Origin of the sequence: Synechococcus sp. BS55D (assembly GCF_004332415.1) — a bacterium.
Classification (GTDB): Bacteria; Cyanobacteriota; Cyanobacteriia; order PCC-6307; family Cyanobiaceae; genus Synechococcus_C.
In genome coordinates, this window is record NZ_PHQT01000001.1 from 393,089 (window position 1) to 450,759 (window position 57,671).

The window sequence follows — 57,671 nt, forward strand, 5'->3', positions numbered from 1 at the left end:
GTCTCTTAACATTAAGCACAGGTATGCGTGGGCAGAGCTTCTGCGTTCAGGCGAAGATTATGCGATTATAGTGGAAGATGATATAGTCTTTACTGAAGAAACAGTAGAGGCGCTGAGCACTATTATTACATCGGAAGCCTATAGTCAGTATGATTATATCGATATTGCTGGCGGTGCTGGGCTTTCTGTCAATGGGTCAAAGATATTTAGGCAAGACCCTGGAGTTCCGAATCTGTTTGAGGTGGAGACGCGTTCAACAAGAACAACATGTGGCTATATTATGAATAAGAGGTTAGCGGCGCAACTGCTTCTGACTACAGTTCCAATCATATTTCCGATTGACTTCCAATTAACATATCTATTCTCAATCATCAAGCCAAGAGTAGCATGGTGTCATAGTCCTCCATTTGTGCACGGCAGCGAGGCGGGTTTTTACACATCGACAAATGAACGTTAGTGATGGCAATGAACTTTGGACGTCAATGGTTTCATGCAGACTCACAGGTTGGCCTGACTGATACAGCACTAGAGTTTGAAGGTCTTGTTATCAGGGGAGATTTCTTAAAGGGCATTCAGACTTGTCAGTCGCAACTAAGAACTTACTATTGGCAGCGAAGATACAAACAACTTAAGCGAGTACTAGAGAATAAGGTGAATGGTAGAACGGATCGGTTAGTGTACTTTGAAGGGATGTGGCCTGACTTCGATGACAAAGATAACCAGATTCTAGATTTAATAAAGAGAGCCTTACCTTGGTACAATATAAGTTCGACAAGGAGAGCTGATGAGGCGGATATATCCGTGTATTCCTGCTACCAAGGATCATGGGATATGTCAAAGACAGAGAAATCTTTAAGGATACTGTTTCTGGCGGAGAACGTAAGGCCTTCGTTTAGCGACTTTGATGTTTCGCTGACAAATGATCCATATCCGTATGGAGGCAGGAATGTCTATATGCCAGTGTGGAGTCTAGAAGTAGATTGGTTTAAGAGAGGGAGACCTTATCAAGACAGAGAGGTCTATGCACAAGAGCTAGTAACGAGTGAAATGAGAGCTGAGAGTCTAAGTAATTGGGCAGGACGGTACAAGAAAGCCGTTTATATAGGAAACAATGCGGAACCGCTGCGAATGAGTGTTATTCATGAACTAAGAGCACACGGGATTGAGGTTGATTGTTTTGGATCACAATCAAGGCCAGTCGTCGATAAGATCGGGTTACTAAGAAGGTATAGAGTAAATATCTGTTTTGAAAACTCGATAACATATGGTTATGTCACAGAAAAGCCCGTACATGCCTACCTTGCGGGTTGCTTGGGAATATACAATTCGAATGCACACGAAACACACCTGATTACAAATGAAGCAACAGGTTTTATCAATATGCAACAATATGAACTTAGTATTGAGAGATTGGTTTTGAAGACGAGAACGTTAATGGAGGCGACGGTTCCACCAACCAGAGCTCCGCTAATTAGCTCAGAAGTGGCAGACCGGTTTATAGATGGGCTAATAGTTGGCCTGAGAGAAAGGATTCAGTGGATATAAGATGAAGTTCAAAGTTTCGAGCTTAAGAGAGTTAAGAGACAATCAGGAGTGGATAGGCAGCGGTTTTCTAGAGATCACACAACAAATGCGTACGACAATAGTTCGTGCAACGTGGAGACACGGTGACGAAAGGCTATTTATTATCGCTGCAAATAGATTCATTATAGAGGAAAGAGACTACAAGTACATCGGGAGTTTTCCTGGTATAAAGATTGTAGATAGGGAAGAGATAGAAGTAGATGATCAGATACTGTTAACTTCACAGAGCTTATCCGATAGATGCATTTGGTTGCCTTTGCAGTCACGAGGCAATCAGAGTTTTGCATACGGGCACTTTATCACGGAGGTAATTAGAGATATTAGGTTACTGTCTCAGGGGGAGTCTTCTATAATGAAGAGCTGTTCACTGCTGCTATATCCGGTTGATGCGTGGGGAAAGTACATATTGAGATACTATAGGATTGCGGAGTCTCAGTATCACGAGCTTCCAAGATTAAGTTTAACGGGACGTCAGCCTCACTACTCTGTGTATAGTGGCGTATGTAGGTTTTATCACCAGATTAAGCCTGTACCTACAAGGGAGCTTCTAGGTGATCCTCTGGATTTTATAAGGTGTCCAGAACAGTTCTCTTGCATTGTATTCTTATCTCGACGCGACATTCACAACCGTCCAGAGAGGTGGATAAATGTCAGGGACTCCGTCACGGCAGTAAATGAATCAGTTTCGCTACGTGCAAATGAATATAACACTTCAGATTTTGATATCAAGAAACTCTTTTGTGAACTGCTGAATGACAGATTGCCTCTGGTATATTGTGTGGCGCCTGGATCAGGCGCATACAATCCACTTATATTTACAGATTCGATCGTTATAATGCCAACAGTGAGTAGCTTCGGTGAGGACGTGCAGTCATGGACAGGGCATCTACGAGATTTTATACCATTTTCTAGTTCTCTAGTGCTGGTAGAGGGTGAGGCTATTAAGAGTGTGTCGAGTGCGTATTTGTCAACTCATGATGCGTGGGATGAGCCTTTCGTCATTGATCCCTTAGTCATACTCAACATCTGCAAGAGAATCGTACGTTATATGTCAGGGCAGGATAAGCTTCATGGAAAGTTCCAAGAGGTGTCTGAAAGGCGGATGATTACCTTTATGGGATCTAAGCTAAATATTTCTGGAATGCTGGAAGGTGCCTTTAGATGAAGATTGAATACATATCTATAGGGCCTACATGTATCTCCGCTGAGATACTTAAGGCTGCAGGTTTAAGACATTGCACTTATGGTTTCGATTGGTGTCGGTCAGGTTATTATCATCTCCAGCAGTTTATAGAACTGCCGCTGGTGGAGTTTATTCATGGATTTGCGTTAAGACCATCAGTGGCTTTAGAGCAGGTATGCAATCCATACGAGACATCGTCATCTACAGCTGAATTAAGACGTGTGGAGAATCTGTATGGCTTCCCGTATTTGTACTTTCCACATCGACCTGAAGGTACGAGGGAGACGAGAGAATATATATGGCGATGTTTTACACGTCTTAACAAAGTTATTTGGCGGGAAGAAGTTCGCAAGGTCTTTGTTGTAAGCGATTATGTCAACAAACCACATTATGGTTTTATTGCCGAGGAGGAAGTCGTCGCACAGAAATTATCGTCGTTAGTGAGAGATAATAGGATTAATGCCGAGATAGCAATGATTAGAGTTGAACTGGTTGGCAACGATTGCTCATTAGAAATGGATACATATAGGCTCGCTAGTGGAAAGTGCACAGTTATAAGAGCGAGAGTCCCACAGGATATGGATTCAGAAGAGATTCGAGCATATACGTATCGCTATATTGGAAGAGGTTTGGCAACAGTTTTCAGATAGTGGCTAGTACTTGGCTTAAGAAGATCTCAAGATTAATTAGTTTCCACATCTGGGCACGACTAAGGGTTGAAACAGTTTCTGGACAGATTTCAAGGAGCGAGAGTATCTGCCAGTCTTTAGGAGGGCCAAGGTAGATTTGACATTCGTTAGGGTAACCTGCGTAGCCTTCCTTAGGATAGTTAAAGATCTCAGTGAACACCTGGTTAAAGAGTTCTGAAAGGGGATATTTAAGTGAGCATTTTTGGCTGTTGGTCGGTCTAATTAACATGTCAGGATGCAAAGAAAGACCAATAGAAGAAACCTCACGTCTCGTGAAAGGCGTTCTACCTTCAATACCTGAGATGGATGTCACTGTGTCAGAGGATAACAAGCCAACAGAGGGTAGTTGAATCTCCGTGTCAACTAACGATTTGCTCTTTGCAACTGCAGACAGATCATCGAGGCCAAGTTCTGAAAAGGTCTTGAAGAAATGACTATATCTGTCACGAATATAGGAGGACAGAAGAGGTGTGGATTTTGTTCTTGTAGTTCGCAAAGGGATACTGTGGATATCACCAGAATAGTCGGATAGTCTAGTTGTTGAATCAGAGTATGTGGAATAACCCATAAAAAGCTCGTCTGCACCCTCGCCACCATAAATGATCTGGTGACCTTCACGCCTAACGTGTTGTGAGAGAAGAAGGGAGGATGGCATAGAATGAGTATTAATTGGCGATCCGAGATGCCGCATACAAGTGATGAGAGAATGATAGTATTCTTCTACTGATACGTTTATTTGCGTATTTGGCAGATTAATGCTTGCTGCCATATCTTTTGAGAGGAATGATACTGTCTCTTTGCCTTCAAAGCAAAGTGTATACGTTCGTCCCAGTGGACGAATCTTTCCTAGGTAAGCAGAGACTAATGAAGAGTCGACGCCACCTGAAAGAATCGCAGCGGAGTCAATATGGGATCTATTAACACCTTCCATTGCTTCTAGAGCACTGTTGAGTCGTTTGGAGACGATGCCAGTGATCTTTGCTGTATTCCTTTCGGTCAAGAGAACTGGGTCGATTAGCTCTTCAATAGATTGATGAGCGGTGATGCTAACGTGATTAGAGCTACAACGATAGAATAGTCTTGAACCGGGAGGCAACTGATTGACACCCTTAATAAAGTGCTTGAATGGGTCAATTGCGTGGCGGTATTCAAAGTAGTCATATATATAGTCATAGTTTAATGAAATGTCGGAGGTTCGGTTAAGGTAGGATACTATTAGACCTGGGGTTGTACTGCAGAGAAATACTTTCTGATCAGAATAGTACCAGAGGTGCTTTTCGCCCATTAGATCACGGTAAATAGTGACGTGATCGAGGAAGTCATCAACGATGGACAAAGAGGCTAGAACATACATCCCGTCTGTCGTTCTTAGGTAAGGATCAAGTGAACCTCTCCGAAGATGATACGCTAAGAAATCCGTATCTGACTGGAACGAATCAACATTTTTAGTGCTATATATTTCACCATTATAAAGGAATGGAGCCGATGAGTGCAAGTACGATTGGCTGGAATCAGCTAGTAAAGGATTAGACTGAATGGCCAATACGCTCTGATACGCAAAGTAGTTAAGCCCAGCTCTATAAGTACTGTACGTAGGACCGCGGGGGTCTATATAGTTTCGGCCAAGCTCTTGTAGAGCCTCTACGCAAGAGTCTGATATGGGGTTGTCACAAGAATCATGTTGGATAAACAAAAAGAAGCCGCACATCTACTTTCTCAAGACTTGTTCAAGATGGAATCCATCCCACTTACTGCTAACCAGTGTGAAAGATGTTGTTATGCCGTAGGAGGAAGCAATGGGTCGAAGGAAAGAATAGACATCAACCTGGTTTGCGTCTAAGACCTTCGCGAAATAGATCATGGTCCGTTCAGTTATAACATTAACATGTGTAGGATCCATGAAGACTTCTTCCTTAGGGTAGGCGGGTGATTTATGGTAAAAGAGACCACCAGGCCTAAGACATCTATAGATCTCATTCATCAGTGAGATGAATGGATTAACGATACGGTCGACACGGTATAAGGTTCTAGGAATATGCTCAATAAAGTCGAACGCAGTTATATAGTCACAAGAGGAATCAGGTAGTGGAATAGGCTCAAGAGCAAGATCAGCATATATAAGATTTGGGAATCTAGCCTTATCAACGCCATAGACGACAGAAGCGTTAAAGGGATTCTTTGGTGATGAGCCAGAACCTAAGTCGACAGAGACAGTCATTTTTTGCGGGATATGTTGAGTAGACACAGTAATTCTCTCATAACCGTGGTGCCACCTTTGGAAGTAAGAATAACGTCGGCTTTCTTTAGCACTTCGGGATGAGCATCTGAGGGACAGACAAAGACGTGGGCAAAGGGGATCACAGGAAGGTCGTTGGTGTCATTTCCGATATAGAGTAGCTTGACTGGGTCTTGCATAGTGTCACTCAGTTTAGCCAGTATGTCAGAAACGAATTTACCCTTATCACCCTTGGGTTGATACAGTTCTAATCCAAGCTTTGAAGCTCTGTGGACATGGGAAGCATTCTGCTCTGATGAGACTATGAGAACTTGTATGCCAAGCTCGTGGATAAGATCCTTTATCGCAAGACTGTCAGACTTAGAGGTACGAATGGTCTCATTTCCAGAAGAGTCTGAAAATACGTAGTTATCGGTGAGAACACCATCGAAATCGGTAATGATGAGATTTATGTCTTTAAGGGCAGGCGCAGTCGCACAAGGGCTAGTATAAATAGGTTCCAACATCTTGGCATGATCAAGGTCTTGGGGATTATCAATCTCAATTAATGGTGCGTTAGGAATAAGTACAGGTTTAGGATTAGTGGCAAACCGGCTACCTGAGCCTAAGAACCCAGGACGACTGATGAGATAAACAGAGCCTAGTTCAATGAGTTGCTCTGGTGAATCTTGCCTTCTAAAGCGATTGGAGAAGTGCTGGCTGGAGTTGACTACCTCATACCTGGAAGGGTCATTGTTTGTACTCTGCCAAATAAATGAATGAAAGCTAGTTGCTGCAAAATAAGAATCATGGCTGGGATATTCTGTTTTAGCATTATAGAGTGCATCAATCTGATGCAAGGAAAGAAAAGGGTAGGTAATTTGACTAAGGTAAAACCACTGAGGAGAACTGTGTGAGTCTTGAAGATGATTAAGAAAGTGGCGTATCACCTCGTCTGTGCTTGTACAATCCTGACTTAGACGACTAGGCCTTTCGATAATCGTGGCTCCATACTTTGATGCAACAGATGCGATTTCTCTGTCATCCGTGCTAACATAGATGGTTGATACTTTATTAGAGGATTGGAGTGCTATTATATTTCTAGCAATTAATGGCAATGGCCCAACTTTAGCAATATTCTTTTTAGGAATTCCCTTTGAACCACCTCGAGCGGGGATGAGTGCTGGATACATTTTACCCTGAGAACTTGTGAAACTTGCGATTATGGAGCTCAGCATCAATAATCTCACAGCTCTTGAAAGCTAGAGCTTGACGTGCAGACCTAAGGTCACGTGTCAACTTTGTGAGACCTTCGGGCATTAATGATGCTTTGTGGTCTGTGCCCTTCCAGTTATGGTTGAGAGTAAAGTGTCGTTCAAAGTAAGTTGCCCCTAATGTGAAAGCAATTAGGTCCATCGCGATACCTTCATGGTGACCGCTATATCCGACAGCCTGGAGCTCATGGCCATATTTTTCAATTAGAGATCTAATTTCCAGCAGACTCAAGTCAGCAGGTCTTGCCGGATAGGCGGAAGTACACCAGTACAGCACGGTATGCTTAAGTCGGTCATGCGCTCTAAGGATCTCGATTAGGGCCATCTCTTCAGAATTAGTGGTCATCCCGAGTGATATATGTATTGTTCCAGGGAAGGAGGTGCAGATATACTCAATAAGCGATGTATGATTATTGTGAAAAGAAGAGATTTTAAGGTGCTGGGGATTAAGTTTGACGATTTCTTCAGCACTAATGAGGTCGAAGGGAGTACAGCTATAGGCAACATTATGTTGCAAACAATATTCATATAGCTGATAGTGAACAGGCAAGTCAAGTTCAAGGAACTCTCTGTGTTCACCGTAGGTTGCACCATATGAATTAACAGGGTTAGGGTGCGGTCCACTATAGATTTCAGGTCTGAGACATAGGGATGGGTGGCGGCGCTGGAACTTCACGATGTCAGCGCCACACATTGCTGCCTCTTTAACCATTTCCATGGCTATTTGGGCGGAACCCTTGTGGTTGCATCCTATTTCTGCGACTAGCGTAGGGCTTCCTGTCATGAAAGTTAGAGATGTATTCTCGATTCTAGCATCATGAAGCGACCGAGCTGATTCAGGGACTTGGGCCTGAACAACGTCTGAACTCAAGGACTTGGTGGAAGGAGTAGTTAGGTTTGCAGGAAATAAGAGCATCGCAGAAGATTCGTGAATCGATGGTGGCCAGGACATAACCAAGGATGGCAAGAAAGGGGAATATAGATGTAGAAGTCGCACAACAGATTCGTATAGTATTAATAGAAGACATGAATAGAGGCATAGGAGATTAGTGACAGCGTATATGCATTACGACAGCCAACAAGACGTCAGGACAAACGGTTACACCTGTAGACCGCAGACATTAGTGTACGAACAATTTAGAAACGCATACTACTAGGAGTAAGTCGATGACTTGCGTATTAGATGTGTATCGAGCGACTGTAATAGATAAATGGGATTGCTGTGCTAGTACGTTGTTTAGGGTGCTTAATAGGGGGGCACGCTGAAATACAGCAAGGCACGGGGTAAATCAAAGGCCTATGTCGGGAAAGGTTGTCGGATAAGCCTGGGTGGTCTAGGCAAGAAACGTGTGAAGACCGGCAAGCCCAGGCCACCTGTGAATGGGAATTCAGCAGTATTTGAGTATCTGTCACTATGGGGTATAGACAGTGCTGACTCCTAGCAGGGCAAGGTGAATGGATTCGGAGACAAGTACTCCCCAAGGAGTTGCATCTTGGCAAAAGTGCTCAGACTCTGTTTCTTCGTGGAGCAGTCAATAGAAAGTTGATTCAAGACGAGAGAAATAATAAGACTGACAATGAGGTGTAGGCGATAGCTTTGGCTGTGTAGCGAATCAGACGATTCCGGACGGAGAAGTTGCTTGAAATGCTATGTAAAGGATGATAGATGGGGATGCGAATTAAATTCTTATAGAGGCCAACTGGGATTAATCGAGCTCCGTAGTCTAAACAGAGAGCTCTCTACGAGACTTTACACTGACATAAGTGCCTTGCCTGAGGATTCCGAATCTCGCAGATCACTGGTCATGACTCTATACAGTATTGATTCCTTCTATCTCGCTACGTGTAGGACTTTGTGGAAAAGAAATAGGAGTGCTCTTGAGAGGCAGGGTTATGGCTTTTACAGCTGTATTGGACTACTATTATGTGCGTATGAAGCTGCTTGCTTTAGTATCGAGCAGCTGTCAATCAATGAAACTCGTAACAGCACCTTGCGAAGCAGAGCTCAGAGTGATGACTTGTATTCCATGCATTAAATAGATAGCCCTATTGAAAAGCGGTCTGGTTGAGCACGGGATCTACTCGAAATAGGATGCTAACGAAGAGAGCTCGATACTGATCTCTCTTGCACGACTACGCAACCAGGTATAATGAGTTGTTTTGATACCAGGCCCCATGCTTGAAGAGCCAAGCACAAATATCTACAAGAAAGCTTTTGAGCTCTATAGACAAGGACACAACATCAGTAAATATCTAAGGGAAGATAGTGGATTGGTAAGCGAGTACCGATTAGATCTGGACGAGATTATTGCACTTAGCTATGACTTACAGGCAGGCACGTACACACGGAATTTCTACAGAGACGGCGATAAGCCTATGAAGTTTGGGAATTATATCCTTGATTTACTGCAAGAAGTAGATGAATTGGAGAACCTAAAGTCGGGAATTGAGCCAGTTAAGATCTGCGATTTTGGGACCGGCGAGTCAACGTATTTTACGGCTTTTCTAAACCAGGCTATCAAGATTGGTATGCGTGTGACGCCATTTGGGATGGACATTTCACTTTCAAGACTTGATGTTGCACAATGCTTTTCCAGGATTGAATCGCTATGCATGATGCCCAACTATTTTCTTGGTGATCTGAAAGAAATTCCTTTGGTAGATTCAAGTATTGACATATCGCTTACGATGCACTCCATCGAACCTAACAGAGGGTTCGAAGAAAGAATAGTCAAGGAGCTTACGAGAGTAACGAGCAATCTGCTAGTAATAGCTGAACCAATATATGAGACAGCAAGTCCGGAACAAAGAAAACGGATGGATCATCATGGTTACATCCAACGCCTTAAGACATGCTTAGAAGAAGAGAAGTCGCTTAGAATAATCGGTGAGTTTAGTGTCCCCCTTGAGCTTTGTCACAACCCACTGAACAGAACGACAGTATTGATAGCAAAGAAGCTAGGCGAAAATAACAAGTCAGCTAAACTTACTAGTAATATTATGGCTTGTCCATTCGGTAAGGACCACCTGGAAAGACGATCCGGATATTGGATGAGCACAAGTGGACTATGCTATCCAGAGATCAACAGTATTCCATTGCTCCGGCGGAAGTCTGCCTTACCGTACTTCCAAGATCTTAAACAGGCAGGGAATGATCCAGATTAACCCTATGAAAAGTTCTTTTGACAACTGCTAGTGTCTTCGTTCGCGATCAAGTTAGTTTGATTTGGTTAATGTGTATGATAGCAACCGTCTTAGATTGCTGATGTCTTGCGAGATTACCTGCGATTCTAAAGCAGTTTATCCAGCACTGTTCTTTGGAGATTCACATGTTAGAGCATTTGAAGATCTTAAGAATATTACTTCTATTTACATGGGACCTGCAACAGCAGGCAGCCTAAGTAGAAAGAGTTCTTCCACTAATGCTGGTCGTAATATTCGTCAATATCTCGATATGCATCGGTCAAGATACAAGACTGTTGGATTCGTCTTTGGTGAGATAGATACCAGAATTCACCTTGTAAGGAGGTCTATAGAGACCAGGGACCATTCATTGATGCAGCAATGTTTTAAGTGCGCAAAGTTCTACACAGACTTTGTCAGATCACTCGACCTCAGCAGCAGAATAGTAATTATCCTGCCATTTGGATCGGGCTACTCGACATCTAAAGCTTATCCCAGTTATGATGATGAGCAATTGAGGAATTTATGTATCCTCGCATTTAATTACTATGTAAGACTGAATTGCATGAATATCTCAGGTTGCACATGCGTGGATATTACTGCCGACACTATAGATTCTGAACTATTAACAAATAAAGAGTACCTGTCCGAGGACGGAATTCATCTTAGGGGATATCCAAAAGTGGAAAGATGCATAAAGGAAAAGCTACTTTCTATATGGAATAAGACCGATACTCCATGCTCGTCACTTGGTACATCTGGGAAGAGACTTGAAGATGCAATAACAATTATCTCAGAATCAGAGGTGTTGTCGCAAGAGAGAGAGGTTTGCATAGATTGCAGGACTGGAGATATTCTAAAGCAAAGCACCAGTTGGGATGTTTCTGTAATAAAGCTAATGACGTCTTACGTCGTGATCATAGACATGAAGGCTGTTTATACTATTGCCAAAGCAAGTATTTACAATCAAGTTGGTGAGAATATTGAGGACAGGTCATTCGTCAGAGTGTCATCACGGAACAAGGTCAAATCTGAGAGATCTTCCTATGCAACTGGTAACTACATTTGCATAAACATAGCAGATACAAGACTGACTTATTTGAAAGTATCGGTAGAGATATTGCGGCCGAAGTTGGGTCGTAGTTGTATCAGTAGGTATCTTTAGTGAGCGGTTATGACGCCGTACAATGATTGAGGGCGCTTCTAATATCCATTAACTGACGTAGCAACCCTTCTAGCTTGTGGATGGGCAGCATATTTGGCCCATCGCTGAGTGCATTGTCAGGATCGGGGTGAACTTCCATAAAAATACCATCAACACCTACAGCGACAGCTGCTCTTGCGAGGTGGGCCACGAACTGTCTTTGACCACCAGAGGTCGATCCCATGCCACCGGGTTGTTGGACTGAATGTGTAGCATCAAAAATCACTGGACATCCTAATGATTGTAATTGTGGCAAACTGCGATAATCTACGATGAGAGTGTTGTAGCCAAAAGAGGTTCCACGCTCAGTAAGCCAAAGCCTTTCGGAACTCGGCTTAAGACCGTTCTCGGACATCTTCGTGACAATATTTGCCATATCCCAAGGAGCAAGAAATTGTCCCTTTTTAACGTTTACAGACTTACATGTACCCTCTACAGCCCTTGCCGCGGCTATCAGTAGATCAGTCTGACGACAGAGAAAAGCAGGTATTTGAAGAACATCCACTGCCTGGGCAGCAGCTACAGCTTGGTTACTTTCGTGGATGTCTGTAAGTACAGGGATGTTAAAACGATCGCGAACCTCCGCCAAGATTGCTAGACCTTCTTGGGGACCAGGTCCGCGAAAAGATTGCCCGGAACTGCGATTAGCCTTATCGTAACTTGCCTTAAAGATAAGCTCAATTCCCATTCTAAGGCACAATGCGGTAAGTTCCTCGGCAATACAGAAAACCATATCACGGTTTTCAATTACACAAGGCCCAGCGATAACTCTAAATTTCATTGAGGCCTTGGCGTCAGAGTCAATATTAGCCATGAAGCAGACGCAGGTCCAGGCTGGCTTAAAGTTCAACCAGACAGCAAATCTAGCATAAAAGCACTATCATAGACAGTCTGAGTTGAGGAAGCTGATTAGGCTTCGGGGATATTCTGTAACTGTATAGTTTAACTCGAATGGTAGCTGGGTTAGCTGACAATGGCATGAGTTTAGACTTAATAAGGACAGTGCAAGATCCATTAATGCACATTTTAAATCGCTCGAAAGGAGCTTGCTACATGAAGAAGGAAGCGGTGACGAACTAATAAGTGAGGTCACTACTCACTTAGAAATCGAGCCTATACGCGGGGCGTAAAAAACCAAGATCAGCACTACAGATAGACCGTCGATAATGGGGCCAACTGTTAATAGAGCAATATTGGCCTATAGGGTCTATTTGTGAGTATCAGAAGTGTATCTTTCTTCGTCAGTCGGTCGTGACGTGGATAGTAACAATAAAAGGAACGAGAATTGAACGATGGCCACTGTTGGCTTCTTCTGTTGTCCACCGGAAGACAAGATGCAGACTACTTGCTAACGCAAAACTCTCAGAAGGATAAGCGCTAGCATACAAAGCGTGACAGCATAGAAACGCAGTAGAAGCAATCTGTTAGAGACTTAAAAGCGGGTCTTGTAATCTACGACTGGCAATCAGATTTTTGCACTCAGGCACTCGACTCGCGCCTTTATATCGGAATTCATATCATGCGATCGGGTAATACAACATATAAACTTATGTGGGTCATTTTCACGCTTTTGAATGGCAATAATATCAAGTGAAATGTCCTTTGCTATTTGCTTAATTGCTAAGATAGTGGGATCGTCTGGTTGATTCAAATAGACGTCATCACATAACACTACTCCACCAGAATTGAGGCGCATGAGTGCAAAGAGAATGTCGTTGTATGGCGCGAGTCCTGTGTGGTCACCGTCTATCCATGCAATATCTATAAGTGGCACTGTATCTATTATTTTCCATAATAGCTGTGAAGACTGAAGTATTAGCTTCGCATTACAAAGAGAATTTATCATAGAGCGACCTCTATTAATAGACTCGACAACAGTTGGCGAATTGGCGTACTGATAACTGTTTCGTGGGTCGTCCATTGGTACATCGACCGTAGTGATTTTAAGGCTTGGATAGATATCTGCGAGCACTAATGGGACCAGGCCGGTGAATGTGCCGACCTCAAAGAAATGAATTTGTTTATTTGTTGCAACTAGATGTGAAATCAACTGGATATGAATAGATGAGACAGGTCCCCCTGAATACCTAATTATAGAAGCGGCAGTGGCTGCGTAAGAACTAGAACCTTCGATGACTGTTAGCACTGAGGCGTAACTGCAGACTTGCCTAAACATGTTTATCGTAGAGTCATCTTGAATTCTAGCACGGTTTTTCAATATGTTTAAATAGAAAGGCAGACAACAATTGTTAGACACGAATACGGTTAACACCGGAATTCATAAGGGCCGGCAAAGATCCGGTCACTAGTTGGTCACCACGTCTATTTTAATTTCAGTGTTAAGGCCGACTCTTAAATCTATATGGCATCGATCACTCTCGGTCTTCACTAAGAGCTTCGTAGTCAACAACCTTCTCAAGCTGACAATGTTAGCTTGAGAAGTTCAGTGATTAAGAAAGTGAGTTTAACCTTGCGGTCCACTCAAGAGCGACAACATGCTGGCTTTGATACGGTATTAGTCTTTACGCAGGGGCTGCACTCACTGGCTTTTCTTCAAGCAACCGTCGTCAACCGTAGCTTATTTACATGTTCCATATCATCTGGTTGACCTTGTTCATCGACGCCGGTGAATTATAAGCGTAGATTTCTTTAGTGAACAGCCTGCTAAATAGACATCACTAGCATTAGGTTTATACTACCTTATGGCCTGGTGCGATCCGCAAATAATGTTACAGAAGAAGAAATACAGTCTGCTAAAAGCAATAAGGATTTATTACAATATACACCTGCGAAGGGGCTAATATTTATTTTTTCGAAGCAGTTACATTGCACGATCATCTATCAAGAAACAACTGTCAATCCAGAATTGAAGCACGATAAAAGCGTAGAGGACAACTAAAACCAGTCGACTTCATCCTGCTAGAAGGTGCACGCGATGCTATTAAGCTAGCAAGAGGCCTGTGACTTAAGCTTATTACATTCTGCACTAGGAAAGTACTGGCTAAAGATGTCTGGAAGATATAAAGTATATTTCTAAACAAGTTAAGATGGTGGATAGAGAAAAGGTTGGTACGTTATTGCATAGTTCGCCAGGATGCAGGCTTATGCGTCTATTTAAACTGGGATTTACTTACTATGGCTAGGGTAGGTGCAGTCAGGTTAACTTCTGATTGGAGGAAGATTAAAATTGATATTTATTGAAAGGCGAGGGGCACGACTTGTCTGTGGTATTGAGACTGAATGCCAACTTGAATCAGACCTAAAGAATAAGTAAGAGGAACCATGGCCAAAATATGTTGACATCGTCCGGTGCTCTTCTGTTGGAGATCTCTTCATCATATTCAGCATCTCTTCATGGTCAGGCCTAAAATAAAAGGTGGTAGAAAGTTGTTGGTCGCCAATCTGATGCTCATCACGGGGTAAATAGACCATGATCGTAGCAACCTTGCTGCGGACATCTGTGTGTGGAACAATAAACGAGCCTGGCTCAAGAAGTGATAGCTGGATAGTGGGGACAAGTTCTAGATACTCGAGATCCCGGAAGGTATCAGTCCAATCATGTTCTTTGCGAATAGAACAAGAACATGTAGGCGAATAAGATTGAGGGAGAAAATAGTCCTGAGAGTTTCGTTGATCAAAGGGACTAAGAAGAACGATACCCTTCTTAGGCTTAGATTCTGAATAATGGGTGGATAAATACTGATTTATCAGTGGTAGGAGAAGCGACTGCAAGAACGCTTTGGACTCAAGGCGCCTGCAAAGGTCCCTTAGAATGGGTAAGTCAAAGATTACGGTGCCGTTCTTTGAGCTTGACATCAGTTGATATTTATTCCCAGGCTTCTCAATATCAAGCAAACCTTGGGCATGAAGAGACTCGATGTACGTTGCGACCTCAAGTGAGTTCTGCACGGACAGAAGGGGCCGCAGCGCAATATGAGAGATCATAGGAAGTTCTTTTGAGGTTAAGTAGTTGATTAGGCAAGTATCCTCGAAAGGCTCTTTACAGTATCACTTGCCACGAAGTGCCGCGCAAACGACTGATGAGACATAGCAATACTAGCAGAAGAACTAACCGGCTAAACAACCTTTAGTGTTTCCAGAACTCAAAGACAAGAAAGATGAAGCTAATGTGATCCCATGCATATTTCAAGAAGTTTAATTGACACCACACTGCCTTAGCCTGCTTTTTGTGAAGAGTACAGTAGTTGGGCAAACAAGAACGAGGTCACAGACAGGAACCAATCCCTCAGGGAGTCTAGGGAAACAGCCGCCGGTCAAGAAATAGGGGGTTAGAGTAAAACCCAAGTACTTCCCAATGAATCGATCTACCCATAAAATCTAGATGAAATACATGCACATAAAGTAGGTTGTATCAGCTGGGAATTATATGACCACTATTGTCTGTTACCTCGAACCCCCCCCCGTAATACCATCAGAATACATAATTATTCTTTATGACTGTGTCATCTGCAAACAGGCGTGAGCTACTAATCACGATTTGATAAAGTGGGCAAAGTTAATCTCAAGAATAAGTTAGTTTACCAGCTTAAACACATTGAGTCACTAGTATAATAGTAGTCTTAATAGGGATTCATGCTTTGAGACCAGGAATGTATGATGCATGTGGTGACCGATTGGGTACCCATCTGATAAGCTATCTCTCTCAAAGAAGCAATATTGAGGTGAGTAAGGAACCACGCCTGTATCGACCCCATGCTTGATACCCAAGAAACTGTGAGTTTCACGGTATTCTGCCAGTTAGCTAGAGTCTCCCTTGCATAGTCACGGGCATGAATAGCAGACCTTTATATTGTGCTGTTTGGCAACGAAAGTAGTTATGACTATGATGGACTTAGTAGTTTAACGATCGATCTCACGAGCATTTCTTGGGAAGTCTCTAACTCAACATCAGTAGGGTGATAGCAGAGCATCATTGGTCCATTTGGATGTCCAGGCACAGATGTACTAAGCATCCTTTCGAATCTTTCAGTAATCGAGAGAGAAGAGAGTTTCTTCCGAATGGTGCGCATCTCTTCAACATTCCAAAACTTTGATGTAGCAGAGGTTAAGTTGTTAAGTTCAAACACCTCAGGTAGAGTAGATAGTGGGCTGTAACCTGTAACTGCAATAGGACAGCAGTTGACAAAGGACTCAAATGCTGTTGTGCCTCCGCAAGATACTGCAGCCAGACAGTTAGAAAATATTTGAGAATTTCTGGTTTCTGGATTAAGCCAGTAGACGCCGGGCATGGAGCTAATTGCATTAAAAAACATGCTAGAGCGATAGACCTTGTGGCTGTCGCTACCCTTTTGCAATGGTGTTACAAACATAGAAGGATGTTCTTTTACTAATAGGTTTATGCTGTATGGAAGCCTTGTGCGTAGTAACCGAATGATTTCTAATTGGCTAATAAGCAACCCAGCACCAGGATTAACAGCAGCTTCTGGTTCTACATGGAGGAAAAGTGCAACGGTGTCCTTTAGCGAGTGATTAAAGTCATGAACGCGAGAAAGGGCGGAGATTTTTGAGTAATATGAAAAGCAAAACTCGTATTCGACCGTATCAGTAGGATATCTATTTATTATCTGGTCATAAATTGACAAGCCTGATTCCTGATTTGCATAAAATGCGCTGCAAGAGGTCACGCTTGGAGATAACTCACGGCTGGCAGCATTTGAACCTATAAATTTCAGTCGGCCAGTCTTTTCAAAATACTGGGACAGAGATTTTGCATAACTCTTAATTTGGGAATGATTAAAGTTGTCGGATGCCAGGCAGTTTGGTATAGGTAGAGCAGACTGTTTTATATCATATACAAAAGACCGCAATGGTGCTACTGGAAAGTCCTGTAAAGTGTAGCATGAAATACCAACTCTGGATGTAATTCGAGCAAGGATAAAATCAGCCAGTGAGTGCGGGTTGCCTCCGAAAATCAAAGCATTAATGCAACTCTTCTCTAAAAGAGCAAAACATTTATGTATTAAACAGCGTATATGAGAAAGTCTGTCAATAACACTTAAATGAGAAAGCCCAGACAACCTGAAAGACTGGAATAATGCAATGTGCTCTATTTCGAGGAATTCGGAAAGATCATATTTATTGCTAACTGGCTCATTCACGGATAAATCAGTTGTGTAGTTGTAAGTATCAATATTAAAGAGTACGCAGTCTGGGTAGAGTCTGTTTAGGGTGCTCTGGCACAACGTATGACTTGCGAATTCAGGGAGTGATATGAACACAACTTCATAGCCGTGTCTGTTTAGTTCTGACAAAAATTTGCTACCCAGGTTAAAGCAGTGAACTATTCCGATTTTCATGGCACTTGCGGAGTGGAGGGCTTAGAAGTAGAAATTGTGTTCGACAATAAAAAGTCGCCTGCTGCAATTGGCATATTCTATCCTAATGATAAGGCAGTACAACGAAACAACAGTGAATCTCCAACTGTGGGCCAAGCTATCAGAATAAGGTGGTCAGGTCGCAAACTAGCGCTCGAGCTGCAATCAATTATCACCAAATGACAAGCAATACTTTCAATAAGTAGCAAAAATTGGTACTGCCATGGGCCTAATTGCAGAATTCTGTCTGCTTCAAATTGGAAATTGTTATATTGAAACTAAATAGAGGTCGTCGCATGAGGATTCATAAATCAATTACAATTGGACACACAGCCTTTGGTCCAAAGCAATAACTAGAACTGACATATAAATACATGCACCATTAAAGGATTGGAGGTTTTATGGCAAGTTAGATCTTTGAGAGTGACCTCTTAGAGGTGGCGGGATGCTTTGACTTGGGCGGCGCAGGATGTGTTTCCAGGCTCTAAAGACTTGACAGATTATCGCGTTTGGTTTTTATACGCACCAGTGGATTCGTTAGAGCCACTTGACATCCAACGTATCTCTCTGACTCCAGTTTGGTCGGCCGCCTCTAAATTCTCAAGGTACAGACGCCAACGCATGTGAATCTCCGGCTGATGCCCCTATGCTTGTTAAAAAATCACGTGTAGCTCGACATCGTTAATAGATGCCGTTTGGCTGCAAAGCTACCTTAGGCCAACGTTAAATTGGAGGATATTGCGTAGCTAGCCAGTCTTGGCTTAGTCAAACCAAAACGATGGTTGAGGTCGTGGTTGAGGGGCACGTTGAGCACCAGGGCGTGCTCGGCGGAGAGCGCACCGAAATGCTCAGGCGTTGGCGCACCGCCGCGAGCAAGGCAGGATTAAAGCTTAGCAAAACAGCGTCATGGGGCTCCGCCTTGAGGTAGGCCGCAAGCACATCCAGGGGCGACTCGCCATGGTGCAGATCGCCACACACCAAAAGACGTGGCCCCGGCCACTGGCGCAGCCCGCGCTAAGGCCACGTTTAGATGCTCAACCCCAAGCCCATTCACCTGCAGGCTGGCGGGGCTGTCCGTCAGCCGCGGGCCAACCTGGAGCAGCCCAGGCTGCTGCCAGAGGGGCTGAAAGGCTCCGTATTGAAACAGCCACACTGGGGCTTGCATGCGTTGGTGGCGACGGCGTCCCTGATCGGCATCCTCGCGAATCGGCCAGCCGGGCATGCATCTTCAACCTCACACCCGATTGACCAACGGCCCCTCGGTGTTGCATGCTCTTTAGGTCGCACGGGATACGTCCCCCTGACCGACCTGCGGATGTAGCTCAGTGGTAGAGCATCTCCTTGCCAAGGAGAGGGTCGAGAGTTCGAATCTCTTCATCCGCTTGCTTCGATTCAGTGCCTGCGAACCAGCAATTGCTGGGGTTCGGCGGATGTAAATCCCAATTGCTGGTAGAAGCCGGCGCTGTTGGTGGTCATCAGGTAAACCCGTTCCGCCTGGCGGATCGCTGGGGCACTCAGCAGTGCCTCCACCACCCGCCGGCCCAGGCCTCGGCCCTGCAGGTCACCAGCCACCACCACATCCCAGAGCACGGCCCGGTGGATGCCGTCGCTGGTGGCCCTCCCAAAGCCCACTAGGCGTTTGCCCCGCCAGAGGCTGACCACCACATCACTCCCCGCCAGCATCCGTTGCAGTTCCCGGAAGCTGCGTTCCTGGGCCCAGAAGGCGTGTTTCTGAAACAGGCGCCGCAGCTTCAGTAGGCCGCGGGTGGGCCGCAGGTCTGGTCCCAGGCCAAGCCAGCGCAGCCCTGGGGCTCCGGGGGCATGGTCCACCAGGCGGTAGCGGGTCATCCCGTCATCCTCGTATGCAGCTCGCCCTTCAGCCGCCCCGCCGCTCGAGCAGCGTGAACGGCTCGTAGCGAACGGAGATGCCGAACTCCTCGGCGAACTCCAGCACCCGGCACCAGGCCCGATCGCCGGCCTCTGAGGGCCGCACGATGCCGGTGAGGATCACCGGGGCATGGCCGGTTTGCAAGGTCATCGTGAACAGGGGCCAGCCCACCGACGCCTGCACGCTGTCGTCCCTGTAGGTGGGTGCCACATCCAGCGACCCGATCAGGATCCGGCGCCGGTTGGCATCCCAGGCGTGGGGGATCCCGTAACGCTCCAGTAGATCGGCTGCCAGCGCCCAGGAGCGGCCTTCGCTGTCGATCGCCACGGCCAGCGCTTCCCCGCGGGCTTCGATTGTGGTTTCGCCCTTGAAGCTGAGGCGCTCACCGGTGGGGCTGAGCGTTTCGCTGGTGCCGCCAGCGAGACGCTCCCGGATCCTTCGCCGCAGCTGCTCACCACCATCGAGGGGGCCGTTCTTCTCCAGTTGCAGCAGATCCCAGCGCTCACCCGTGCCGCCCCACACCACCGGCCCGTAGTTGTCGTGCACCAGGCGGCCGTCTTTGTTGGAGGCGGCTTCGGCGTGGGTCATCACCCGCTGGATTGTGATGTCTTCGGCGCTCCAGCCCCAGCTCCTGGCGATGGCAGCGGTTTCAGCGCAGAGGCTTTCGAGTTGCGCCGGAGTGGGCGGCAGCGTCCACGGGTCGGGCTGGCCGCCCATGCAGGCACAGGAGAGGGCTACAGCATTGCTGTTGCGCGCCCAGGTGTGGGCCGGCAGATCCACGCTGGTGGCGTGCAGCCGGTGCACCCGGCCGTCGCCGCCAATGATCACGTGATAGTGGCCGGGGCGGATCCAGTCGTAGCCCGTGGCGGTCCAGTGCAGATAAATCGTGGCGGCCATAGGCCTCGGCAGGGGTGAGGGCGTTCACTGCAGAGGTAACAACTGCCGCAGGCACTCGGCCACACCGCGGCGGTTAAGGCATAGCCCGATGGCCCCAGTCACAATGAGACCATGATGGTTCATGCCCAGCACCATTGGCAGCAGCGTTTTGCTGCCGACAGGCAGCGCTTGGAACAGCGTCGTGCTCAGGGGCTCGACCAGGCGCGGGAGGCTGCGTCCCTGTGGCGGCAGCGCTGGCCCTCGATCACGCGGATCTGGTGCTTCGGTTCGGTGCTGGCCTCAGGCTTTCGCGATCATTCCGATTTGGATCTGTTGATTGAGGGCTTGCCTCCGAAGGGTTGGCTGGAGGCGGTGGCCCTGGCGGAGCACCTTGGCCCGCTCAGCGTTGATCTCAAGCGCACCGAAGATCTGCCGCCAGATCTACTGGCCCGTTTGCTGCGCCACAGCCAGGAGCTTTAAACCGTTGTCATGACCCCGTCCGACCTCCTGGAACTGCGCGACGACCTCCTGAGGGAAGAGCAGAGGCTGCAGAAGCTGGTGCAAGGTCTTCAGGCGATGGAGCCCCGTCTGCCCGATGGATCAGAGGTGGTTGAAGCCGCAGCGCTGCGGCTCCACAGTTTTTACACGGGTGTGGAGCGATCTCTTCTGTTGGTGAGCCGGGTGGTGAATGGCGGCACGCCGGCGCGCGGTGAGGGCTGGCACCGGCGCCTGTTGGAGCGCATGGCTATGGAGAGCGAAAGTCGGCCGGCTGTGCTGCGGGAACGCACGCAACAGCGGTTGCAGGAGTACCTGCGCTTTCGCCACCTCGTGCGTGACCTTGATGCCGATGAACTGCGGCCTGATCCCATCGCCCTGTTGATCCGCGATCTGCCGGCTGTGTGGGAGGCCCTGGCGGCCGACCTTCAGGGCTTTCGTGCCTGGCTGGCGCGGGTGGCCCAGCAGGACACGCTCTGAGCGCCCATGCTGAAATGACGCCGGTTCGGTATTCGACGCCAGGGCAGCCATGACGCGCAAGGGCATCATCCTGGCGGGAGGCAGCGGCACCCGCTTGGCACCGCTCACGTCGGCGGTGAGCAAGCAGCTGATGCCGGTCTATGACAAGCCGATGATTCATTACCCGCTCAGCACCTTGATGCTGGCGGGGATTCGCGAGGTGCTGATCATCACCACCCCCCACGACCAGGCGGCGTTTCAGCGACTGCTCGGTGATGGCAGTGCCTGGGGGATGACGATTGCCTATGCCGTGCAGCCCAGCCCCGATGGTCTTGCCCAGGCCTTTCTGATCGGCGCTGATTTCCTTGGTGGCGCCCCTGCTGCTTTGGTGCTGGGCGACAACTTGTTCCATGGCCATGAGCTGATCCCCCAGCTCCAGGCCGCCAGCCGACGCCTGGATGGCGGCACCGTGTTCGCCTATCCGGTGCGGGATCCGGAGCGCTACGGCGTGGTCGAGTTCGATGGGGATGGAACGGCTTTGAGCATTGAAGAAAAACCCACCCAGCCCCGCAGTCGCTATGCTGTGACTGGGCTTTACTTCTACGACGCTTCGGTGGTGGAGCGGGCCCGTCAGGTGCGGCCGTCGGCCCGCGGCGAACTGGAGATCACCAGCCTCAATCAGATGTATCTGCAGGAGGGGGCGCTCACGGTGGAGTTGATGGGCCGCGGGATGGCCTGGCTGGATACGGGCACCTTTGATTCGCTCCATGAGGCGGGGGCCTACATCCGCACCCTCGAGCAGCGCCAGGGCCTGAAGGTGGGCTGCCCGGAGGAGGTGGCCTGGCGTCAGGGCTGGATCAACGACGGGCAGCTCGAGGCCCTGGCCCAGCCCCTGCTCAAGAGTGGCTACGGCGCCTATCTGCTCCAGATGCTGCGGGAGAGCGGCGGCGACCATGCCCTGCTGCAGCGCACCCTGGAAGGGCGCAGCAAGGAGATCACCCATGCCAGCTGAACAGCTCTGCACCAGTGCCGGCCAGCGGCTGGAGGGTCCACTGCTGTTCAGCCCCCAGGTGTTTGCTGATGACCGCGGCTTCTTTTATGAGAGCTGGAATGAACGTCGCTTCCGCAGCGAGCTGATCGCCGCCGGGATGCCTGCTGCCGAAGCGGACAGCCTCCAGTTCCGGCAAGACAATCACTCCCGATCCAGCGGCGGTGTGCTGCGCGGCCTTCACTTTCAGCTCCCCCCCGAACCCCAGGGCAAGTTGGTGCGTTGCAGCGTCGGTGCGATCTTTGATGTGGTCGTCGATCTGCGCCGCAGCTCCCCCACCTATGGCTCCTGGGTGGGGGCTGAGCTGAGTTCTGAGAATCACCAGCAGCTCTGGGTGCCGGCGGGTTTTGCCCACGGCTTCCTCACCCTCAGCGCCGCTGCGGAGGTGCAATACAAAGCCAGTGGCTTTTGGAACCGCAGCTGCGAGCGCTCCCTGCGTTGGAACGATCCGGCCCTTGCGATCGCCTGGCCCCTGGAGCAGGCCGGTGTGGAGCAGCCCCTGCTGGCCGAGAAGGATGCAGCCGCGCCGGAGCTGGCCCAGCTGCAGGCAGCCGGAGAGGTGTTTGCGTGAAGGTGCTGCTCACCGGATCTACGGGTCAGCTTGGCCAGGCCCTGCTCGCTTCGCGGCCCATGCAGATCGATGGCGAGCCGCTGGAGTTGATCGCCACGGCCCGTTGCAAGGATCTGGCGCAGGCCCAGGCTCTGGAACTTCTGCCCCTGGATCTGGCTGATCCCGAGGCCTGCCGTGCGGCCATCGCCACCAACCGGCCCGATTGGGTGCTCAACGCCGGTGCTTACACCGCCGTGGATCGGGCGGAATCGGAGCCAGTGCTGGCCCGTGCCGTCAATGCCGGCGCCCCCCGTGCCTTCGCCGAAGCCCTGAGCGAGCTTTGCCCTTCGGCCCGGTTGCTCCAGATCAGCACCGATTTCGTGTTCAACGGCGAGCAGGGCCATCCCTACCGGCCCGAGCAGCCCCTGGCTCCTTTGGGGGTCTATGGGGCCAGCAAGGCCGCCGCTGAGCAGGCGGTTAGGCAGATCCTTGGCTGTAGCCCTGAGGGATCGGCCACGATCCTGCGTACCAGTTGGGTGTATGGGCCGGCCGGCAAGAATTTCCTGCTCACCATGCTGCGCCTGCATGGCCAGCGCGCCGTCAGTGGCGAACCGTTGCGGGTGGTGGCCGATCAGGTGGGGTGTCCCACCAGCACCGCTGGCCTCGCGCTGGCCTGCTGGGCGGTGATCCAGAGGCAGATTGGCGGCGTCCTGCACTGGAGTGATGCCGGCGCCGCCAGTTGGTATGACTTTGCTGTTGCCATTGGCGAACTGGCCGTTGCAGCAGGAGTGTTGGAGTGTGCTGCGCCGGTGGAGCCAATCACCACGGCCGACTACCCCACCCCGGCACGCCGCCCGCCCTACTCATTACTGGATTGCAGTTCCAGCCGTCAGCATCTCGGGCTGCAGCCTCGGCACTGGCGCGACGCCCTGCGGGAGGTGATTGCTGATGTGGGGCATTAACCCACGCACTTTGATTCTGCGGGCGCTGCTGCTCGACTGGCTGGGGCAGCTCTTGATCCTGCTCTTGATTGTTGTCAGCCCGTCCTGGCTGGATATTCCGCTCGGCGGCCCCCATCTCGAGGGCCAAGGGGCCTGGTTGCTGTTTTGCCTGCTGCTCTACCCACTCCTGGGCTGGTTGTTCGGGAGCTACACGGTGCTGCGCTGGCGGCGGCTCACCCTGCCGGTGTTGCTGCAGCGCTTGCTGATCACTGGCGTCGTGACCCTGATGGTGGTGGCGATCGCCCGCTGGCTGGTGAATCCCGGCGAGGACGTTTGGCTGGTGTATCGGCGTGTTCAGTTCGTCTGGCTCAGCCTGTTGGTGGTTTGGTCGCTGTTGGTGCGCATCGGTCTGCGCCGTGGGGTGTTGTTGGCGGATCGGCCGCGATTGCTGCTGCTTGCGAGTGACCAGGAGCAGGCGGCAGTTATGCGTGCTTGGCGCCGGGTGCCCCAACGCGAACGCCTGGAGCCCGTGCAGCCTGAGCAGCTTCAGCAGGCGCTAACCCAGTTGGATTGCCCCCTGTTGGTGGCGCTCGCCCCACGCATGTTGCGGGATCCTGCGTGGGAGCCCCTGTGTGATCAGCTCGAAACCCAGGATCCGCGGTTGGTGCGCCTGGTGTCTCCTCTTCGTCTGTTCGAGCAGCAGCAGGAGCGGCTGCCGCCCGCCCTCTTGCCCGACGACGGCATCGCCTATGACGACCTGCCCTGGGCAGCCACCTTCAGCGTGCAGGCTCAGCTCAAGCGGGTGGCTGATCTGCTTGTAGCCGGCGGTTTGCTGCTGGTGTCGGCTCCGTTCATCGCGCTGGCGGCGATCTTGATCTGGCTGGAGGACCGCGGGCCCGTGGTTTACAGCCAGCAGCGCAGCGGCTGGTTGGGCCGCCCCTTCACCGTGTTCAAGCTGCGCACCATGCATGTGCAGCCGGCCGATGCCCCCGCTCTTTGGACCCAACCCGATGATCAACGCATCACCCGGGTGGGTCTCTGGCTGCGTCGCCTGCGCCTCGATGAGTTGCCCCAGTTGCTCAATGTGCTCAATGGTGAGATGAGCTTGATTGGCCCAAGGCCGGAGCGTCCTGAGCTGGAAAAGCAGCTCGAGCGCCATATTCCCCACTACCGCAAGCGCCATTGGATGCGTCCGGGCCTCAGCGGCTGGGCCCAGGTGTGTGCCCCTTACGCCAGCAGTATCGAGGATTCCGATCTCAAACTCTCCTATGACCTCTACTACCTGAGGCACTTCAGCACCTGGCTGGATCTGGTGATTCTCTTCCGTACGATCAAAACCGTTCTCAAGGCCGGGGGCCGATGACGCAGAGGGTTTTGGTCACCGGCGGGGCCGGCTTCATTGGTGGGGCTGTGGTGCGACGGCTGCTCAACGGCAGCACGGCCCAGGTGTTCAACCTCGACAAGTGCGGCTACGCCAGCGATTGCACCAGCATCGAAGCCGTGCTGAAGGAGCTGGGCCCAGCAGCGGAGGGTCGCTACCAGCTGCTGCGGGTGGATCTCGCCGATGAGCAGGCCACGGCCGCGGCAGTCAGGCATGCGGATCCCGACCTTGTGCTGCATTTGGCCGCAGAAAGCCATGTCGATCGCTCGATTGATGGCCCGGGGGCGTTCCTGTCTAGTAACGTGATGGGAACGTATTCGTTGCTTCAGGCGGTGCGCGCCCACTGGGAGGCGCTGCCCCAGGAGCGTCAGAGCAGCTTCCGCTTGCATCACATCAGCACCGATGAGGTCTTCGGTTCGTTGGGGGCAACAGGTCGGTTTTCGGAGTCCACTGCCTACGACCCCCGCAGCCCCTATTCCGCCAGCAAGGCCGCCAGTGATCATCTCGTGAATGCCTGGCATCACACCTACGGCCTGCCGGTGGTGCTCACCAACTGCAGCAACAACTACGGCCCCTGGCAGTTTCCCGAGAAGCTGATTCCGGTGGTGATCCTCAAGGCGGCTGCTGGCGAGCCGATCCCTCTCTATGGCGATGGCCTGAACGTGCGCGACTGGCTCTATGTCGACGACCACGTGGAGGCGCTGCTGCTGGCGGCCACCAGGGGCCGCTTAGGCGCCAGCTACTGCGTGGGCGGTGATGGTGAGCGCAGCAACCGCCAGGTGGTGGAGGCCATCTGCGGCTTAATGGATCAGCTGCGGCCCCAGAGTGCTCCCCATGGCCGTCTGATCACCCTGGTGACAGACCGACCCGGTCATGACCGTCGCTACGCCATTGATGCCTCCCTCATCATCAGCGAACTGGGCTGGCAGCCTCGACACCGCTTTGAGCAGGGACTGGAGGCCACGGTGCGCTGGTATTTGGGCAATTTGGAGTGGTGTGAGCTTGTTAGTGAAAGAGCCCGTTATGGAGGAGAGAGAATTGGCCAGACATGACGATTTATAGCTTTAGCAATCGAGTAGGGAGAGTCTGTTTTGGTCAAATTTGAGAGGGCATTGGTTGAACAGTAATTCCGGGTGAAAGAGTTTGTTTTCGATCTCCTCGCTGAGATATCCCTCAAGTGCAATTGTCTGATAGTCAAGCCCAGCGGCTTTTGCTAGATTGGCAAAGTAGCGGTGCGAGCCTCGCTCGTGTTGGATTTCGATGATCTTTGCACCCGCTTGCATCCAGATCAGGTTGGAAAGGCCTGCTCCGTGAACACCGGCTACAACATCCGCAGATCTGAAGGCTCGAATTTGCTCTGATACTGAAAGATCTTCTGGATAAATTATAGAAAACCCAAAATTTTTGAGGAAATGGTGGAATGCGCTCTGTGGCAGGACGTGCCTATTGTTGCAGCGATTTTCGGAAGTTCGCCTCTCGATGTAGATTCTTTTGGGTTTTTGCTTCTGGTTTGTTCGGCATTGATTAGGGACTCGGAGGGATTGCTTGATTAATGAAATACGCTCTTTGTCTGATATTGCTGGTCGATGCTGTTTGTGCAGAAGCGGGTGGTTGGCGGCAAAGGTGTAGGCATGGCCGGGGCCCATTCGCCTCACGGTTTTGATTGTGCAGCGTTTGATGTTGCTGAGCTCTAAAAGTTCGAGTCCGTATTGAGGAAGATCAGATAAAATAATCTCCTCGTAGTCAAAATTAGAATCCTTGGCTCGGTTGTGTAGAGTAATGATTTTAGGAAGGATATCAATCAAGAAGTGGTAATAATTGCAGCCTTGTTGGTCTGTGCACAGCAGTGATCTCTTGTTGTTGCGAGATATGGTTTGGGTTAGATCTCGCAGTTGCTGGCGTAAAAGGTTGTCAATCAGTGCTGTCTCACTCCATAGGGTTCCTTTGTAGTGAACAAGTTGCTCTGTGATCCAGGCGAGTTGAGTGGTGTCGTAGAGCGCATGGCAATTGTCGGTTAAGCATCCCACCACCATTTGTGGTTGTAGGAATTCCATTAGAAACGAATTCCCCGCACTGTTTTGCCATTTCTGAAGTCTTGGCTTGCGAGGGGCAAGCCCTCGCTGAGCGGAATCCTGGCCCGCCAGCCCATCGCCGCCAGTCGGCTCACATCTAACTGCTTTTTGGGTGTGCCGTCGGGTTTGCTTGTGTCCCAGTGAATGTCTCCCACAAAGCCCACCGTTGCTGCCACCTGTTCGGCAAGCTCGCGGATTGTGAGATCCACGCCGGTGCCCACATTCAGGAAGGCCAGGGGTGCGCCTTGATCATCCAAAGGGGCATCGGTCGCAGAGGGATCCCAGTGCTCCAGGGCAAACACGCAGGCTTCCCCCAGATCATCCGCGTGCAGGAATTCGCGTAGGGGGGTGCCTGTGCCCCAGCAGGTCACCGAGGGAGCGCCAGAGTTTTTGGCTTCATGGAAACGCCGGATCAGGGCCGGCAGCACATGGCTGCCCGTGGGGTGGTAGTTGTCGCCGGGCCCATACAGATTGGTGGGCATCAGGCTGATCGCATCGAAGCCGTGCTGCAGCCGCAGTGCCTCCCCGAGTTTGATGCCAGCGATCTTGGCGATCGCATACCAGGCGTTGGTGGGCTCCAGCGCTCCTGTGAGCAGCGCTTCTTCTCGGATGGGCTGCTCGGCGAATTTGGGATAGATGCAGCTGCTACCGAGAAACAGCAGCCGGCGCACTCCGCAGCGCCAGGCCGCTTCGATCACCTGGGTTTCAATCCGCAGGTTCTGCAGCAGGAAGTCCGCCGGCCGGCTGCGGTTGGCTTCGATGCCGCCCACCGTCGCTGCCGCCAGCACCACCACATCCGGGCGCTGCGTTTCCATCCAGCTGCCTATGGCTGCATCATCGAGCAGATCCAGCTCCTGCCGGCTCGGGGTGAGTAGCTCTCCGCCTTGGGCTGGATCGCCATAGCCACTGCGCTTGAGGGCCCGCACGATGGCGCTCCCGGCCATGCCGCGCGCACCGGCCACAAAAAAACGATCGCTTGTGTGGATCAGTGCCATCGCCTGTTGCTCTTCATTCCCGTGGTCCCACCACAGCAAAGCCCTTGCGCTTCAGGTAAGCCTCCTTGCGCGCTTCTTCCTGATCGTGGGCGACCATCTCGTTCACCAGCTCTTCGAGTGTGGTGGTGGGTGTCCAGCCCAGCTTGGCGTGGGCCTGGCTTGGATCTCCGAGCAGGGTGTCAACTTCCGCCGGCCGGAAATAGCGCGGGTCGATCCGCACCACCACGGCGCCGGTGTCGGCTCGGCGGCCCTGCTCGTTGAGCCCTTCGCCTTCCCAGCTGATCCCCCCCCAGCCGAGGGCGCTGGCGCTCAGCTCGATGAAACGTCGCACGGATTCCTGGCGGCCGGTGGCGATCACGAAATCATCGGGTGAGTCTTGCTGCAGCATCCGCCACTGCATCTCCACGTAATCGCGGGCGTGGCCCCAGTCCCTCAGAGAATCGAGGTTGCCCATGTAGAGGCACTGCTCGAGGTCAGCATCGATGCGGGCCAGGCCTCGGCTGATCTTGCGGGTCACGAAGGTTTCCCCGCGCCTGGGGCTTTCGTGGTTGAACAGGATCCCGTTGCAGGCATACATCCCGTAGGCCTCCCGGTAGTTCACGGTGATCCAGTAGGCGTAGAGCTTGGCCACCCCGTAGGGACTGCGCGGGTGGAAGGGGGTGGTTTCCTTCTGGGGGATCTCCTGCACCAGCCCGTAGAGCTCGGAGGTGGAGGCCTGGTAGATGCGAGTTTTTTGGGTGAGACCGCAGATGCGCACCGCCTCAAGAATCCGCAGGGTGCCGAGGGCATCCACGTTGGCGGTGTATTCCGGCGCTTCAAAGCTCACGGCCACATGACTCTGGGCGCCGAGGTTGTAGATCTCATCGGGCTGTACCTGCTCGATGATCCGCTGCAGGTTGCTGCCGTCGCTCAGGTCGCCGTAGTGGAGAGTCAGGCGAGGGTTCACTTCATGGGGATCTTGGTAGAGGTGATCGATCCGGGTGGTGTTGAAGCTGCTGGCCCGGCGCTTGATGCCATGCACGGCATAGCCCTTCTCCAGCAGCAGCTCCGCCAGGTAGCTGCCGTCCTGGCCGGTGATGCCGGTGATTAGGGCGCGTTTCTGCTTGCTCATGCCCGCCATTGTCGCCGGTGAACTCCCTCATAGGATCGGCTCAGCGTGAACGGGCTGGCATGCGTCTGGCGATCCATGCCCCAAGTCTCGGCTTGGCTTTGCCAGGCCAGCCCTTCGGTAAGGATGTGGCCAATCGAGGCCTCTACACCGCCCTGGTGCAGCACGGCGGCTTTGAGTCGGTGGCCTTTCTCAGCGCCGAGCAGCCTCCGCTGGCGACCCTGCAGGCGCAGCTGGGTGGTTCCGCGACGCTCTCCCTCTCGGCCCTCACCGACACCACAGCCGCCGTGACCGCCGGCACCTTATTGCGTGGTCAGCCTTATCTGGCCGAGCTGGCCTGGGCCCGCGGCCATCAGCATGGTCATCAGGCCTACAGCCTGGTGGGCATGATCCACACCCTCGCGCCCCCCACGGTGCGGGAGCTGATGGGCGCAGCCTTGATTGCCCCAGTGCAGCCCTGGGATGCCTTGATCTGCACCTCTCCCGCCGTGCGCAGTTGCCTGGAGGGGCTTTTCGATCGCTGGCAGGAGCATCTGCTCCAGCGCTTCGGGGGCAGCCGCTGCCCCAGGCCGCAGCTGCCGGTGCTCCCCCTGGGGGTGGATCAGGGGCAGCTGCTTGAGCAACGGGCTGACCAGGGCAGCCGTCGGTTTCTGCGTCAGCACCTTGGGCTCGCAGAGCAAGACGTTTTGGTGCTCTGGTTGGGGCGGCTGTCGTTTTTCGAGAAGGCTTACCCGCAGGGCATGTTCCTTGCCCTGCAGCAGGCCGCCCAGCGCTGCGGTCGCCGGCTCCAGTTCGCGATGGCCGGCTGGTTCCCCGGTGGCGAGACCGATCACGCCCTCTACCGGGAGGCCGCCAAGCGCCATGCCCCCGACGTGCCGGTGCACTTTCTGGATGGCAAGAACCCGCAGGTGGTGCGCTGCTGCTGGGCGGCGGCGGATCTGTTTCTCTCCCTGGTCGATAACCCCCAGGAGACCTTCGGGCTGGCGCCCGTGGAGGCCATGGCTGCCGGCCTGCCGGTGGTGGTGAGCGACTGGGATGGCTACCGCTACACCGTGAATGACGGGGTGGAGGGCTTCCGCATTCCCACCCTGTTGCCCCCTGGAGCCCGTCAAGGCCAGGATTTGGCCTCACTCCATGACCACAACCTGCTCTCCTATCAGGACTATGTGGGGGCCGTGGCTCAGCACGTAGCGGTCGACACCCAGGCTGCGGCGGTGGCGATTGCTCGCCTCGCCGAGGATCCAGACCTGCGCCAGCGCATGGGAGAGGCTGGGCGTTTGGCCGTGCAGCAACGTTTCGACTGGCCCGTGATTGCCCATGAGCAACGGCAGCTTTACAGCGAGCTGGCGGAACGGCGACGGTCGGCAACCTCTGTTGACGTGGCTGCCGCGGGGCCCAGGGCACCGCACCCCCTGCGGGCCGATCCCTTCGCTGATTTCGCCGGCTTTGCCAGCGCCACCCTGCAACCCGCAACCGAGTTGCGGCTGGCTCTGCCCTGGCCTCTGCTCCTGGAGCGTTTGCAGGCCGCGGCTGGTCTCGACCGGTTCCATGGCCATCTCCACGCCTCAGATCCTGAGGTGTTGGGGCTTTTGGAGCGTTTACGACAGCTTCAGCCCTGTGCTTGCAGCACCCTTCTCGAAGCCTTCCCTCTGGAGCGGCACGACTGCCTGCGGCTGGGCATCACCTGGTTGGCGAAAATGGGATGCATTCACTGGAGCCCGTCGGGAGCAAGGCGATGACACAGGCGGAGAACCCCTACCGGCAGGATGTGTTTCTCGATGATCTGCGCCAGGGCGGCGATCGCCAACAGCAGCGCATCTGGGTGGAGCACCAGCAGATGCAGCTGGCCTTCCTGCAGCGCCATGGCCTCACACCGTCGTCCACCGTGCTCGACCTTGGCTGCGGGCCGATGCGCCTCGGTTCGGCCCTGATTCCCCTGCTTCAGGAGGGCTTCTATTTCGGGCAGGACGTGAATCCAGACACGATTGCTTTCGGGGAAGAGGTGCTGCGCGAGGCGGGGATTCCCGTGCTGGCCCCCTATCGCTTATTCGCTTCGGATCAATTCGATCTTGGGCCTGTGGATCGCCCAGTGCAGATCGCCTTCGCCAATTCCCTCTTCAGCCACCTCAGCCTCAATTCGATCCTCACAGCCCTGCTGCAGCTCGAGCCCCGACTGGCGCCGGGTGGAGTCCTCTATGCCACGTTCTTTGCTCTCGAGCCAGGGCGGCGGTGGCTGGCGGCTCATCCCCGCAACAAGTGGGGGCGCCTGTTCTCGACCTATCCCCATCAAGATCCTTATCACTACCCGCTGGAGCTGCTGCAGGCCCTGGCCCGCCAGGCCGGCTATCACCTCGATCTGATGCCCGATTTCGGCCATCCCACCCAGACCATGGGCCGCTTCCGGCGGCGGCGCTTCCATCGTTCGCGATTCTGAGCATGCGCATTGGTGTGCTGGCCACCTTGCGCGATGAAATCAACGCGCTGCCGCGTTTTTTCCAGTTGCTTGAGGGCCTGGAGGCTGACTCTCGGGTAGATCACCTGTTCTGCAGTTTTTACGAAAACGATTCCACCGACGGCACGCCAGAGCGCTTGGCCTTTTGGCTTCGGGGGCGAGCTGGCGTCTTGCAAAGCGAACAACTGGGCGCTCCCCGTCTGCGTGGGCGCGAGATCAGCCGCACCATGCGGATGGCTGAGGCGCGTAACAAGGCCCTCGCGGCTTTCGCAGATGAGCCCCTCGATTGGCTCGTTGTCATCGATGCCGATCTCCATGCCAAGCCCGAACACATCTGGCAGTTGATCGAGGAGCTCCAGCGACGGGCAGGTGTGGTGATGGCCTGCGCTAGCGCTCTGCAGAACCTCCCCGACATCTTCGGGCGAAGCCCTTGGAGCTATTACGACACTTTCGCCTTGATCGATCACGCCGGCCGTCTTGGCATCACAGGTGCGAGGGTCCCTCTCTGGAATCTGGAGGAACGCGCCGCTTGGATGGCGGGCCGTCCTGTGGCGGTGCGGTCAGCCTTTGGCGGTATCGCGGTGATGCCCATGACCTTGCCCCGTCGTTTGCAGTTGCAATGGCAAGGAGATCAAGGCTGTGAGCACTGGGCGTTTTGTCTGGCCGCTGGTCAAGAGGGCCTCGTTGTGGCGTGTCCGAATGTCACGCCGTTGGTCATCCACAACGATTCGATCGCCTGGCATCCCACCTATCCGGATCGCCGGCGCCGACAGTTGAAGGCAATGTGGAGCGATGGTCTGGCATGAAGGGCTTTGCTCTCTACTGTCACCACACCAGTCGGTTTCAATACAACACCGGCATCCAGCGTTGTGTTCGTGCCATCGCCCGTGCCCTGATTGATGCCGGCGAGCCTGTCGCTCCTTTGGTGTACGACCCGTCGTCTCAAGCTCTGCGTTTGGCTGGAGCGGAAGCCTGCAATCATCTGGCTCAATGGAGCGGACCCTTGGCGCATTCTTGGGCATCCGAGTTGCCCCCTCCCGGTAGTTGGTTGCTGGTGCCAGAGCTGCTGAGTGGACCTCATCAACCTCGCGTGGCTTTTGTGCGTGAGTGGTGCGAGCAACGGGAATGGAGGTTGGCGACAGTGTTCCATGACGCCATTCCATTGCGCTGGGGTGGTGCAGCCACGGAACACCACGCGACCTACATGAGTGGCCTGGCGGAATGCAACTTGGTGCTTGCCACATCCAGGGCTGTAGCCGATGACTTGCGTCGCTTCTGGCAAAGCAAAGCGATCACTCCTCGTGGCCACTTGGTGGTGCTGCCCCTCGCAGCAGAAATTCCAGGCGTGAGTCGGTGTTGGCCTGCGCAGGGGCCGCCCCCACAGGGAGCCCTCAAACCTTTGAAGTTGCTGCAAGTTGGCTCTTTGGAGCCCCGCAAGAATCACAAGGGTTTACTGAGAGCCTTGGCGTGGCTGGAGAGTCAGATGCCTGGTGCCCTCGAGTTGGAACTTGTGGGTTGGGCCAATAATCCCAAGGTTGCTGCCATGGTGCAGCGCGCCATCGCCTTGGGATTGCCTGTGCATTGGCATCAGTGCGCGGATGATGCGGCTCTTCAGCAGCTGTATGCCGGAGCAGATCTCAGTGTGTATCCGTCCTTGCTGGAAGGGTTCGGTTTGCCCGTGTTGGAAAGTCTTTGGCTTGGTACACCTTGTCTCTGCACATCGGTGCCATCGCTGGAGGCTGCGCAGGTCTCGAAGGGCTGTGAGCTTCTGGCAGGTTCCGATTGGAAGGAGTTGGTTCGCTGTCTCAAGCGATTGATTCTTCAGCCGTCGCTGTTGTCTGAACGCCGAGAGGAGCTGAGGCGCATGCCTTTGCAGAGTTGGGCAGAGTATGTCGATCGCATGCATTCCATACTTGCCATGACTGAATCTTGACCCATTACTGCTTGACATGAGCGAGCAACTTGCTACTGCCTTTGTAGGCTTGGCTCCTGCACCATGGACAGGCTGGGGAAACTACGCAAAGCAACTTTGTGCTGCCCTTGTGCGTAATCGCTTGGCCTGGCCCTATACCCCCTTTGGAGCAGCAAAAACACCGGCTTGTGGAGACGAGTGGTCTTTATTGTCGCGCCAGATCAATGCGGCAAGTCAAGACCTCTTTGGTTCCTTGCCGCCAGAACATTATGACCCTGGGCTTTCTTTTGATTATGCCTTTCATGGTTTCGGTAATGGATTGGACGGCAAGAGTTGCTTGCCTTTGAATGGCCGTAAAAAAATTGCAATTGGTTTTTTTGAGGTCGATAAACTTGGCGGCGATCTCGTTGATTATCTACATTCTTTTGATCTGGTTGTTGCAGGCTCCACTTGGAATAAAAATGTCCTGCTTCGTCATGGGCTTTCTCATTCGGTCAGAGTGCTTCAGGGGGTGGATACGGCAATTTTCAATCCCATCCCTGTTCATCGTTTCAAGCAAGCTGGTTTAGTTATCTTCTCGGGCGGCAAATTGGAGATTCGGAAGGGTCAAGATGTTTTGGTTGAGGCATTTCGTCGTTTATTGGTGGTCTGCCCAGATGCTGTTTTGATTGCGGCATGGTGCAATGACAGTGCTTCCCTTCCTAGTATTGCAATGTCCCCTTATCTCTCGGGATCGCCTGATAAGGGCGATGCTGAATCTATTTCCGGTTGGTTGGTGTCTCAGGGAATACCTCGAAGCAATATTGTTGTGCCAGGTGTCTTGAATTCAGCCCAAATGGCTTCTTTGATCAAACAAGCTGATTTGGCTGCCTTCCCCAATCGTTGTGAAGGAGGAACAAATCTTGTTGCAATGGAGGCCATTGCCTGTGGCGTCCCAACGTTATTGTCTGCGAATTCAGGTCATCTTGACTTGATGCGTCTGGGCTGTCCTGGGATTGTGCCCTTGCCATGCCAAGATTCATTAAAGCTACCAGTTAATGATGGTGATAATTTCCGTCACTGGGGTGAACCTGATCCGACTTCCTTATACCGGCTTATGCTCGACTGTCTTGAAGATCGACTTCCGATGCAGTCTTTGCGTGGTCAAGTGACTGCTGAGCAGCTGGATTCTTTGAGCTGGAGGTCGAGCTTTGAGAGGTTGTTCTCAATTGTAAAATCGCTCAAACCCCTGAGGTCTTAGTTGTTCCAGGGCCAGCTTCATGGCTTGCACCACTCCAGGCCAGTCTCCATCTTGATGTTGCCTGAACAGGCGCAGGCTTGAATACCAATGAGTGTTGCTGCCATCAAGGCCCCATCGCCATTCGGGAATCCAGCGCAGAGCAAGCCATGTTGGCAAGCCCATCGCTCCTGCGAGATGGGCAACGCTGCTATCGGATGTGATCAGCAAGTCGCAATTTGCCAGCACCGCGGCTGTTTCGCGGAAATCCATCGATGCAGTCACTGCGGCCTGCCCTGCGACAAAATTGAGGCCCTGATCGGTTCTTAGTTGTTCGCTGGCTTGTCCTTTTTGGATTGAAACAAATTCAAGCTGATCGCTACATTGAAGCCCAAGCCAGTGGTTGAACTGGAGTGAGCGACCACGAGAGTAGAGACTGTGCTCATGCTCTGGGTTGCCTTGCCAGTGAAGGCCGATCAGGAGGTGGTTCGGTTTGCGTTGCAGTCGATGTTGCCATTTGGCTGCAAGAGCTGGTTCACACTGCAAATAGCCGCGTTGGAATGGGATTGTCTTTCTAATGCATCCCATCAATGGAGCCAGATTCATTATCGGCATCCAAATCGGATTTCGTCGTAGTTGTTCTTCCAAATCGAGTCGATCCGTGACCTGTCGCAGGCCAATGTCTTTCTCCAGCAGCTCAACCAGCGGCGGTTGACTCAGCATCGTAACGTCAACTCCTTGAGTTTGCAGAGCTAAGGCATAGCGTGAAAATTGCAGGGTATCCCCAAGACCTTGTTCGGTCATGAGTAAGACAGGTCGCCCTGGTTGTGGTGTTTTTCTACTGGCTGGGCCAAAGGCCTCCTCGAAAATTGGATAATTTCCAGGTTTTCGAGTGAAACGTTGCTCATAAAGGCTCCAGCCTGCTTGCCACTCACCGTTGAGCAGTAGATCTTGTGCAAGGTTGTTGCGGGCAGCAATACCAGTATCGACTGAGTGATTCAACCGCAGGCAATGTTGATAGGCCTTGATCGCCTCTGAAATCTTGCGTTGCTGATGCAGGCCGATGCCGAGATTGAACCAGCCGACCGCTTGGGTTGGTTCCAGAGTCAGTCCTTTGCTTATGAGCCGTTGTGCTAAAAGAGGATTGGTGGCGAGCAAGCCACCCCCCTGGTTCATCCATTCATGGGGCTTCCAGCTCATGTCTTCAACCAATGTTGGGCGTAGCGAACCGTTGCTGAACAAAGATCATGATTGAGATCGGCAAGGATTTGCATCCCCAGTCTTTGGCCTGCTGCTGCAATCGTCTCGCATTGTGATTGATTCTCCAGACACCATTCAACCCGTTCATCAAAATTGCTCAGGTCGGGTGCGATTGGAACCACATGGATCCAAGGAATCATGCGGCGGTGAAACCATTGCTGGCGGTGGCTGAATACACGTAGTACGCAACTGCCAGAGAGCAGCTTCCAGAGCAGTCCCCAGGAGTTGACATTGCCATCAATATCGATCAACCAGGCGTGCAAGCTGGCATGCCATGGTCCAACGGTTGTTCCCATTAAGCTCTCCCTTCGCAGATTTGCCTCCACTGCCGCCTTGCTGCTCGCATTGAGGCATTGCACAACTTGGTTGAAACGGGCGTCAACACGGGCCGGATTTGACAGAGTCCGACGGCAGAGTTGATAGCGAAGGTTGCTCTCCAGGGTGGAGGTGGTGATGTCTTTGTTGCCAGTCGTCGCGCCTCGCCAGAACACGACGGGTAGTCGTTCGCTCCAGGCGGGAAGTGGTTTGGTGAGTAGCTGCTCTCGGAAGCCTGCATAGCCATTGGTGCCTAAGCAGTAGGGGTCGGGGATGAGTGGTGAAGAGTCTGTGTCGGCCCCAGTGGCTGCATCCATCCGCAGGCAGCCCACGCCTGGGTCTTCATCATGCAGTTGGATCCTGATCGTCTCCCCGCAGAATCTTGGTGCCAGCAGCTCTGCCATGTGCTGAGCCATCCGGAGTTGCACCTCCAGGCGCTTGCCTAGCGCCAGGTCTGCCGCACGAACGCAGGCAATACTGGTGTTCTGGCCAGCAATCTCTACTTCAAGCCAAGGGGCTCTCCCGTTGCACAGCAACTTCAAGGTGCTTCGGTCAACGTTCCATGGAAAGGGTTGGAGCCACTTGCCTGCCATGAGAAAATGAGTTCTGGAATAGGGCGCTGGTGCGGATCCTTCTGGCAATTGTCCATTATTGGGATCCCGACGGCGGTGGGGCGCACGGGTCTTTGAGGCCTGATCCCAGGCCGCGGATCGAGGCTTTCCAGCAGCAGCTCCTGGGCTTGCAACGCCTTGGCGTAAGGCAAGCGCAGCTCAATATGGCCTCAATGACGGCGGATCGTGCGAACCGACAGTTGCAGCATCAGATCGATATCAAGGTGATCACCGATGGTGAACACCATGTGCTGGATCGACTCGACCCCCCCTATCGAGGCTTGTTCCAGATGGTGATTGCTAACCCGAGCTCTCCGAGGCACCTTGGTTTTGAAGCGCAGCGCTTCTTAGCCAGCCGGCTCGATCAGGCCTACGACATGTATGGCTATTTCGAAGATGATCTGATCATTCATGATTCATGGTTTTTTAAAAAGATTGATTGGTTCCGTAATCATGTGGGTGATGATTGCCTTTTGTTGCCACACCGCATTGAGCTAGCTTCTGATCCCAGTGATGTGGATCGCTTCTTTATTGATGGTCCAATGCTGGAATCAGACCTGCGCTATGTGATTCCAGAGCCTGGCCCAAGCTTGGCGGCTCCATGTCCAGGTGGACCGGTCTACTTTGAGTCGCCTAGAAATCCTCATGCTGGCTGCTTTGTGTTGAGCGCAAGCCAGTTGCAGGCCTGGGTGGAAAGCGAGCATTGGCTCGATGGTGATTGCTCATTTGTTTCCCCGCTTGAGAGTGCGGCCACTCTTGGAATTTCAAAGACTTTTCGGCTCTATAAGCCAGTAATGGCGATGGGTTCATGGCTAGAGCTTCAACATTGGGGCCGCTCGTTTCACTGTTTGATTGGCAACTCCGTTTCGCTCCCGGATGATGAATCTGTTCAAGATATCAGTGCTGATAAGGTTTCAGTCCAATCTGAGAAATGAACCTGCTTCTTGATCCGAAGATGTTGCCCATAGCAATGGTGCGGCTGATGGAGCTCAACCCAGCGCTCGTCAGGGAAATGGTTGAGCAAAAGAGTGGTGTCTTTACCCATCACCGCACATAGGTGTGCCAGGGCTGTGTCGATGGTGATGATTTCTCGCGGTAGGCAGAGCTGAATGAGTCCCTTTAGGCCGATTGCGCGGGGATCGCGGCACTGCACTCCCAGTGCTTTGAGCTGGTGCTTCTCATGTGGTGTCCAGTCGCTGATGTCAATCAATTCAACTTTTGGATCTTTTGCTAAGGCTTTCTTGTAGAAGTCCATAACAAGCGCGAACGGCACAGAGCGTAGATAGGCCGAGAGCAGATTGTCTTCTCCTTTTGCTTTCCAGCAGCACAGGGTCCCCTTTGGCTTGTCATTGGCTTCGTGGCCGACTTGGATCCAGGCCCCGAAGCGGATGACGCCGTGGTGTCGACAGATCCATTCGCGCATGGCCATCCCTTGGATTGCCCGTGGGTGAATGGTGCTCTGTAGGGACAGCTGCGGGATTGGTTCGACCAGCGGCGCGAGCGCCTCTTGGCGTTCAGGTGTCACCTGCAAGATGAGCGGGTGGCTTTCGATGCGGCTCCACGCCAACAGCATGCTGATCACTTCAAGGTGATCGCCTATCCCGCCCAGCAGGCTCACCACGGCCGGCACGCTCATGCGTCGGGCATGGTCCATTTGGAGATCGGTGAAGGCCTGTACATCGGGTGGAATCAGCTCTGAATAGGGGTTGCTCACACCCTGCAGCCTTGCCAGTCGGAATCGCCACTGGCGACCGGTCGAGTCTTGAAGGGGAAGATCCTCTCGACTCAGGATCTCTCTCACCGTCCCGTTCATCCCCAGGCTTAGGGCCTGGTGCCCGAGCTGGAGATCGCAGGGTGCGTTGGCAAGTTGATCACCCACCCATTGCTGTGCCTGTTCCAAGTCATTGCAGAACAGGGGCCAGGGAGAATGGGCGTCAGTCATCGGGGTGCTAGGTGCGATTGCTGTTGGTTCATCAGAACTTTCCGGGCCAGTTTCGTCAGTTGGCTCCCCATCTGGAAAGTCGCGGTCATGAATTGGTGGCCATCTGCAGCCATCAACGCCCAGTGGCGCTGAAGGGCCGCTTGTTTCGCTACAGCGAACCGGAAAAACTTTCTGGGGTGCCGCTGGGATCGCAGCTGTGGCATGACGGGCAGCAGCGGGCGTTCGCTGTGGCGAGATTGGCGCAGAGCCTGGCCGCCGATGGATGGAAGCCCGATCGCATCCTGGGGCATTCCGGGTGGGGAGAGACCCTGGGACTTTCCTCGGTCTGGCCTGACGTACCCCAGATTCTCTGGCCAGAGCTTTGGGTGCGTCCTGAGCACGGAGGCTATGGGGTGGATCCGCTGAAACCCTCGATCAGCCTCGAGAGTCAGCTGGAGCAGCTCGGCCGCAATGCCATGACCCGGGCAGCCCTGGCTGATGCCAGCGCCTGGGTCATGCCGACGGAGCATCAGGCCAACAGTCTTCCGCTGGAGTTTCGTGATCGGCGCTTGCATGTGATTCATGAGGGAATCGACACCCAGCTGGCGAAGCCCAATCCGTCGGTGAGCTTTGCGTTGCGAGGGATCACAATCGATCGATCAGTGCCAACGATCACCCTGGTGAACCGCAATTTGGAACGGTTGCGCGGCTTTGATGTGTTCATGCGTTCGCTCCCCAAAGTATTCACTCAGCACCCCCAGGTGCGGGTGTTGATCGTTGGTGACAATGAAGCAGGTTACGGAGGTGAAGCTGGGCCATTACCCCTGCGCCAACGCATGCTTAAGGAGCTCGAGGGACAGTTGGATCTGGATCGTATCCATTTTCTTGGCAGAATTCCCCATCCACAACTGATGGCCGTGTTGCAGGCTAGTTGGGTGCATGTCTATCTCAGTTTTCCTTTCATTCTTGGTTGGAGCTTGATCGAGGCGATGGCCTGTGGCTGTTGCATTGTTGGCAGTGAAGGGGCGCCTGTTTCCGAGGTGATTCGAGATGGGGTTGAAGGTGTATTGATTCCAATCAATGCGCCTGACCGATTGGCAGATCAGGTGCTGAAATTGTTGGCAGATCCAGTCAGGCGTCAGAGTCTTGGAAGGTCTGCCAGGCAGCGAGCCTTGCTCTACGATCAAAGACTGACGCTCAATCAGCTTTCAGAAATGCTGAATGCCTGAATGCTCCGACGCGGTTGCTATCTGCGAAATAATCGCTTCAATTTGTCGTGCCGACCGTCCAACGTCTAGTCGGTTTCGAGCTCGCTCCATGCCATTTTCCTGCAACATACGCAACAGGCCGGGTTCCTTGAAAAGACGCTCAATTTGAGCGGCAAGGCTGTTGGGATTTCCTGCTTCAAAACCAAGGCCGCTTGTGTTGTGCTCAAACACTTCGGCAGCTCCCCCTACAGCGCTGCTAAGGAGAGCGAGTCCGCTGGCCATGGCTTCCACGGCAACAATGCCAAAGGCTTCGGGGTGGATGGAGGGGAAGACAGCGGCATGGTGCAAGCGGAAGAAGCGCGCCAGCTGGTCCCGCGATAGTTGCTTGTGGAATGTAATGAAGTGATCGATGTTGTTGTCAGCGCAATAAACTTGCATCGCTTCCACATAGCTTTTCTGGAAGTGTCCACCTGCCAGGCTCGCGCGGATCGGGTATCCCTTTTGATGCAGAAGGACGATTGCTTCAAGCAAGGTATGGGGGCCCTTGCTCTCCATGAGCAATCCAGCGAAACAAAGATGCAAGGGTTTGTTCGCTCGTTGGCATGGCGTTTCCGGGAGCAGGCGATCAGTGGTGCCTGGGCCAAAACGATCCGTGCGTGCTCCGGGGTAGATGATTGGTGCTTCGGCGGCGTTGATGCCTTCCTTGCAGAGGTTTGAGCGCACAGCCGCACTGGCTGCTAGCAGCACATAACGACTTGTTCTGGGCTGATGATCGATCGGGTACGGCGGGTGCACGAAACCGACGTGATGCAGAACCGGCGATCCTTTCTCCAGGATCCAGTGCAGGAGCTCAACTCCAAGCAGGTCGAGATTGCCTAACAGAATTCCGTCCCAGCGACCGTTCTCCAGCCACTGGTGGATGACCTCACGGTTTGCTTTTTCAATGCATTGCAGTTGAGCCGCATCTCGTATGAGGTGCACGCCGTTGCAAAAATCGCCTCTCAGCAGCAATTGGCGTGCCACAGGCTCTCCGCTGGGACCGATCTCTGCTGCCGCGCCGAGGTAGCTGGCGTCATTGCAGAGCACCTGCACTTGATGCCCTCTGCGCATCAGGCCCCAGCAAAAGTCGGCCATGCAGCGCCCATAACCTCCCAGTTCCTGGGGCGGATAGAGGTTGGTGATCAGCAACATCCGCATCAGCGCTGACGCATGGCCATAGGCTTCCCATTCAAAGGCAAGGCAGCGGTGGTTCAGCTTCCGGCTCTGATCACGAGCGGAGATCTGCTTCCGGGTGGTGGCGCACTGAACGGCCGCCGCTGGGCGGGACAGCAGTTGCTGAGAAGTTGGGCCGCTCGTGCGGCTTCGCGGCCCATGGCCCTGGCTACTTCCAGGCCTCAGTCGCTTCAGCAGCTGCTGCCGTTCTTGCGCGATCAAGGTTTTAGCGGTGATCTCAAAGGGTTGGATCTTCTCGATCCAGAGGGGGTGATCCCCTGGGGCGGCTTGTTTTTGCCGGATCCTTCGATCGGTCGTTGGGCCCTTTGGCGCCAGCCAGTTGGGCCTTCTTCGTTTTCTCTCATTGGCCAGATCCACACCCTTTCAACGCCTGCAGCGTTGGCTCACCTTGAGGGTCTGGTGACAGAGCCTGTTCAGCCGTGGGATGCCTTGATTTGCTCCAGTACGGCAGGGCGGGCGGTCGTGGAGGGTGTGTTGGGCAGTCGGGAGCAGGCCCTGGCGGAACGGACTGGAGGCGACCCGCGTCGTCTGCAGGCCCTGCGCCCCCAGCTCCCTGTGATTCCCTTACCACTTCCTGATTCAGCCATCGAACCGACCCAGCTCAGTCAACAGGCGGCTAGGGCTGCCTTGGAATTGCCTGCAGATGCGGCTGTTGTTCTTTGGCTCGGTCGGCTTTCGGTTTACACCAAGCTTGATCCATGGCCTAGCTACGCGCTTCTTGAGCGGGTGGCACGTCAGCTCAATCTGACGTTAGTGCTTCTGGAGTGCGGTCCGGATGATCAACCTTCTCAGCATCAGGCGCTGGAGACCCTGCGTCAGTGCTGTCCCAATGTGCAGTTCCATCGTTTGGGCGGAGCTGAACCAGTCAGTGAGGAGATCAAACGCCAGGCCTTGGCCGCTGCAGACCTTGCGCTCTCGTTGGTCGATAACACGCAGGAAACCTTTGGACTCGCTGTGGCGGAAGCGATGGCCGCAGGCTTGCCCGTGGTCGCCTCCAACTGGAATGGCTATCGAGATCTTGTCCGCCATGGCATTGACGGTTACCTCGTGCCAAGCCGCTGGGCTTCAGCGGCTGAGTCGTTGTCGGCTCGCCTCGGATGGCAGCAGTTTTCGGGGATTGAGAGTTTTTCCGCTGTTGCCGGAGCGCTTGCTCAACTGGTGCAGCTCGATGGTGAAGCGGCCGAGAAGGCTCTGCTTGCGCTTCTTGAGAGTGCGACTCTCCGCCGTGCGATGGGGCGATCAGGAGCGGCTCGGGCCAGGGAGTTGTTCGCGCAGAATGTGGTGATGGATCAATACGAAGCACTGTTCGCTGAGCTTGAGCAGCGTCGTCAGGCCGCACCCCCTGAAGCCAGCAGGGCAGGGCGATATCCCGTCAGTCTTGATCCCGTCCGTGCCTTCAGGGCTTACCCGAGCCATCCCTCTCAACCGCTGACAACGGCGAAAGGTGCTGATGATTTGCTTGAGGTTTTACCTGAAGGTTTGTGCGAAGCTCGAGCACACCTTTGGCGGCTGCTCGATGAGTCAACCCCGCCCAGCTTCAAAGGTGATCTGAGGGCGGACTTGATGCGCAAGCACACGTTGATGCCATGACGAGATTTTCTCCGCTTGTGCGCGTTCGGCACTGGTTCATCGTCAGTCGCTGGCAGCGCTGGCTGTTTCCTGTTGTCTGTTGTGTCCCCTATGTGGCCATTCTGGTCTGGCTGTTGGGGCGAGGTTTGTTCTGGGTGGCCCAGGTGTTGCTCGCGCCGTTATTGATGGGGGCTGTGCTTGCAGCGCTCACACTCTGGCTGGCCCGCCAAGAGTTCCGAGCCCAATTACCTGGTCGTAAGATCAAGAGAAGCCTTGATTGATCCAGTGCTCGAGCTCCCGACCCACCCCTGGAATCTTGCAGGGATTACAGCAAGCTCAGATAGGGATGCCCTGGCGCGCTTCTGGCTTGCAGCCCCCCAAGATCTGCTGCCCAGCCTTTGGTCGTCGCCCCTTGGGGATGCCACCAAGCAACTAGTGCGTCAACTCGACCCTCAGTTCAGCTTCACCCCTGCGCAGGTGTCCCTTCGCACGGCCATCGGAGAGCGACTCCAGGCGGGTTTTCAGGCGCCAATGGCTGTGCAGCTCCTGATTGTCAATTTTTTGTATTCACCGCCCGGATTGTTGCGTATTAGCAATCCCCAGACCAATCTCCCTGGCTGGTTGCTTGCTGATTATCAGTCTCTTTATGAGACTGGTCCTTCGATGTCAGCCCCAGCAGTTCAGCCGCCGACACCCACACCATCACAGGCTCAGCAGGCCCCCGCAACGGGTTTGCCTCAGCCAGACTTCGGAGTCTTCCCGGCCACTCTCCAGGAGTTGATCGGCAATCGCATCCAGCTGAATCGTCTTCTAGGCCTCTCTAATTTGTATTACATCGACCCTGAGGATCAGGAAATCCTTCAGGAGTTGCGTCAAGTTCGCTTCGGCCTGATCGAAGCGATTGAGCGTTGTCCCGAGTCGGAACTACAGCAGATCTGGGCGACTGATCTGGGTGACCGCTATTGGGCACTCGTTCGTTCTGGGGTCCAGAAGGAAGCCCTCACTCCCGTGGAAGAGCACAAAAAGCACGCGGTCACCCAAGCCCTCAATCCTGCTTCGGGCGGCGGCTTCGGGCGTCAGGGTGCATTGAATGCCTTTTTGATTGCAATGGTTTTATTTGAGCCAGGCACGATGCGTGTTGATGGGGCTGAACACAAGCTTCCGGGCTGGTTGTTCCCTCACTACCAGCAGGTATTTGCAGAGTCGCTTCCTGCGCAGCAAGCCTGATGAATGGATCCAGATGAGGATCCTTTTTTCTCATAACAACTTCCCCGCACAATTTCGTCGTCTTGCCCCTGCCCTGGCTGATCAGGGGCATGATGTTGTTTTCTTGGCGCAAAACCGCGAGTGGCATGCCCCGCCCACGGCTGGTCTTCGCTTGAAGGTGTACACCCCCCATCGTCAGGGTGCAGGAGAGGCCTTGCATCCTTATCTCCGTCGATTTGAGTCCTGCGTTCTTCAGGGGCAAGCTGTCTTCCGTGCTTGTGAGCAGCTCAGGCAAGAGGGCTGGGAGCCTGACTGGATCATCAATCACGTCGGTTTTGGCAACGGCATGTATTTGAGCGATGCCTTCCCTCAGGCCCGTCGCATTGGTCTATTTGAGTGGTACTACAACTCCAGTGGTGCAGACGTTGATTTTCTGCGGCGTGGTCCCCTGGAACCCGACCGTGCCCTCCGCTTACGCACCTGGAACGCGCAGACATTGCTTGAGCTGGCCGATTGTGATCTAGGGGTCGTGCCGACGCGATGGCAACTGGATCAGTTCCCGGAGCACCTTCGATCCAGGCTGCGCGTGATTCATGAGGGAATCGATGTGACTGCCCTTCGATCGCTCAAATCCAGCCAACGCAATCGACCTCCCTGCTTGCCTGAGAGTCCCAACCTCGAGGTGTTGACCTACGTCAGTCGAGGCTTCGAGGAATACAGGGGATTTCCCCAGGCCATGCAAACGATTGCTTTGCTTCAGGCCCAAAGGCCTCACTTGCACGTGTTGATCGTGGGATCCGACGTTGTCGCCTACGGCGGCGTCCGAGCGGATGGGCGCTCCTGGGGGGCGTGGGCCAAGGAGGATCTTGAGCTCGATCCCTCTCGCACCCATTGGATGGGTGCGTTGCAAACCGAGCAGTATCACGATGTGCTCGCCTGCAGTGACGTGCATCTTTATCTCACCGTTCCGTTTGTGCTCAGCTGGAGTCTTCTCGAAGCGATGGCCGCGGGATGTGCTCTTGTCTGCAGCGCCACACCTCCTGTGCAGGAGGTTCTGGAGCACGAGGTGTCTGCGCTGCTGGTGGATTTCTTTTCGCCTCAGGCCCAGGCCGCGGCGATTGGCCAGCTACTCGAGGATCCGGGGCGACGTTCGATGCTTGCCTCTGCGGCGATCGAGGCAGCAGCTCCCTATCAGTCAGAGACTGGGCTCGAGGCCTGGATCCGCCTCCTGTCCGCATACGGTGATCAAACCGCACCCTGAAGCTGCAGGTCTTGCTTTGGTGAGGTATAAATACGTTGCCTCGTACCAGTTTGGTACGTTGCGCACACCGCCCCCATGGTGGGTGCGGTTGTGAGGAGACCCATCAACTCACCCACCACACGTCTGAGTTCTCATGACCTCGAGCTACAACATCATTCAGGGGACAGACTCCGCCAATACCCTGATCGGTTCAACCGGAGCTGACTCTTTTGTCGCCCTTGATGGCGATGACATCGTTCTTGCTGCGAACGGCAACGACATCGTCGATCTGGGCGACGGCGGTGACTCCCTAAATTTCACCACCGACGCCGACGCTTCCTCCGTCTACGGCCGGGGTGGCAACGATTCCCTTGGTATCACAGTTGCCTTCAACTCTTCAACCGCATATGGCGGTGAGGGCAATGACACCATCTGGTTGTCCCGTGGTGATGCTCTGGTTGTCTATGGCGATGAAGGCAACGACAGCCTTGAAATCACGAAGGGCCTGACCAACTCTTCTGTCTTTGGTGGCAACCTGACGACTGCGACGTCCACCGACGGCAACGATTCGATCAAGTTGTCCTCTTCCATCTCTGCCAGTCTTGTGCAGGGCAACGGTGGTAATGACACCATGCTCGTGGGCTCCTCCGTGTTAGGTGGCAGCTCCATCTTTGGCGGTCAGGGCGTTGATCTGATCTCCATCGTGGGCACGGTTAGCGGCTCAACCGTGGGTGGCAACCTCGGCGGTGACATCCTTGAATTCCAGAACGTCGTCAAGGGCGCTGCAATTTACGGCGGCGGTGGTTTCGATTACGACACCTCCCTCGACGGTGCAGACAGCATCAGCCTCGGTTCCAAGCTCAGTGCCGGTGCGCTGATTCAGGCTAATGGAGGCAACGACACTATCTATGTCGCAGGTGATGTTCTGGGGAGCACCGTCTACGGTGGTCAGGGTAACGATTACATCAGTGGTGACACTGTTGCCTCTACACAATCTCTCTCCGGCTCTTTGATTGCCGGTAATCGCGGCAACGACAAAATCGTTTTCAATAGCACTCAGTCAATCTTCAATACCCGGGTATACGGTTCTGACGAAACCGGAACTCTGACTGGTAATGATTCGATCATTCTGGCTGGCTACACCGTTCAGACCTCTACCGTTTATGGCGGTGCTGGTGCTGACACCATTCTTTTTGGTGACGTTTCAGGTCCTGCAGATTCCGCGGTTCAAATTCTCAAGGCCGACATTAGTGCTTTCGCCGGTAATGATTCCATCGCTGTCGGCGGTTCATTCGTAAGCACTACCGTCCGTGCTGGTGACGGTAACGACACTCTCTTCGTTAACGCCACAACTGGTGTCGACAACGCAGCTACCGAGTTCTATGCCGGTGCTGGTAATGACTTCATCAGCGCGATGGGTGGCAACAAGATTGCGATCTACGCAGATGCTTCTGCTAACGACACCCTCGGTGGCAATGACAGTCTGACCATCAACGCTCTCACTTCCTCTTCCGTTTACGGTGCAGCTGGTGGTGACACCCTGATCGTGATGGGTGGTGAGAAGAACCGCTTCGACCTGGGCGATGGCACCAACTACGCCACTGGCGCAGGTTCTTATCAGAGCTCCACTCTTCTGGGTGGTTCCGGTGTTGACAAGCTGATCATCAACGGTGTCACTACCGGTTACATCGATGCTGGCGCTGGTGCTGATTCCCTGGTCTTCAACGGGGTTGTTAAAGGTGAAAGTACCTCCACTAAGGCCACCATCTTGGGTGGAACGGGTGCTGACACTCTCGATTTCCAGGCCTCTATTGAGTACGCAACCATCCTCGGAGGTACCGACACGGCAAGCCGCATCGTGGCTGCGTCCACGATCGATGATTCGACCATCCGTGGTGGATCCGGCAAGGACACAATCACTGTCACTGGCAAAGGAACAAGTTCACTTTTTGCTGGTGGTGCGGCAGAAGATGTGTTCACGTTCACAACTGGTCATACCGGTTCCAGCATTTATGCCGGTGCAGGTAACGACAGTGTCGTCTTCGGTGGTGCAGGTGTTGAAGGTGCAGGAAACACCTACTACTTCGGTGCTACTGACGGGGCAGACACCCTTGCCTTCGGCTCATTTACTGCTGGTACAGGTCTAACCATTGCGGTTGATGCCTCTTACGGAGCAACATCGACCTTCCAGTGGAACGCAGCTGGTGGTGCCGGATTTACCGCAGCAAACGGCACTTCCGGCACTATTACGTTCAACTCGGCCGCAACTGGTGCGACAGGTACCCTCTTCCTGAATAACGTCACGGGTACAGCTGCTACAGCTGGTGTTGGCTTAACAGACATCACCTTCGTCACCGTGGCGACAGCGACCATCACGGCTCTTGGCTGAATTCATCCAAGACATACGTACACTGGGGGCCCACTGGGCCCCTTTTTTGTATCCGTTGCTTTCTGCTTGGCCGGATCAGATTGATCCTGCGCAACTGAATCCTGCATCAGGTGTTCCGGTTGATCAGCGGGCCGCTGGATTGTTTAGGCTTGGAGAACTGGCGCCTTCGGAATCATTGCTGTTGGCTTATCTCCACCAGCTTTCTCCGGGCGCACAAGTAGAGCCTCTTGCCCTGTTGGCATGGATGCGTCTTGAAACACGCGATCTTGTTGGTTTTCAAGCAATGTTTCGAGCCTTGCAGTGCCTGGGGCCCGATCGGCCCATGGTCCGGGCCTTGTTATTCAAGTATCAGCTGATTACTGGTCGTCATCAGTCCATCGTCAGCACAGATTCAACATGGAAGTCCTGTCGTGATCTGCACGAGCGGCAGCTCTTCCTCGAGCTTCATGCTGAATGGTTGCTCGCATCTGGTCGCTCGCATGAGGCTCGCGCCTGTCTCGCTCAACAAGCACAGCCGAGTTCCTTGGAAGCCTGCATGCTTGAAGCGCGTTGTTTCAAGGTGGAAGGCGATCTGATTGCAGCTTTGGATCGTCTTCTTGTTTTGTTGGATCGTGCACCGTGTCATCTACAGCTTTGGCTGCATGCCCTAGAGACGGCTCTTGATGCCAAGCATTCTGATGCAGTGCTCTCGCTTGCCAGGCAAGCGTTGCAACGATTTGGTGAAACCCCGCGTCTCTTGCAACATCTCACCCCAATCAAGATGCTGCAACGGCAACCTGGACTGGCCCGTCGCAGTGCCTTGCTTCAGCAGTTGTGGGCCACCACGTTGCGCTTGCCTAGTAGTCGGCCCGGTAATCAACTTAATACCTATGAGCACAATGGCGATGGTGGTTGGTTGGAATATCTCAGCCCATTCGTCTTGCAGAATCCTCTCTCTGCGCAGCAGGAATACAGCAACTATATGTTGCAGCTGGCCAGTATTGAGTCTGCGCGTTATGGCCATGTGAATCACACATACATCACTGCTTTAAGGCAGGCTGCTGATTTCCAGCGTTGTTGTGAGGTTGGCGTTGGTCGTGATGCACTGATTCCAAAATCAGCACGATCTCTACGGATCGGCTGGATTACTGGTGATCTTGCACCGCATCCAGTCAGTCGCTTCCTCCATGGTTTTTTTCATGCCCTGAATCAGGGGGAGGCGCAGCACCAGCATCATCTGATCAATGTGCTGGATCATGGCCCACGTTCCTGTTTGGATTGGTTTGAGCCGCTGGACTTGTTGCATTTCAAGGACATCTCCACCCTGTCAATGCATGGCAAGGTTGCTGCAGTGCGAGACCTTGGCCTTGATCTGGCCATTGATCTTTCCGGTTGGACATCCGGCCATTTTCTTGGGGGGTTTTTGGCCAAAGTGGCTCCTGTGCAATGCAGTTATCTGGGCTTTTTTGCTTCCACAGGAATTCAAGAAATTGACTATTGGCTTGGTGATTGGAATCTTTTCCCGGCTGATTATTCCAGCTGGCATACGGAAGAGCTGTGGCGCTTGGATCGACCATTCCTGGCATGGCAACCTGTCGACCCTTTGCCTGAGGCAAACGCTGAAGTCACCTGCGCACCCTCCGGTCCTCTTCGGTTTGGTTCGTTTAACCACAACCGCAAGCTTTCGGATCAGACCTTGCGCCTTTGGGCACAGATTCTTGAGGCCGTTCCCGACTCCACTTTGGTGTTGAAGGCCAATGCTTCATCCGATCTGGCCACACAACAACTCCTGAGGCGTCGTATGCAGCGGCAAGGTCTGAATCCCGAGAGAATCACTTGGATCCCACTCACGACTGGTCATACCGAACATCTGCAGCAGTATCAGCACATCGATATCGCCTTGGATCCCCTGCCCAACGGTGGTTGCACAACCACCTGCGAGGCCCTTTGGATGGGGGCCCCTGTGATCACGAAGGCCGGTAATTCCTATGTCAGTCGTATGAGCACAGCTGTGCTTGCCGGCGCGGGTCTTCAAGACTGGGTTGCTAACGATGAGGCCGCTTATGTTCAGCTTGCCCTAGAGCAGGCTTCGAATGTGCAGGAACTAAGGTCCCGCAGGGATCAGTGGCGTCACAAGATACAGACGAGCCCTCTCGGTGATGCAGCTGACTTGATGCACCATCTCGAATCAGCCTTTTCGTTGATGGTTCAGGCCAAGGTCAACTGCCAGTAAGGCGCGAGCGCAATCCTCGGTAGATTCCTTCCAGTTCACGACTCAGTCTCCTGCCATCGGCAACAGCTGACTGCTCGACCTGCTGACGAAGCTCTGATCGATCCACGGCCATTCGTGGTCCTTGTTCTGAGACCTTCTTGGCGATCATGATGTAGTCCGCTTCGTTGCTCGCTACGTATGTCTCCAGTCCAGCGTGGTGCAACAGGCTGGCTGAGAGTCGCCCCACCATTCCTTCCCCTTGTAGTGCAATCACTGGCACTCCCATCCAGAGCGCTTCTGCTGTGGTGGTGGCCCCTCCATAAGGGATTGGATCCAAGGCCACATCCATCGTTCGGTAGAGCTGTAGGTGATGGATGCCCCCTTCAATCCACCCCAGAAGCCTCAGACGTTTGGGATCCAGCCCAGCCTTTTCAAAGCGTGTGCGGATTCGGTCCTGTTCGGCTTGCTCGTGGAAGCTAATGCTTTTCAGTACGAGATCCGCATCGGGGCATGCCTGCATCACGTCGCAAAACAGGCCAATCGTCGCATCACTCAGTTTTCTTGCATGGTTGAAGCTGCCGAAGCAGAAGCGATCAGGGGCATCCCGAACCGGACTTGGCAACCTTCCACCTGGGTCGAACACCATGTATCCACCGTCGATTGCAAGTTGTTCATGGGCTTCATGATCTGTTGGTGAGAGACCACCAAAGAGCACCTCATCCCCGAGCCAGCCATCAATGCAGTTCAAATAAACCGGAGCAGGAAATCCGAGATAACTCAGCTGTATTGGAGCTGGTCGATGGGTCAGGATCCCGAGCCTTGATCCACTGGTGAATCCGCCGAGCTCTACCAGCACATCCAGGCGCAGGTCTGCGATCAGACGTGCCGCTTGGGCATCGCTGTGAAATCGGCAATCGATCCAGTGTTCACAGCGGTTTTGGATATGCTCTGAAATCCAGTCCCGGTGCGGACCACAGCTGATCCCCCAGACTTCCATGCTCTGGCGGTCATGGTGCTCCAGAACCGGTAGAAGAAACCTGCCTACTGGATGGTTGCAGAAATCTGCTGAGAGGTATCCAATCCTTAGGCGACGACTAGCCAGTGGTTCGAGAAGTAGATCAGGCCATAAAGGACCATGTCCCATGCGTTGCTGGCAGCCTTCCCAGTGCAGTGCCCATTGCTTCCGTTTCTGGCAGAGTTCCTCTGTCTGTTGAACACTCAGGCTAAGAAATTGGCGATTGAAGATCTGTTCATTGCTCTCGAGATTTTTATCCAATTTGTGTAGGGCGCAGACTCGTTCTGCTCCCTCAAAGTCGCAAAGTTCACACAGTGCTTGCTCCAGTGCCAGCCAGAGGTTGTGGTCCTCCGGGTTGAATTGCAACCCTCTTTTCAGGATCTGGGTGGGAGCTACGCTGAACTTCAGGCCTTTAAGACTGGCAGCCCAGTTGAGCCAGATCTCGGCACGGGATTGATGGCTACTAGCCAGTTTGGCCAAGAGATGGCTTGCTCCCACGTTGTCGCCTTCGGCAAGTCTGAGATCGGCGATTGCCTTGCGGATATCCGGGTTGTTCGTCTGTTCCCTGTTCAGCTCTTGGATTAGTTGGTTGGCAGAATCAAAGTCTCCTGTTTGTTTGAATAGCGTGATCAGGTTCGCAGCAGCGCGATGCTCCCTTGGCTCCAGGGCCAGTACTTTTCGAAAGCAGGCGCTGCTTGCGCTGAAATGGCCGGAGCGGCCTTGAACTAGCCCCAAGCCAAGCCAACTGTTCACCCTCTGCGGGTGATCCCTAAGGATCGTCTCAAACAGGCGGATCGCTTCCTGGTTATCGCCTCGACCTGCCTGTGTCTCGGCGAGTGATTCCAGGAGGTCTGCTTCGCCTGGTTGCAGCGCCAGGGCTTTCTGTAGCCAGTGCAAGGCGCTGTCTGTCTCCCCTGTGTCTCTCCAGCAGTTGCAGGCATTGAGAAGCAGGTTCCGCTGGTTGGGCCATCGCTTCAGGCACTGGTGGTAGTGTTCACCTGCTTCTTTAAGCCGCCCTTGACTTCTCAGCAGTGCGCCGAGATTGGCCGCAATATCTGGGTCATCGCTCTTGTTCAGCAGAAGTCGGTAAGACTGCTCGGCCTCGAGGCTTCGCCCTTCTGAATGCGCCTCCAGGGCTCTTGTCTTTATGTCGTCCATCGCCAGTGAACTGCTCACAGATCCAGTCAAAGCATCTTATGGAGCTGAGGAAGGCTGGCTGCGTTGCTTTGAGCGACTCGGCCAAGGTGAACTGAAGCCTGAACAGGCGATCGGGATTGCAGCCAAGGCTATGGATGCAGAGGCTGCTTTGCCCTGGGCCATGCCCCTGGCCCTTGGTCTGTGGATGACCAAGCGGCACGCTGAGGGTCTTGCTGCACTGCAGCGACCTGGTGTCGAGGAAGCCTGTGGCCATATGGCCTACTACCACACCCTCGTTGGCATGGTGGCACGCCAGTTGGATGGTCAATACGAGCTGGCCTGCCGAGCTTATCGGCAAGCGCTCCAGATTGAACCGAATCGCCATGACACTCTTTATAATCTTGCCAATCTGATTAAAGATGAGCATCCCGAAGAAGCGGATCAACTTTATCGACGTAGTTTATTGATTAATCCCAATTCGGCGTCAACGTGGCATAACTTGGGAGTTAATTTAAATGCGCTCAATCGTCCCCTTGATGCAATGAATTCCCTTAGGTGGAGTCTTTGCATCGATGCGCTTAATCCTGAAGTATGGTGTAATCTTGGTCTTTCGTATTATGCCGCCGAGGATTTTAGCAAGGCGGAAAAATGTTTTCGCCATACTATTTCCCTGGATTCCAGGCATTCGCCTGGTTATCAGAATTTAGGCAATACCTTGATCAATGTATTAAAGGCCGAAGAAGCGATTGAAATTCTCGAAAAAGGCTTGGAGCTCGACCCCAGTTCCACCCATTCGCTGTGGAACCTCTCATTGGCTTATCTGCTCCTGGGCCGATACAAGGAGGGCTGGCGTTACTACGAAGCACGATTCAATTGTCCCGACTTTGATGATGTCACTCCCCCCACGGCTGGTTCGGCACTGCAGGCATTGTCGGAGGCTCCTAGGCCTGGTGAGGGGCCCTTGGTTGTTTGGAGTGAGCAGGGGATGGGCGACGTGGTCCAATTCTGCCGCTATCTTCATTTGCTTGAAGCTTCTGATGTGCCTTTTGTTTTCCTCACCAGGCCCTGCTTGGTTCCCCTGATTAGGGGATGGTCCGGTTATGGCGACAGGGTGCAGCCGTTCGGAAGTTTCGAGCGGAACGCTGACAATAGACCTCATGTGGCACTGATGAGTTTGCCAGCTCTGTTTTCCACTGAGCTGCACACCGTTCCTGCTTCGGTGCCGTATCTCCGAACGGGGCAGCCTTGTCCTGAGCACTTACAGCTTGAGCCCCCGCCGGGCGGATTAAATGTCGGTTTGGTCTGGGCTTCCAACCCTGATAACAAAGCAATGTATCGCAATAAAAGCATGCCTGTAGCTGAATTGATGCCTTTGTTCGTTGATATGCTCTCCTTGGGTCTCATTCAGCTTCATTCTCTTCAGTTTGGCAAGGATGCTGAGCAGCTCGCGCCTTGGTTGGATTACGAAGGAGTCAGCGACTGGCACCATAAGCTCTCTGATTTCTCAGAAACAGCCCATTTGATTCGTCAGATGGATCTCGTGATCTCCGTCGACACAGCCGTCGCACACCTGGCGGGGGCCCTCAATCGCCCCACCTGGTTGCTGCTGCCTCAAAATGCAGATTTCCGTTGGCTTAAAGATAGGCAGGATTCTCCCTGGTACCCATCCATGCGCCTTTTTCGTCAGCGTCAGCATGGTGATTGGTCGAGTGTTGTCGAGCAATTGCACGCTGCATTCTGTGATCTCACCCTTCTTGATTACAGGGCTCTCGCCTCCACTCTCCCCTCCAAACCGTGAAGCAAAAGCATCAATTTCTAGCCGAGGCCGACCTTCTCGCATTGGTTAGGCGAATGGAACTTGAGCCGAAGCTGATCCGTCGACACCTTGAAGAGCAAATCGTCAAGCTGGTGCCCATCGAGCAGCCCTGGATTGACGAGAGTCGTTCTTCGTTCTTGGATGGGAGTTTGCCGGATGAGCGTCTAGCTGAACTTGGGTGGGAGCCTGCCGATCTAGATCTTCATCTGCGCCGGCCGGAGGCACTCCGCCGCTTTGCCAAGCAGCGTTTTGCTCCTGGGCTTGAAGAGCGTTTTCTTGCCTCCAAGGGCTCCCGCGACCTTGTCATTTATTCCTTGCTTCGTGTCAGGGACTACGCCCTTGCCAGGGAGCTCTGGATTCGACTCGAGGAGGATGAAACCACCTTTGCGGAAGCAGCCCGTCAATTTGGTGAGGGGCCTGAAGCCGACCGTCAGGGGGTGATCGGACCGATTCCGATCGGAGCACTCCAGCCCCCGCTCCTGCAGGAGGTGCTGCGCGGCCTGAAGGCTGGCGAGATGTCGCCTCCGATTGGCTTAGGCGAGTGGCAGCTGCTTCTGCGACTCGAGAAGCTCACGCCCTCCCGCTTAGATGAGTCCGTTCGAGACCAGATGATCCAGGAATCGCTTGACCAGTTTCTCGACGAGCGCGTCAGCAAAATCCTTGCCGGTGAGGGTGACTCCCTCGAGCCCTTTCATTACGATCCGGAGTCATGACCCAACAGTCCGCCGCCACGTTTGAGGGCCTGCTTCGCCGTTTCCCTGCCTTCAGGGATCTTGGCGATGATCGGTTGCAGTGGCTCGCTCAGCGCGCTCGTCCGTTTCATTGCACGGTTGGCCAGGAGCTTCTCCGGCCTGATCGAATGCCGGAATTCTGCTTCTGCATCGTGGAAGGCCGTGGCCGACTCCTTCACGATGATCCTGGTCTGCGCCGTCCTGTCACCCTGGCCTACTCCCAGCCCGGTGACCTTGTGGGTTGGGCTGGCCTCGTGCGTCGAGACCCCTGTGAGTGGCTCACAGCTGCTACACCACTCAAGCTGATTGGCTTTGCCGCAGAAGACTTCTACACGCTCGAGCGCGAATCCGAGCCCTTTGCCCGCTGGCTGGCGGCCAGCAATTCGCCGGCCGAACTGATGGCCGTTTTGGCTCCTGCCCTCAGGGCCCGTGTTGTGGCCGATCCTCCGGAGCGCGAGGTGTTGCGTCAACTTCTACCCGGGCTTCAGGTTGTGTCGGCCGCTGATCTCCGTCAGCTTCCCGATGATGGCGCTATCTGGCTCTGGAATTCCCAGCCTCTCGAGGGTGATCTGGTGCCTGTTGGCGAAGCAGTGGATTCAGGTCGACTCGCAGCCATATCGGAAGGCTCTCCTCTGCGTCTTTTGCGTGTGGAGGCAGATCACTGGCAACGATGTCTTGAACCCGATCTGAGCAACGCGGTCGCGCCCCTCGATCCATTGGCCGATGCCGATCATGATGATCGCTACGCCGACCTTCTGCCAACGCCTCAAGGGGAGCAGCAGTTGAATCCCCAGGCTGCCGATGCGCCAACGTCTCGCCGGAAGCGCTTTGTGGAGGTCACTGGAGAAGGTCCTCTCGGTCAGACAATGGCCTGCCTTGAAATGCTTGCGCGCCATCACAACGTTCCTTTCCGGCGTGATGTAATCGAGCGCGCCGCCAAGGACAATCTGCGCGGACAGCGAGCCACCAGTCTTGAACTGATCGGCAATCTCTCCACCTTCATGGGCTTCACAGGAACCCTGGCGGATCTTCCTGAAGCGCAGCTGATCCGAGCATCTTTTCCTTGTATCGCCGTGCTTTGCGGGCAGCCCTCGCTAATCCATGAGATCCGCCGCAGCGAGGTGTTTGCTGTGATCCCTGAGTACGGCAGTGTCCGTCTTCCACTCTCTGAGTTGATTGGTGACCAGGCTGGTGCTCGCATCCTGCTGCTCAATCCCGGTCGCGATGCTCAGCGTCGAAAGTTGGGCCTGTCCTGGTTTTATCCCCAGATTCGGAAATACCGGCGCAGTTTGATCGAGGTTTTACTCGCTTCTCTGGTGCTGCAGCTGCTCAATCTGGCCCAGCCCCTGGTGATGCAGCAGATCTTCGACAAGGTGATTGGCCAGCAGAATCTCGACACCCTCTACACCCTCGGTCTCATTCTGCTGTTGGTGAGTCTGTTCCAGGGTTTGCTCGGAGCTGTACGCACCTATCTCTTCGCAGACACCACCAATCGGATCGATATCACCCTCGGCGCCGAGGTGATTCAGCATCTGCTTCGGTTGCCCCAGCGATATTTCGACCGGCGGCCCGTTGGTGAACTCCAAACTCGACTGGCAGAGCTTGGCAACATTCGCGGCTTCCTGACGGGAAGCCTGCTCACGCTTGCTTTGGATGCTGTTTTTTCCATCATTTACATCGCTGTGATGGTGGTGTACAGCGGCGTGCTCACCGCTGTCACCCTCGGCGTGATCCCCTTGTTCCTGGCGCTTACTTATATCGCCTCGCCGGCAATCAAAAACCAGTTGCGCAAGGCCGCTGAAAAGAATGCAGCCACCCAGAGCCTTCTGGTGGAAGCTTTGAATGGCGTGCAGACGATCAAAGCCCAGAACGCTGAAAACACAGTGCGCTGGCGCTGGCAGCGCAGCTACTCCTCGTTCATGAGCGAGAGCTTCCGCACGCTTCTGATCGGGATCTCCACCGGCACCACCGGTCAGTTTCTTAGCCAGCTCAGTGGCCTGATCACCCTTTGGGTGGGCGCATTCCTGGTGATTAAAGGCGAGCTCACCATCGGTCAGCTGATCGCCTTTCGGATCATTTCCGGTTACGTGGTGGGTCCGCTCATCAACCTTGCCACCAGCTGGCAGTCGTTCCAGGGTGTTGCCCTTTCGATCGAGCGTCTCAGCGACGTGGTGGATGCCAAAGCGGAGGGTTCTGACAACGAGCTCGACCAGCTGCCCCTGCCTCCTGTCGCCGGTGAAGTCAGCTTTCAGGCGGTTGACTTCCGCTTCGGTGAAGGTGCCCCTCTGGTTGTTAAGAACGTCAGCTTCCAGGTGCCTGCCGGTGCCTTTATTGGCATCGTCGGCCGCAGTGGCAGCGGCAAGAGCACGATTATGAAGTTGCTGCCCCGCCTCTATGAGCCGGAAAAAGGTCGCATCCTGATCGATGGATACGACCTGGGTAAGCTCCAGCTCGGCTCGGTACGTCGCCAGATCGGCATCGTTCCTCAAGACAGCCTTCTCTTTGATGGATCCGTACGAGACAACATCGCTCTCACGGCTCCTGATGCAACCAGTGCTGAGATTGAGGCCGCGGCTCGGGTGGCCTGTGCTCATGACTTCATCATGGAATTGCCCCAGGGCTACGCCAGCACGGTGGGTGAACGTGGAAGCGGTCTCTCCGGTGGCCAGCGTCAGCGGATCGCCATCGCCAGGGCTGTTCTGCAGCGACCCAATTTGCTGATTCTCGATGAGGCGACGAGCGCTCTGGATTACCTCACTGAGCGCCAGG

46 protein-coding genes and 1 tRNA gene (2 of these 47 running past the window's edge) are annotated in these 57,671 nt (G+C 53.6%); 29 read left to right on the forward strand and 18 right to left on the reverse strand.

All coding sequences use genetic code 11. The features are described from left to right. The 3 genes in view from CWE16_RS01945 to CWE16_RS01955 are tightly spaced (at most 2 nt apart) and all read left to right on the forward strand, a layout consistent with a single transcriptional unit that may run on beyond the window. Positions 1 to 457: the 3' portion of a glycosyltransferase family 25 protein gene (locus CWE16_RS01945; RefSeq protein ID WP_131592489.1), read on the forward strand. It extends 314 nt beyond the left edge of the window; 457 of the gene's 771 nt are visible here — the last part of the coding sequence; its start codon lies off the left edge, out of view; its stop codon occupies positions 455 to 457. A 2-nt stretch (positions 458 to 459) separates the two neighbouring features. Next, complete coding sequence (locus CWE16_RS01950; protein ID WP_131592490.1) at positions 460 to 1,545, forward strand: glycosyltransferase family 10 domain-containing protein; 1,086 nt, start codon at positions 460 to 462, stop codon at positions 1,543 to 1,545. Position 1,546: 1 nt separating this feature from the next. Then, a complete protein-coding gene (locus CWE16_RS01955; RefSeq protein ID WP_131592491.1) occupies positions 1,547 to 2,749 on the forward strand; it encodes a hypothetical protein in 1,203 nt (400 codons plus the stop codon). Between the two features lie 660 nt (positions 2,750 to 3,409). Here CWE16_RS01955 and CWE16_RS01965 read toward each other — a convergent pair. The 4 genes from CWE16_RS01965 to CWE16_RS01980 form a co-directional block, all read right to left on the reverse strand. Then, positions 3,410 to 4,810 carry an asparagine synthase-related protein gene (locus CWE16_RS01965; RefSeq protein WP_161567557.1) on the reverse strand — a complete coding sequence of 467 codons (1,401 nt, stop codon included), beginning with the start codon at positions 4,808 to 4,810 and terminating at the stop codon, positions 3,410 to 3,412. Positions 4,811 to 5,164: 354 nt separating this feature from the next. After that, the gene (locus CWE16_RS12450) at positions 5,165 to 5,674 is read right to left on the reverse strand and encodes a methyltransferase domain-containing protein (protein WP_131592494.1); all 510 of its coding nucleotides are present in this window, start codon (positions 5,672 to 5,674) and stop codon (positions 5,165 to 5,167) included. Beyond that, on the reverse strand, positions 5,671 to 6,864 hold the full coding sequence (locus CWE16_RS01975; RefSeq protein WP_161567558.1) for an acylneuraminate cytidylyltransferase: 1,194 nt from the start codon (positions 6,862 to 6,864) through the stop codon (positions 5,671 to 5,673). The genes CWE16_RS12450 and CWE16_RS01975 overlap by 4 nt, the downstream gene beginning before the upstream one ends. Before the next feature lies 1 nt (position 6,865). Next, positions 6,866 to 7,729 (reverse strand): N-acetylneuraminate synthase family protein, encoded by an 864-nt coding sequence (locus tag CWE16_RS01980; protein WP_131592497.1) that lies wholly within the window; start codon positions 7,727 to 7,729, stop codon positions 6,866 to 6,868. 1,391 nt (positions 7,730 to 9,120) lie between these two features. Between CWE16_RS01980 and CWE16_RS01985 the strand changes: the two genes are divergently transcribed. Next, positions 9,121 to 10,110 carry a hypothetical protein gene (locus tag CWE16_RS01985; RefSeq protein ID WP_131592499.1) on the forward strand — a complete coding sequence of 330 codons (990 nt, stop codon included), beginning with the start codon at positions 9,121 to 9,123 and terminating at the stop codon, positions 10,108 to 10,110. Positions 10,111 to 10,210: 100 nt separating this feature from the next. Beyond that, positions 10,211 to 11,293 (forward strand): hypothetical protein, encoded by a 1,083-nt coding sequence (locus CWE16_RS01990; RefSeq protein ID WP_131592501.1) that lies wholly within the window; start codon positions 10,211 to 10,213, stop codon positions 11,291 to 11,293. Positions 11,294 to 11,300: 7 nt separating this feature from the next. Here the strand turns inward: CWE16_RS01990 and kdsA are convergent, their stop codons facing one another. The 4 genes from kdsA to CWE16_RS02010 form a co-directional block, all read right to left on the reverse strand. Further along, complete coding sequence (gene kdsA, locus CWE16_RS01995; RefSeq protein ID WP_131592503.1) at positions 11,301 to 12,146, reverse strand: 3-deoxy-8-phosphooctulonate synthase; 846 nt, start codon at positions 12,144 to 12,146, stop codon at positions 11,301 to 11,303. Positions 12,147 to 12,797: 651 nt separating this feature from the next. Next, complete coding sequence (locus CWE16_RS02000; RefSeq protein ID WP_161567559.1) at positions 12,798 to 13,478, reverse strand: class I SAM-dependent methyltransferase; 681 nt, start codon at positions 13,476 to 13,478, stop codon at positions 12,798 to 12,800. A 2,695-nt stretch (positions 13,479 to 16,173) separates the two neighbouring features. Further along, the gene (locus CWE16_RS02005; protein ID WP_131592507.1) at positions 16,174 to 17,451 is read right to left on the reverse strand and encodes a hypothetical protein; all 1,278 of its coding nucleotides are present in this window, start codon (positions 17,449 to 17,451) and stop codon (positions 16,174 to 16,176) included. 1,120 nt (positions 17,452 to 18,571) lie between these two features. After that, positions 18,572 to 18,889: a hypothetical protein gene (locus CWE16_RS02010; RefSeq protein ID WP_131592509.1), complete on the reverse strand. Its 318-nt coding sequence runs from the start codon at positions 18,887 to 18,889 to the stop codon at positions 18,572 to 18,574. Between the two features lie 89 nt (positions 18,890 to 18,978). On the opposite strand from CWE16_RS02010, the gene CWE16_RS02015 reads away from it, so the two are divergent. Then, positions 18,979 to 19,050 (forward strand) — tRNA-Gly (locus CWE16_RS02015). Positions 19,051 to 19,059: 9 nt separating this feature from the next. Here the strand turns inward: CWE16_RS02015 and CWE16_RS02020 are convergent. Next, positions 19,060 to 19,515 (reverse strand): GNAT family N-acetyltransferase, encoded by a 456-nt coding sequence (locus CWE16_RS02020; RefSeq protein ID WP_131592511.1) that lies wholly within the window; start codon positions 19,513 to 19,515, stop codon positions 19,060 to 19,062. A 28-nt stretch (positions 19,516 to 19,543) separates the two neighbouring features. After that, the gene (locus CWE16_RS02025; RefSeq protein ID WP_131592513.1) at positions 19,544 to 20,452 is read right to left on the reverse strand and encodes an N-acetylmuramoyl-L-alanine amidase; all 909 of its coding nucleotides are present in this window, start codon (positions 20,450 to 20,452) and stop codon (positions 19,544 to 19,546) included. Between the two features lie 114 nt (positions 20,453 to 20,566). Here CWE16_RS02025 and CWE16_RS02030 point away from each other — a divergent pair, with 114 nt between their 5' ends. Genes CWE16_RS02030 through rfbB form a run of 7 tightly spaced genes read left to right on the forward strand, consistent with a single transcriptional unit; the run spans position 20,567 to position 26,357 of the window. Next, positions 20,567 to 20,911, forward strand: a complete 345-nt coding sequence (locus CWE16_RS02030) for a nucleotidyltransferase family protein (protein WP_161567560.1) — start codon at positions 20,567 to 20,569, stop codon at positions 20,909 to 20,911. Positions 20,912 to 20,920: 9 nt separating this feature from the next. Then, positions 20,921 to 21,406: a hypothetical protein gene (locus CWE16_RS02035; protein ID WP_131592517.1), complete on the forward strand. Its 486-nt coding sequence runs from the start codon at positions 20,921 to 20,923 to the stop codon at positions 21,404 to 21,406. Positions 21,407 to 21,455: 49 nt separating this feature from the next. Next, positions 21,456 to 22,397 (forward strand): glucose-1-phosphate thymidylyltransferase RfbA, encoded by a 942-nt coding sequence (rfbA, locus tag CWE16_RS02040; RefSeq protein ID WP_131592519.1) that lies wholly within the window; start codon positions 21,456 to 21,458, stop codon positions 22,395 to 22,397. After that, positions 22,387 to 23,004, forward strand: coding sequence for a dTDP-4-dehydrorhamnose 3,5-epimerase (gene rfbC / locus CWE16_RS02045; protein WP_131592521.1), 618 nt, complete (start codon positions 22,387 to 22,389; stop codon positions 23,002 to 23,004). Before rfbA ends, rfbC begins: the two co-directional genes overlap by 11 nt. Next, on the forward strand, positions 23,001 to 23,945 hold the full coding sequence (gene rfbD / locus CWE16_RS02050) for a dTDP-4-dehydrorhamnose reductase (RefSeq protein ID WP_131592523.1): 945 nt from the start codon (positions 23,001 to 23,003) through the stop codon (positions 23,943 to 23,945). Before rfbC ends, rfbD begins: the two co-directional genes overlap by 4 nt. Then, a complete protein-coding gene (locus CWE16_RS02055) occupies positions 23,932 to 25,287 on the forward strand; it encodes a sugar transferase (protein WP_131592525.1) in 1,356 nt (451 codons plus the stop codon). The genes rfbD and CWE16_RS02055 overlap by 14 nt, the downstream gene beginning before the upstream one ends. After that, complete coding sequence (gene rfbB, locus CWE16_RS02060; RefSeq protein WP_131592527.1) at positions 25,284 to 26,357, forward strand: dTDP-glucose 4,6-dehydratase; 1,074 nt, start codon at positions 25,284 to 25,286, stop codon at positions 26,355 to 26,357. The genes CWE16_RS02055 and rfbB overlap by 4 nt, the downstream gene beginning before the upstream one ends. Before the next feature lie 12 nt (positions 26,358 to 26,369). Here rfbB and CWE16_RS02065 read toward each other — a convergent pair whose 3' ends face one another. Genes CWE16_RS02065 through gmd form a run of 3 tightly spaced genes read right to left on the reverse strand, consistent with a single transcriptional unit; the run spans position 26,370 to position 29,483 of the window. Beyond that, positions 26,370 to 27,338 (reverse strand): glycosyltransferase family 61 protein, encoded by a 969-nt coding sequence (locus CWE16_RS02065; protein ID WP_236629509.1) that lies wholly within the window; start codon positions 27,336 to 27,338, stop codon positions 26,370 to 26,372. A gap of 20 nt (positions 27,339 to 27,358) precedes the next feature. Continuing rightward, on the reverse strand, positions 27,359 to 28,372 hold the full coding sequence (locus CWE16_RS02070; protein ID WP_131592531.1) for a GDP-L-fucose synthase family protein: 1,014 nt from the start codon (positions 28,370 to 28,372) through the stop codon (positions 27,359 to 27,361). Positions 28,373 to 28,385: 13 nt separating this feature from the next. Then, positions 28,386 to 29,483: a GDP-mannose 4,6-dehydratase gene (gene gmd, locus CWE16_RS02075; protein ID WP_443081595.1), complete on the reverse strand. Its 1,098-nt coding sequence runs from the start codon at positions 29,481 to 29,483 to the stop codon at positions 28,386 to 28,388. Between the two features lie 59 nt (positions 29,484 to 29,542). Between gmd and CWE16_RS02080 the strand changes: the two genes are divergently transcribed. Genes CWE16_RS02080 through CWE16_RS02100 form a run of 5 tightly spaced genes read left to right on the forward strand, consistent with a single transcriptional unit; the run spans position 29,543 to position 35,084 of the window. Next, positions 29,543 to 31,219, forward strand: coding sequence for a glycosyltransferase family 4 protein (locus tag CWE16_RS02080; protein ID WP_131592534.1), 1,677 nt, complete (start codon positions 29,543 to 29,545; stop codon positions 31,217 to 31,219). After that, positions 31,216 to 31,914, forward strand: coding sequence for a class I SAM-dependent methyltransferase (locus CWE16_RS02085; RefSeq protein ID WP_131592536.1), 699 nt, complete (start codon positions 31,216 to 31,218; stop codon positions 31,912 to 31,914). Before CWE16_RS02080 ends, CWE16_RS02085 begins: the two co-directional genes overlap by 4 nt. 2 nt (positions 31,915 to 31,916) lie before the next feature. Then, positions 31,917 to 32,738, forward strand: coding sequence for a glycosyltransferase (locus tag CWE16_RS02090; RefSeq protein WP_131592538.1), 822 nt, complete (start codon positions 31,917 to 31,919; stop codon positions 32,736 to 32,738). Further along, positions 32,717 to 33,865, forward strand: a complete 1,149-nt coding sequence (locus CWE16_RS02095) for a glycosyltransferase (protein WP_131592540.1) — start codon at positions 32,717 to 32,719, stop codon at positions 33,863 to 33,865. The genes CWE16_RS02090 and CWE16_RS02095 overlap by 22 nt, the downstream gene beginning before the upstream one ends. Before the next feature lie 16 nt (positions 33,866 to 33,881). Then, positions 33,882 to 35,084, forward strand: a complete 1,203-nt coding sequence (locus CWE16_RS02100; protein WP_131592542.1) for a glycosyltransferase family 4 protein — start codon at positions 33,882 to 33,884, stop codon at positions 35,082 to 35,084. Here CWE16_RS02100 and CWE16_RS02105 read toward each other — a convergent pair. After that, positions 35,049 to 36,260, reverse strand: a complete 1,212-nt coding sequence (locus CWE16_RS02105; protein ID WP_131592544.1) for a glycosyltransferase family 9 protein — start codon at positions 36,258 to 36,260, stop codon at positions 35,049 to 35,051. The genes CWE16_RS02100 and CWE16_RS02105 overlap by 36 nt on opposite strands. Next, complete coding sequence (locus CWE16_RS02110) at positions 36,257 to 37,228, reverse strand: glycosyl transferase family 90 (protein ID WP_131592546.1); 972 nt, start codon at positions 37,226 to 37,228, stop codon at positions 36,257 to 36,259. Before CWE16_RS02110 ends, CWE16_RS02105 begins: the two co-directional genes overlap by 4 nt. A gap of 29 nt (positions 37,229 to 37,257) precedes the next feature. Here CWE16_RS02110 and CWE16_RS02115 point away from each other — a divergent pair, with 29 nt between their 5' ends. After that, positions 37,258 to 38,181 (forward strand): calcium-binding protein, encoded by a 924-nt coding sequence (locus CWE16_RS02115; RefSeq protein WP_131592548.1) that lies wholly within the window; start codon positions 37,258 to 37,260, stop codon positions 38,179 to 38,181. Here the strand turns inward: CWE16_RS02115 and CWE16_RS02120 are convergent. Continuing rightward, positions 38,136 to 38,960, reverse strand: coding sequence for a hypothetical protein (locus tag CWE16_RS02120; protein WP_131592550.1), 825 nt, complete (start codon positions 38,958 to 38,960; stop codon positions 38,136 to 38,138). The two genes, CWE16_RS02115 and CWE16_RS02120, sit on opposite strands and share 46 nt — an antisense overlap. 251 nt (positions 38,961 to 39,211) lie before the next feature. Between CWE16_RS02120 and CWE16_RS02125 the strand changes: the two genes are divergently transcribed. Then, positions 39,212 to 40,396, forward strand: coding sequence for a glycosyltransferase (locus CWE16_RS02125; RefSeq protein ID WP_236629510.1), 1,185 nt, complete (start codon positions 39,212 to 39,214; stop codon positions 40,394 to 40,396). On the opposite strand, the gene CWE16_RS02130 is transcribed toward CWE16_RS02125, so the two are convergent. Continuing rightward, complete coding sequence (locus CWE16_RS02130; protein WP_131592554.1) at positions 40,376 to 41,572, reverse strand: glycosyltransferase family 4 protein; 1,197 nt, start codon at positions 41,570 to 41,572, stop codon at positions 40,376 to 40,378. The genes CWE16_RS02125 and CWE16_RS02130 overlap by 21 nt on opposite strands. A gap of 12 nt (positions 41,573 to 41,584) precedes the next feature. Between CWE16_RS02130 and CWE16_RS02135 the strand changes: the two genes are divergently transcribed. The 6 genes from CWE16_RS02135 to CWE16_RS02160 all read left to right on the forward strand — a co-directional run bounded on the left by CWE16_RS02135 (position 41,585) and on the right by CWE16_RS02160 (position 50,224). Then, a complete protein-coding gene (locus tag CWE16_RS02135; RefSeq protein ID WP_131592556.1) occupies positions 41,585 to 43,198 on the forward strand; it encodes a glycosyltransferase in 1,614 nt (537 codons plus the stop codon). Then, positions 43,195 to 43,458 carry a hypothetical protein gene (locus CWE16_RS02140; RefSeq protein WP_131592558.1) on the forward strand — a complete coding sequence of 88 codons (264 nt, stop codon included), beginning with the start codon at positions 43,195 to 43,197 and terminating at the stop codon, positions 43,456 to 43,458. The genes CWE16_RS02135 and CWE16_RS02140 overlap by 4 nt, the downstream gene beginning before the upstream one ends. A gap of 4 nt (positions 43,459 to 43,462) precedes the next feature. After that, positions 43,463 to 44,404 carry a hypothetical protein gene (locus CWE16_RS02145; protein ID WP_236629511.1) on the forward strand — a complete coding sequence of 314 codons (942 nt, stop codon included), beginning with the start codon at positions 43,463 to 43,465 and terminating at the stop codon, positions 44,402 to 44,404. A gap of 13 nt (positions 44,405 to 44,417) precedes the next feature. After that, a complete protein-coding gene (locus tag CWE16_RS02150) occupies positions 44,418 to 45,644 on the forward strand; it encodes a glycosyltransferase (RefSeq protein ID WP_131592562.1) in 1,227 nt (408 codons plus the stop codon). Positions 45,645 to 45,777: 133 nt separating this feature from the next. Continuing rightward, a complete protein-coding gene (locus CWE16_RS02155; RefSeq protein ID WP_131592564.1) occupies positions 45,778 to 48,012 on the forward strand; it encodes a beta strand repeat-containing protein in 2,235 nt (744 codons plus the stop codon). Between the two features lie 535 nt (positions 48,013 to 48,547). After that, positions 48,548 to 50,224, forward strand: a complete 1,677-nt coding sequence (locus CWE16_RS02160; RefSeq protein ID WP_161567562.1) for an O-linked N-acetylglucosamine transferase, SPINDLY family protein — start codon at positions 48,548 to 48,550, stop codon at positions 50,222 to 50,224. Here the strand turns inward: CWE16_RS02160 and CWE16_RS02165 are convergent. Further along, on the reverse strand, positions 50,211 to 52,376 hold the full coding sequence (locus CWE16_RS02165) for an O-linked N-acetylglucosamine transferase, SPINDLY family protein (RefSeq protein WP_131592568.1): 2,166 nt from the start codon (positions 52,374 to 52,376) through the stop codon (positions 50,211 to 50,213). The two genes, CWE16_RS02160 and CWE16_RS02165, sit on opposite strands and share 14 nt — an antisense overlap. On the opposite strand from CWE16_RS02165, the gene CWE16_RS02170 reads away from it, so the two are divergent. The 3 genes in view from CWE16_RS02170 to CWE16_RS02180 are tightly spaced (at most 53 nt apart) and all read left to right on the forward strand, a layout consistent with a single transcriptional unit that may run on beyond the window. Continuing rightward, a complete protein-coding gene (locus CWE16_RS02170; protein WP_131592570.1) occupies positions 52,366 to 54,153 on the forward strand; it encodes a tetratricopeptide repeat protein in 1,788 nt (595 codons plus the stop codon). The two genes, CWE16_RS02165 and CWE16_RS02170, sit on opposite strands and share 11 nt — an antisense overlap. Before the next feature lie 53 nt (positions 54,154 to 54,206). Then, complete coding sequence (locus CWE16_RS02175) at positions 54,207 to 54,884, forward strand: peptidylprolyl isomerase (RefSeq protein WP_131592572.1); 678 nt, start codon at positions 54,207 to 54,209, stop codon at positions 54,882 to 54,884. Further along, positions 54,881 to 57,671: the 5' portion of a peptidase domain-containing ABC transporter gene (locus CWE16_RS02180; protein WP_131592574.1), read on the forward strand. The gene runs 200 nt beyond the window's last position; the window shows 2,791 of its 2,991 coding nt (coding positions 1-2,791); the start codon lies at positions 54,881 to 54,883; its stop codon lies beyond the right edge, outside the window. The genes CWE16_RS02175 and CWE16_RS02180 overlap by 4 nt, the downstream gene beginning before the upstream one ends.

Bases quoted from the DNA above. Each gene is read 5' to 3' on its own strand.
- gmd (WP_443081595.1), bottom strand. From the start codon at position 29,483: ATGAGCAAGCAGAAACGCGCCCTAATCACCGGCATCACCGGCCAGGAC.
- CWE16_RS02055 (WP_131592525.1), top strand. From the start codon at position 23,932: ATGTGGGGCATTAACCCACGCACTTTGATTCTGCGGGCGCTGCTGCTC.
- CWE16_RS02105 (WP_131592544.1), bottom strand. From the start codon at position 36,260: ATGAGCTGGAAGCCCCATGAATGGATGAACCAGGGGGGTGGCTTGCTC.
- CWE16_RS02135 (WP_131592556.1), top strand. From the start codon at position 41,585: ATGGCCATAGGCTTCCCATTCAAAGGCAAGGCAGCGGTGGTTCAGCTT.
- CWE16_RS02100 (WP_131592542.1), top strand. From the start codon at position 33,882: ATGAGCGAGCAACTTGCTACTGCCTTTGTAGGCTTGGCTCCTGCACCA.
- rfbB (WP_131592527.1), top strand. From the start codon at position 25,284: ATGACGCAGAGGGTTTTGGTCACCGGCGGGGCCGGCTTCATTGGTGGG.
- CWE16_RS02140 (WP_131592558.1), top strand. From the start codon at position 43,195: ATGACGAGATTTTCTCCGCTTGTGCGCGTTCGGCACTGGTTCATCGTC.
- CWE16_RS01975 (WP_161567558.1), bottom strand. From the start codon at position 6,864: ATGTATCCAGCACTCATCCCCGCTCGAGGTGGTTCAAAGGGAATTCCT.
- rfbA (WP_131592519.1), top strand. From the start codon at position 21,456: ATGACGCGCAAGGGCATCATCCTGGCGGGAGGCAGCGGCACCCGCTTG.
- CWE16_RS02160 (WP_161567562.1), top strand. From the start codon at position 48,548: ATGCTTGAAGCGCGTTGTTTCAAGGTGGAAGGCGATCTGATTGCAGCT.
- CWE16_RS02010 (WP_131592509.1), bottom strand. From the start codon at position 18,889: ATGCCCGGCTGGCCGATTCGCGAGGATGCCGATCAGGGACGCCGTCGC.
- CWE16_RS02085 (WP_131592536.1), top strand. From the start codon at position 31,216: ATGACACAGGCGGAGAACCCCTACCGGCAGGATGTGTTTCTCGATGAT.
- CWE16_RS01985 (WP_131592499.1), top strand. From the start codon at position 9,121: ATGCTTGAAGAGCCAAGCACAAATATCTACAAGAAAGCTTTTGAGCTC.
- CWE16_RS01980 (WP_131592497.1), bottom strand. From the start codon at position 7,729: ATGACAGGAAGCCCTACGCTAGTCGCAGAAATAGGATGCAACCACAAG.
- rfbC (WP_131592521.1), top strand. From the start codon at position 22,387: ATGCCAGCTGAACAGCTCTGCACCAGTGCCGGCCAGCGGCTGGAGGGT.
- CWE16_RS02110 (WP_131592546.1), bottom strand. From the start codon at position 37,228: ATGGCAGGCAAGTGGCTCCAACCCTTTCCATGGAACGTTGACCGAAGC.
- CWE16_RS02150 (WP_131592562.1), top strand. From the start codon at position 44,418: ATGAGGATCCTTTTTTCTCATAACAACTTCCCCGCACAATTTCGTCGT.
- CWE16_RS02165 (WP_131592568.1), bottom strand. From the start codon at position 52,376: ATGGACGACATAAAGACAAGAGCCCTGGAGGCGCATTCAGAAGGGCGA.
- kdsA (WP_131592503.1), bottom strand. From the start codon at position 12,146: ATGGCTAATATTGACTCTGACGCCAAGGCCTCAATGAAATTTAGAGTT.
- CWE16_RS02025 (WP_131592513.1), bottom strand. From the start codon at position 20,452: ATGGCCGCCACGATTTATCTGCACTGGACCGCCACGGGCTACGACTGG.
- CWE16_RS01990 (WP_131592501.1), top strand. From the start codon at position 10,211: ATGTCTTGCGAGATTACCTGCGATTCTAAAGCAGTTTATCCAGCACTG.
- CWE16_RS02035 (WP_131592517.1), top strand. From the start codon at position 20,921: ATGACCCCGTCCGACCTCCTGGAACTGCGCGACGACCTCCTGAGGGAA.
- CWE16_RS02020 (WP_131592511.1), bottom strand. From the start codon at position 19,515: ATGACCCGCTACCGCCTGGTGGACCATGCCCCCGGAGCCCCAGGGCTG.
- CWE16_RS02170 (WP_131592570.1), top strand. From the start codon at position 52,366: ATGTCGTCCATCGCCAGTGAACTGCTCACAGATCCAGTCAAAGCATCT.
- CWE16_RS12450 (WP_131592494.1), bottom strand. From the start codon at position 5,674: ATGACTGTCTCTGTCGACTTAGGTTCTGGCTCATCACCAAAGAATCCC.
- CWE16_RS02070 (WP_131592531.1), bottom strand. From the start codon at position 28,372: ATGGCACTGATCCACACAAGCGATCGTTTTTTTGTGGCCGGTGCGCGC.
- CWE16_RS02175 (WP_131592572.1), top strand. From the start codon at position 54,207: ATGGAACTTGAGCCGAAGCTGATCCGTCGACACCTTGAAGAGCAAATC.
- CWE16_RS02080 (WP_131592534.1), top strand. From the start codon at position 29,543: ATGCGTCTGGCGATCCATGCCCCAAGTCTCGGCTTGGCTTTGCCAGGC.
- CWE16_RS02030 (WP_161567560.1), top strand. From the start codon at position 20,567: ATGGTTCATGCCCAGCACCATTGGCAGCAGCGTTTTGCTGCCGACAGG.
- CWE16_RS01950 (WP_131592490.1), top strand. From the start codon at position 460: ATGGCAATGAACTTTGGACGTCAATGGTTTCATGCAGACTCACAGGTT.
- CWE16_RS02155 (WP_131592564.1), top strand. From the start codon at position 45,778: ATGACCTCGAGCTACAACATCATTCAGGGGACAGACTCCGCCAATACC.
- CWE16_RS01965 (WP_161567557.1), bottom strand. From the start codon at position 4,810: ATGTATGTTCTAGCCTCTTTGTCCATCGTTGATGACTTCCTCGATCAC.
- CWE16_RS02065 (WP_236629509.1), bottom strand. From the start codon at position 27,338: ATGGTGGTGGGATGCTTAACCGACAATTGCCATGCGCTCTACGACACC.
- CWE16_RS02090 (WP_131592538.1), top strand. From the start codon at position 31,917: ATGCGCATTGGTGTGCTGGCCACCTTGCGCGATGAAATCAACGCGCTG.
- CWE16_RS02130 (WP_131592554.1), bottom strand. From the start codon at position 41,572: ATGCGGATGTTGCTGATCACCAACCTCTATCCGCCCCAGGAACTGGGA.
- CWE16_RS01955 (WP_131592491.1), top strand. From the start codon at position 1,547: ATGAAGTTCAAAGTTTCGAGCTTAAGAGAGTTAAGAGACAATCAGGAG.